The organism is Streptomyces naganishii JCM 4654 (genome assembly GCF_014650575.1).
GTDB classification, from domain to species: Bacteria; Actinomycetota; Actinomycetes; order Streptomycetales; family Streptomycetaceae; genus Streptomyces; species Streptomyces naganishii.
In genome coordinates this window covers 225,285-282,181 of sequence record NZ_BMVF01000010.1, presented here as the reverse complement: position 1 = coordinate 282,181, position 56,897 = coordinate 225,285, and the positions used below count along the sequence as shown (strand labels likewise).

Annotated in this window: 49 protein-coding genes, 1 tRNA gene and 4 pseudogenes (2 of these 54 cut by a window edge); 23 read left to right on the top strand and 31 right to left on the bottom strand. The window is 70.6% G+C overall.

Annotated features, from left to right (window positions below):
• The 4 genes from IE217_RS20570 to IE217_RS20555 all read left to right on the top strand — a co-directional run.
• On the top strand, positions 1 to 732 hold the 3' portion of the coding sequence (locus tag IE217_RS20570; RefSeq protein WP_190179359.1) for a low temperature requirement protein A. Its footprint begins 528 nt before the window's first position; 732 of the gene's 1,260 nt are visible here — the last part of the coding sequence; its start codon lies beyond the left edge, outside the window; the stop codon is at positions 730 to 732.
• Positions 733 to 844: 112 nt separating this feature from the next.
• Entirely contained in the window at positions 845 to 1,873 is a 1,029-nt protein-coding gene (locus tag IE217_RS20565; protein WP_190179358.1) for a P1 family peptidase, read from the top strand.
• Positions 1,874 to 2,190: 317 nt separating this feature from the next.
• Entirely contained in the window at positions 2,191 to 3,411 is a 1,221-nt protein-coding gene (locus tag IE217_RS20560) for a L,D-transpeptidase (RefSeq protein ID WP_229865431.1), read from the top strand.
• A gap of 174 nt (positions 3,412 to 3,585) precedes the next feature.
• On the top strand, positions 3,586 to 4,332 hold the full coding sequence (locus tag IE217_RS20555) for a DUF6227 family protein (protein WP_190179357.1): 747 nt from the start codon (positions 3,586 to 3,588) through the stop codon (positions 4,330 to 4,332).
• A gap of 54 nt (positions 4,333 to 4,386) precedes the next feature.
• On the opposite strand, the gene IE217_RS20550 is transcribed toward IE217_RS20555, so the two are convergent.
• The 5 genes from IE217_RS20550 to IE217_RS20530 all read right to left on the bottom strand — a co-directional run bounded on the left by IE217_RS20550 (position 4,387) and on the right by IE217_RS20530 (position 10,528).
• Entirely contained in the window at positions 4,387 to 4,644 is a 258-nt protein-coding gene (locus IE217_RS20550) for a hypothetical protein (protein WP_190179356.1), read from the bottom strand.
• A gap of 97 nt (positions 4,645 to 4,741) precedes the next feature.
• On the bottom strand, positions 4,742 to 6,973 hold the full coding sequence (locus IE217_RS20545; RefSeq protein ID WP_190179355.1) for a PTS fructose transporter subunit IIABC: 2,232 nt from the start codon (positions 6,971 to 6,973) through the stop codon (positions 4,742 to 4,744).
• 130 nt (positions 6,974 to 7,103) lie between these two features.
• Entirely contained in the window at positions 7,104 to 8,051 is a 948-nt protein-coding gene (gene pfkB / locus IE217_RS20540; RefSeq protein WP_190179354.1) for a 1-phosphofructokinase, read from the bottom strand.
• The gene (locus IE217_RS20535) at positions 8,048 to 8,809 is read right to left on the bottom strand and encodes a DeoR/GlpR family DNA-binding transcription regulator (RefSeq protein ID WP_190179353.1); all 762 of its coding nucleotides are present in this window, start codon (positions 8,807 to 8,809) and stop codon (positions 8,048 to 8,050) included. The genes pfkB and IE217_RS20535 overlap by 4 nt, the downstream gene beginning before the upstream one ends.
• 219 nt (positions 8,810 to 9,028) lie before the next feature.
• Positions 9,029 to 10,528, bottom strand: a complete 1,500-nt coding sequence (locus tag IE217_RS20530; RefSeq protein ID WP_229865441.1) for an MFS transporter — start codon at positions 10,526 to 10,528, stop codon at positions 9,029 to 9,031.
• A 245-nt stretch (positions 10,529 to 10,773) separates the two neighbouring features.
• Here IE217_RS20530 and IE217_RS20525 point away from each other — a divergent pair, with 245 nt between their 5' ends.
• Positions 10,774 to 11,817, top strand: a complete 1,044-nt coding sequence (locus IE217_RS20525; protein WP_190179352.1) for a helix-turn-helix transcriptional regulator — start codon at positions 10,774 to 10,776, stop codon at positions 11,815 to 11,817.
• On the opposite strand, the gene IE217_RS20520 is transcribed toward IE217_RS20525, so the two are convergent.
• The 3 genes from IE217_RS20520 to IE217_RS20510 all read right to left on the bottom strand — a co-directional run bounded on the left by IE217_RS20520 (position 11,814) and on the right by IE217_RS20510 (position 15,565).
• Positions 11,814 to 12,521 carry a TetR/AcrR family transcriptional regulator gene (locus IE217_RS20520; protein ID WP_190179386.1) on the bottom strand — a complete coding sequence of 236 codons (708 nt, stop codon included), beginning with the start codon at positions 12,519 to 12,521 and terminating at the stop codon, positions 11,814 to 11,816. The two genes, IE217_RS20525 and IE217_RS20520, sit on opposite strands and share 4 nt — an antisense overlap.
• 626 nt (positions 12,522 to 13,147) lie before the next feature.
• The gene (locus IE217_RS20515; RefSeq protein WP_190179351.1) at positions 13,148 to 14,146 is read right to left on the bottom strand and encodes a sigma-70 family RNA polymerase sigma factor; all 999 of its coding nucleotides are present in this window, start codon (positions 14,144 to 14,146) and stop codon (positions 13,148 to 13,150) included.
• Between the two features lie 627 nt (positions 14,147 to 14,773).
• The gene (locus IE217_RS20510) at positions 14,774 to 15,565 is read right to left on the bottom strand and encodes a dioxygenase family protein (RefSeq protein WP_190179350.1); all 792 of its coding nucleotides are present in this window, start codon (positions 15,563 to 15,565) and stop codon (positions 14,774 to 14,776) included.
• Between the two features lie 102 nt (positions 15,566 to 15,667).
• On the opposite strand from IE217_RS20510, the gene IE217_RS20505 reads away from it, so the two are divergent.
• Positions 15,668 to 16,189, top strand: coding sequence for a MarR family winged helix-turn-helix transcriptional regulator (locus IE217_RS20505; protein ID WP_190179349.1), 522 nt, complete (start codon positions 15,668 to 15,670; stop codon positions 16,187 to 16,189).
• 59 nt (positions 16,190 to 16,248) lie between these two features.
• Here the strand turns inward: IE217_RS20505 and IE217_RS20500 are convergent, their stop codons facing one another.
• Positions 16,249 to 17,808 carry an MFS transporter gene (locus IE217_RS20500; RefSeq protein ID WP_190179348.1) on the bottom strand — a complete coding sequence of 520 codons (1,560 nt, stop codon included), beginning with the start codon at positions 17,806 to 17,808 and terminating at the stop codon, positions 16,249 to 16,251.
• Between the two features lie 272 nt (positions 17,809 to 18,080).
• Positions 18,081 to 18,734, bottom strand: a complete 654-nt coding sequence (locus tag IE217_RS20495) for a TetR/AcrR family transcriptional regulator (protein ID WP_190179347.1) — start codon at positions 18,732 to 18,734, stop codon at positions 18,081 to 18,083.
• Between the two features lie 332 nt (positions 18,735 to 19,066).
• Between IE217_RS20495 and IE217_RS20490 the strand changes: the two genes are divergently transcribed.
• The 4 genes and pseudogenes from IE217_RS20490 (at position 19,067) to IE217_RS20475 (ending at position 22,682) form a co-directional block, all read left to right on the top strand.
• Complete coding sequence (locus IE217_RS20490; protein ID WP_229865430.1) at positions 19,067 to 20,542, top strand: M6 family metalloprotease domain-containing protein; 1,476 nt, start codon at positions 19,067 to 19,069, stop codon at positions 20,540 to 20,542.
• Between the two features lie 164 nt (positions 20,543 to 20,706).
• Positions 20,707 to 21,171: pseudogene (locus IE217_RS20485) on the top strand (IclR family transcriptional regulator); the annotation flags it as partial.
• A gap of 210 nt (positions 21,172 to 21,381) precedes the next feature.
• Positions 21,382 to 21,843, top strand: coding sequence for a hypothetical protein (locus IE217_RS20480; protein WP_190179346.1), 462 nt, complete (start codon positions 21,382 to 21,384; stop codon positions 21,841 to 21,843).
• Between the two features lie 763 nt (positions 21,844 to 22,606).
• Positions 22,607 to 22,682: transfer RNA gene (locus IE217_RS20475), tRNA-Arg, on the top strand.
• A gap of 76 nt (positions 22,683 to 22,758) precedes the next feature.
• Here IE217_RS20475 and IE217_RS20470 read toward each other — a convergent pair.
• From IE217_RS20470 to IE217_RS20425, 10 genes and pseudogenes are all read right to left on the bottom strand, one after another.
• Positions 22,759 to 23,910 (bottom strand): annotated as a pseudogene (locus IE217_RS20470) (tyrosine-type recombinase/integrase).
• The gene (locus tag IE217_RS20465) at positions 23,910 to 24,092 is read right to left on the bottom strand and encodes a helix-turn-helix domain-containing protein (RefSeq protein ID WP_190179345.1); all 183 of its coding nucleotides are present in this window, start codon (positions 24,090 to 24,092) and stop codon (positions 23,910 to 23,912) included. The pseudogene IE217_RS20470 and the gene IE217_RS20465 overlap by 1 nt, the downstream one beginning before the upstream one ends.
• Positions 24,085 to 25,380, bottom strand: a complete 1,296-nt coding sequence (locus IE217_RS20460; protein WP_190179344.1) for a replication initiator — start codon at positions 25,378 to 25,380, stop codon at positions 24,085 to 24,087. The genes IE217_RS20465 and IE217_RS20460 overlap by 8 nt, the downstream gene beginning before the upstream one ends.
• Positions 25,381 to 25,533: 153 nt before the next feature.
• Positions 25,534 to 25,779: a SpdD protein gene (locus tag IE217_RS20455; RefSeq protein WP_190179343.1), complete on the bottom strand. Its 246-nt coding sequence runs from the start codon at positions 25,777 to 25,779 to the stop codon at positions 25,534 to 25,536.
• Positions 25,780 to 25,804: 25 nt separating this feature from the next.
• Positions 25,805 to 25,999 carry a hypothetical protein gene (locus IE217_RS20450; RefSeq protein WP_094054604.1) on the bottom strand — a complete coding sequence of 65 codons (195 nt, stop codon included), beginning with the start codon at positions 25,997 to 25,999 and terminating at the stop codon, positions 25,805 to 25,807.
• A gap of 15 nt (positions 26,000 to 26,014) precedes the next feature.
• The gene (locus IE217_RS20445; protein WP_190179342.1) at positions 26,015 to 26,206 is read right to left on the bottom strand and encodes a mobile element transfer protein; all 192 of its coding nucleotides are present in this window, start codon (positions 26,204 to 26,206) and stop codon (positions 26,015 to 26,017) included.
• A 12-nt stretch (positions 26,207 to 26,218) separates the two neighbouring features.
• On the bottom strand, positions 26,219 to 26,872 hold the full coding sequence (locus IE217_RS20440; RefSeq protein ID WP_190179341.1) for a DUF2637 domain-containing protein: 654 nt from the start codon (positions 26,870 to 26,872) through the stop codon (positions 26,219 to 26,221).
• Between the two features lie 88 nt (positions 26,873 to 26,960).
• A complete protein-coding gene (locus IE217_RS20435) occupies positions 26,961 to 28,340 on the bottom strand; it encodes an FtsK/SpoIIIE domain-containing protein (RefSeq protein WP_190179340.1) in 1,380 nt (459 codons plus the stop codon).
• Entirely contained in the window at positions 28,340 to 28,696 is a 357-nt protein-coding gene (locus tag IE217_RS20430; RefSeq protein WP_190179339.1) for an SCO3933 family regulatory protein, read from the bottom strand. Before IE217_RS20430 ends, IE217_RS20435 begins: the two co-directional genes overlap by 1 nt.
• A 157-nt stretch (positions 28,697 to 28,853) precedes the next feature.
• Entirely contained in the window at positions 28,854 to 29,639 is a 786-nt protein-coding gene (locus IE217_RS20425) for a GntR family transcriptional regulator (RefSeq protein ID WP_190179338.1), read from the bottom strand.
• A gap of 107 nt (positions 29,640 to 29,746) precedes the next feature.
• Here IE217_RS20425 and IE217_RS20420 point away from each other — a divergent pair, with 107 nt between their 5' ends.
• The 5 genes from IE217_RS20420 to IE217_RS20400 all read left to right on the top strand — a co-directional run bounded on the left by IE217_RS20420 (position 29,747) and on the right by IE217_RS20400 (position 31,760).
• Positions 29,747 to 30,154, top strand: a complete 408-nt coding sequence (locus IE217_RS20420; RefSeq protein ID WP_190179384.1) for an NUDIX hydrolase — start codon at positions 29,747 to 29,749, stop codon at positions 30,152 to 30,154.
• 46 nt (positions 30,155 to 30,200) lie between these two features.
• Entirely contained in the window at positions 30,201 to 30,632 is a 432-nt protein-coding gene (locus IE217_RS20415; RefSeq protein ID WP_190179383.1) for an ATP-binding protein, read from the top strand.
• Complete coding sequence (locus IE217_RS20410; protein WP_190179337.1) at positions 30,626 to 30,973, top strand: hypothetical protein; 348 nt, start codon at positions 30,626 to 30,628, stop codon at positions 30,971 to 30,973. Before IE217_RS20415 ends, IE217_RS20410 begins: the two co-directional genes overlap by 7 nt.
• A complete protein-coding gene (locus IE217_RS20405) occupies positions 30,970 to 31,359 on the top strand; it encodes a hypothetical protein (RefSeq protein WP_190179336.1) in 390 nt (129 codons plus the stop codon). The genes IE217_RS20410 and IE217_RS20405 overlap by 4 nt, the downstream gene beginning before the upstream one ends.
• Positions 31,360 to 31,433: 74 nt before the next feature.
• Positions 31,434 to 31,760, top strand: coding sequence for a hypothetical protein (locus IE217_RS20400; RefSeq protein ID WP_190179335.1), 327 nt, complete (start codon positions 31,434 to 31,436; stop codon positions 31,758 to 31,760).
• Positions 31,761 to 32,298: 538 nt separating this feature from the next.
• Here the strand turns inward: IE217_RS20400 and IE217_RS20395 are convergent.
• From IE217_RS20395 to IE217_RS20380, 4 genes and pseudogenes are all read right to left on the bottom strand, one after another.
• On the bottom strand, positions 32,299 to 34,875 hold the full coding sequence (locus IE217_RS20395) for a tetratricopeptide repeat protein (protein WP_190179334.1): 2,577 nt from the start codon (positions 34,873 to 34,875) through the stop codon (positions 32,299 to 32,301).
• A 17-nt stretch (positions 34,876 to 34,892) separates the two neighbouring features.
• Positions 34,893 to 35,303: a hypothetical protein gene (locus IE217_RS20390; RefSeq protein WP_190179333.1), complete on the bottom strand. Its 411-nt coding sequence runs from the start codon at positions 35,301 to 35,303 to the stop codon at positions 34,893 to 34,895.
• Positions 35,304 to 35,979: 676 nt separating this feature from the next.
• Positions 35,980 to 36,341 (bottom strand): annotated as a pseudogene (locus tag IE217_RS20385) (tyrosine-type recombinase/integrase); the annotation flags it as partial.
• An 872-nt stretch (positions 36,342 to 37,213) separates the two neighbouring features.
• Positions 37,214 to 38,308 carry a hypothetical protein gene (locus tag IE217_RS20380; RefSeq protein WP_190179332.1) on the bottom strand — a complete coding sequence of 365 codons (1,095 nt, stop codon included), beginning with the start codon at positions 38,306 to 38,308 and terminating at the stop codon, positions 37,214 to 37,216.
• A gap of 524 nt (positions 38,309 to 38,832) precedes the next feature.
• Here IE217_RS20380 and IE217_RS20375 point away from each other — a divergent pair.
• Positions 38,833 to 39,521 (top strand): annotated as a pseudogene (locus IE217_RS20375) (hypothetical protein).
• Positions 39,522 to 39,582: 61 nt separating this feature from the next.
• Here IE217_RS20375 and IE217_RS20370 read toward each other — a convergent pair.
• Complete coding sequence (locus tag IE217_RS20370) at positions 39,583 to 40,824, bottom strand: MFS transporter (protein WP_190179331.1); 1,242 nt, start codon at positions 40,822 to 40,824, stop codon at positions 39,583 to 39,585.
• Between the two features lie 116 nt (positions 40,825 to 40,940).
• Between IE217_RS20370 and IE217_RS20365 the strand changes: the two genes are divergently transcribed.
• Complete coding sequence (locus IE217_RS20365) at positions 40,941 to 41,942, top strand: winged helix-turn-helix domain-containing protein (RefSeq protein WP_190179330.1); 1,002 nt, start codon at positions 40,941 to 40,943, stop codon at positions 41,940 to 41,942.
• Positions 41,943 to 41,952: 10 nt separating this feature from the next.
• Entirely contained in the window at positions 41,953 to 42,513 is a 561-nt protein-coding gene (locus IE217_RS20360; protein ID WP_190179329.1) for a glutathione peroxidase, read from the top strand.
• A gap of 15 nt (positions 42,514 to 42,528) precedes the next feature.
• Here the strand turns inward: IE217_RS20360 and IE217_RS20355 are convergent, their stop codons facing one another.
• Positions 42,529 to 44,565, bottom strand: coding sequence for a DUF8823 domain-containing protein (locus tag IE217_RS20355; protein WP_190179328.1), 2,037 nt, complete (start codon positions 44,563 to 44,565; stop codon positions 42,529 to 42,531).
• Positions 44,566 to 44,731: 166 nt separating this feature from the next.
• The gene (locus tag IE217_RS20350; RefSeq protein ID WP_190179327.1) at positions 44,732 to 47,227 is read right to left on the bottom strand and encodes a D-alanyl-D-alanine carboxypeptidase; all 2,496 of its coding nucleotides are present in this window, start codon (positions 47,225 to 47,227) and stop codon (positions 44,732 to 44,734) included.
• Between the two features lie 258 nt (positions 47,228 to 47,485).
• On the opposite strand from IE217_RS20350, the gene IE217_RS20345 reads away from it, so the two are divergent.
• The 3 genes from IE217_RS20345 to IE217_RS20335 all read left to right on the top strand — a co-directional run bounded on the left by IE217_RS20345 (position 47,486) and on the right by IE217_RS20335 (position 49,775).
• Positions 47,486 to 48,241 carry a GOLPH3/VPS74 family protein gene (locus IE217_RS20345; RefSeq protein ID WP_190179326.1) on the top strand — a complete coding sequence of 252 codons (756 nt, stop codon included), beginning with the start codon at positions 47,486 to 47,488 and terminating at the stop codon, positions 48,239 to 48,241.
• 306 nt (positions 48,242 to 48,547) lie between these two features.
• Positions 48,548 to 49,414, top strand: a complete 867-nt coding sequence (locus tag IE217_RS20340) for a helix-turn-helix domain-containing protein (RefSeq protein ID WP_190179325.1) — start codon at positions 48,548 to 48,550, stop codon at positions 49,412 to 49,414.
• A 169-nt stretch (positions 49,415 to 49,583) separates the two neighbouring features.
• Positions 49,584 to 49,775, top strand: coding sequence for a DUF397 domain-containing protein (locus IE217_RS20335; protein WP_190179324.1), 192 nt, complete (start codon positions 49,584 to 49,586; stop codon positions 49,773 to 49,775).
• A gap of 91 nt (positions 49,776 to 49,866) precedes the next feature.
• Here the strand turns inward: IE217_RS20335 and IE217_RS20330 are convergent, their stop codons facing one another.
• Entirely contained in the window at positions 49,867 to 50,796 is a 930-nt protein-coding gene (locus IE217_RS20330) for a hypothetical protein (RefSeq protein WP_229865429.1), read from the bottom strand.
• Between the two features lie 80 nt (positions 50,797 to 50,876).
• Here IE217_RS20330 and IE217_RS20325 point away from each other — a divergent pair, with 80 nt between their 5' ends.
• Positions 50,877 to 51,665, top strand: a complete 789-nt coding sequence (locus IE217_RS20325; RefSeq protein WP_190179323.1) for an SDR family oxidoreductase — start codon at positions 50,877 to 50,879, stop codon at positions 51,663 to 51,665.
• A gap of 128 nt (positions 51,666 to 51,793) precedes the next feature.
• Positions 51,794 to 53,377 (top strand): sodium:solute symporter family protein, encoded by a 1,584-nt coding sequence (locus IE217_RS20320; RefSeq protein WP_190179322.1) that lies wholly within the window; start codon positions 51,794 to 51,796, stop codon positions 53,375 to 53,377.
• Between the two features lie 27 nt (positions 53,378 to 53,404).
• Here IE217_RS20320 and IE217_RS20315 read toward each other — a convergent pair whose 3' ends face one another.
• The 3 genes from IE217_RS20315 to IE217_RS20305 all read right to left on the bottom strand — a co-directional run.
• The gene (locus IE217_RS20315; protein WP_190179321.1) at positions 53,405 to 54,523 is read right to left on the bottom strand and encodes an ADP-ribosylglycohydrolase family protein; all 1,119 of its coding nucleotides are present in this window, start codon (positions 54,521 to 54,523) and stop codon (positions 53,405 to 53,407) included.
• 106 nt (positions 54,524 to 54,629) lie between these two features.
• Complete coding sequence (locus IE217_RS20310; protein WP_190179320.1) at positions 54,630 to 55,196, bottom strand: hypothetical protein; 567 nt, start codon at positions 55,194 to 55,196, stop codon at positions 54,630 to 54,632.
• Between the two features lie 101 nt (positions 55,197 to 55,297).
• Positions 55,298 to 56,897, bottom strand: the 3' portion of a protein-coding gene (locus IE217_RS20305; protein WP_190179319.1) for a bifunctional FO biosynthesis protein CofGH. The gene runs 986 nt beyond the window's last position; the window shows 1,600 of its 2,586 coding nt (coding positions 987-2,586); its start codon lies off the right edge, out of view — the gene reads right to left on this strand; the stop codon is at positions 55,298 to 55,300.

Sequence of the window (56,897 nt, the reverse complement as noted above, 5' to 3'; positions counted from 1 at the left end):
CTGCTGTGCCAGGTCGGCTGGCTGGGCCTGGTGCTGCTGCCGGAGCCGGCCCGGCCGTGGGTGTTCCTGGTGATGGCGGTCCTGGAGCTGTGCGTGCCGCTGTACGCGGAGAAGGACTCCACGTCCTCCTGGCATCCGCATCACATCGCCGAGCGCTACGGGCTGTTCACCATCATCGTGCTGGGCGAGACGATCGCGTCGGCCACGGTCGCGGTGAAGTCGGGAGTGGAGGAGCACGACGCGCTGGGCGAGCTGCTGCCGATCGCGGCGGGCGGTCTGCTGATCGTGTTCTCGGCGTGGTGGATCTACTTCGTGGTGCCGATCCACGGCCATCTGCGCTCCAACCGGCAGTCGTTCCTGTGGGGATACGGCCACTACCTGGTCCTCGCCGCGGCGGCGGCGATCGGCGCCGGGCTGGAGGTGGCGGTGGAGCAGGCCGTCGGCAGGTCGCATCTGGCCGCCCTGGAGGCCTCGGCGGCCGTGACCCTGCCGACCGCGCTGTACCTGATCACCGTCTGGGCGCTGCACTCACGGCACTACAAGGTCGGCATCGCGCAGCAGCTCGTACTGCCCAGCACGGCCCTGCTGGTGATCTGCTGCACCTTCCTCGGGGCGTGGGCGGTCCTCGCGGCGGGGCTCGTTTCGGCGCTCGCGGTGGCGACCGGGGTCACGCTGACGGCCCGCCGGGCCGCGCACGGAGGCGGTGAGCAGCCGGCGAGGCAGGCCGCCTGAGCACGGGGAGCGGGAGCGGGAGCGGGGAGGGCGGTGGGGAAGGGGGCGGGGAGGGGGCGGGGAGGGGGCGGGGAGGGGGCGGGGAGGGGAGGGGGCGGGGAGACTGGCCCCCATGACAGTTGACGCGTTGACGGACGTCGCCGGTGTCCGGGTGGGGCATGCGACGCGCAGGGGCCGCGGGTGGCTCACCGGTACCACGGTCGTGCTCGCCCCGGAGGGCGGGGCCGTGGCCGCGGTGGATGTGCGCGGCGGTGGACCGGGCACCAAGGAGACCGACGCCCTGGACCCGAGGAACCTGGTGCGGACGGTGGAGGCGGTGGTGCTGACAGGGGGCAGCGCGTACGGGCTGGACGCCGCCTCCGGGGTGATGGCGTGGCTGGAGGAGCGGGGGCGCGGGGTGCGCGTCGGGCCCGATCCGGCGCACGTCGTGCCGGTGGTGCCGGCCGCCTGCGTCTTCGACCTGGGCCGGGGCGGCGATTTCCGGGCCCGCCCGGACGCGGCCACCGGGCGGGAGGCGGTGGAAGCGGCGGCGGCGAGCGCGCCGGGCGCCCCTGTGGCCGAGGGCTGTGTCGGCGCCGGGACGGGAGCGACCGTGGGGCCCGTCAAGGGCGGGCTGGGCACCGCGAGCACGGTGCTGGACTCGGGTGTCACGGTGGCGGCCCTGGTGGTGGCCAACGCGGCCGGGTCGGCGGTGGACCCCGAAACGGGCGTCCTGTACGGGGAGTTGTTCCAGGGGCGGGTGACCTACCCGGAGCGGCGGGTCCACGAGGCGGCGCGGGAGCGGCTCGCCGGGACCGCCGCGCGGAACACTCCACCCCCGCTGAACACCACGCTCGCCGTGGTCGCCACCGACGCGGACCTGTCCAGGGCGCAGGCGCAGAAGCTGGCCGGGACCGCGCACGACGGCATCGCGCGCGCCGTGCGCCCGGTGCACCTGCTCAACGACGGGGACACGGTGTTCGCGCTCGCCACCGGCGCCCGGCCGCTGGATGCGGGCGCCCCGCTCGCCCTCAACGAGATCCTCGCGGCGGGCGCGGACCAGGTGACCCGGGCGATCGTGCGGGCGGTACGCGCCGCCGGGTCGGTGGACGGACCGGGCGGCGCGTGGCCGGCGTACGGGGAGTTGTACGGCCCGCGCTGAACGGCGGGCAGGCTGCGCCGCGGTGGGGTCGACGGACCGGCAACTCGGGCCGGATGGCGCCGCGGTGTAATCCGGTGGTCCGGCAGGTCGCGGCAGCCGGCGGTGCCGTGGTGTCCGGTCGGCCGTCATGTTGCCGTGAACGGTGCCCTGTTGAGGCCGGGTCGGTGTCCCTCATGTCGCGGCGGGAGCACGAATGTCCCGGTTCTGTCACGTGCCGGCGTTCGGGGCCGACGCCGGGAACCCGCGCGGGCGGTGGCTCCCTCTTCACCCACGCATCGCAGCGGATCACCTTCCCTTTCACGAATCTGGAGCAGCCCGTGACTACGCCGGACATAGCAGCGCGGCGCGCACTGGGGGCCTGTGCCGCCCTGATGGTCGGCGCCCTCACTCTCACCGGATGCGGCGGCGACGCCAGCGCCAAGGACGACGCCAAGGGCGGCGGCAAGGACGCCCCGAAGACGTCCACGGCGAGGATCGCCATCTCGGCCAAGGACGGCTCGACCAGCGCGTCCATCAACGCCACCGGCGTGAAGGTCAGCGGCGGCAAGCTGACCGAGGTGAAGATGACCGTGGCGGGCTCGGGGCAGTCCGTGCCGGGCTCGGTCTCGGCGGACGGAACGACCTGGAAGCCGAAGGAGCAGCTGGAGCGCGGCACGAAGTACCAGATCTCGGCGACGGCGAAGGATGCCAACGGCCTGACGTCCGCCGCGAACTCCATCTTCACCACCGTCACCACGGCGAACAGCTTCATCGGCACCTACAGCCCGGACAACGGCACGACGGTGGGCGTCGGCATGCCGGTGTCCTTCCGTTTCGACAAGGCGATCAGCGACCGCAAGGCCGTGCAGTCGCACATCTCGGTCACCTCCAGCAGCGGGCAGCAGGTCGTCGGCCACTGGTTCGGCACCCAGCGCCTGGACTTCCGGCCCGAGGAGTACTGGAAGGCCGGCTCCAAGGTCACCATGAAGATCGACCTGGACGGCGTGCAGGGCGCGAACGGCGTCTTCGGTGTGCAGAGGAAGACGGTGACCTTCACCGTCGGCCGCTCGCAGGTCTCCACGGTGGACGCGAACACGCAGACCATGACGGTGGTGCGGGACGGGCAGACCGTGAAGACCGTCCCGGTCTCCACCGGCAGCCCGGAGCACACCACGTACAACGGGCAGATGGTGATCTCGGAGAAGTTCGAGCAGACCCGGATGGACAGCCGGACGGTCAACCTGGGCGGCGAGTACGACATCTCGGACGTGCCGCACGCGATGCGCCTGACCGAGTCGGGCACGTTCATCCACGGCAACTACTGGTACAACACGGGCAATCCGCCCTTCGGCCGGGAGGGCACGAGCCACGGCTGCGTCGGCATGGCGGACGTGCGGGGCGGCGGGAGCGACACCAACGCCAAGTGGTTCTACGACAACTCGCTCCTCGGCGACGTCGTGGTCGTCAAGCACTCACCCGACAAGACCGTGGCCCCGGACAACGGCCTCAATGGCTGGAACATGTCATGGAGCGAGTGGACGGCGGGCAGCGCCGTCTGATCGGCGAGCCCCTGTGAGCTGCGTTTTTCAACCGATCGCCGGGCCGCGCGGGAACTTCTCGCGCGGCCCGGGCGTTTTACGGGCACACGTTTTCTCGGTTCCCGGACATGATGTCCGGCCGAGGGGCTACGGTATGCACCCACAAGGTGACATGCAGCAACGCCGGGAGAAACCTTGAGCGTTCCGTACGAGACGGCAGCGTACGAGCCACGCGAGTCGCCCGAGTCTCCGGAGGAGCACCTCGCGCGACTCCTCGGCCGTGCCCTGAACTCCTTCGAACTGCCCGACGAGACGATACGGCGGCTCGACTGCGCGCTGGCCTACGACGGTTCGCTCCACTCCGCGCACCACAGCGCCGGACTGCACCGCGAGACCTACCGGCACACCTGGCTGCTCGCCGACGGCTCGGCGCTCACCCTCTGGGAGCTCGTGCACAACACCGCCCCGGGCAACGAGGCCCAGCACGAGGTGTACGTCGACGAGGAGGAAGTGCGCACCGCGACCACCCGGCTGCCGCTCCCGCCGGACGCGCCGGACTTCGAACTGCCGGTGCTGGTCCAGCTCTCGGCCGTCCCCGAGACCCGGCACGCCTACTCGCCTGACGACTCCGCCGACCACGCCCGCCGGCTGCTCAGGCGCGCGGAGAACGGCGACCGGCCGGGCGCGGAGGTCGCCTCGCGGCTGGCCACGGCGTCCGGGCACCAGATCACCCAGGCCTTCGGCCGCCCCTGCCGCACGGGCCGGGCCGGCCTGTGCTTCGCGCTCTACGAGCACGCGTTCCTGCTGAGCGACGGGGTGGAGATCTCCCTGTGGGAGGTCGAGCACACGGCCACCCCCGACGGACGCCACATGTGCGAGGTGTACGCGACGGAGGACGCGGCCCGGGACGCGATGGAACGCAGGGCGTCGCAGGTGCCGTAGCCCAGTGGCCGGGGTCAGTACCCGGGGTCAGTGACCCGGTTTCAGTGGCCGGGTTCAGTGGCCGTCGTTGAGCTGGCGCATCAGGCCCGCGAAGGCGTCGCGTTCGGCCGGGGTGAGTTCCACGAACTCGCGGTGGGGGCCGCCGGAGCCGGGCTGGGGCGGGAGGGCGGACAGGCGCGGGGCGGGGGCACGCCGGGCGGTCCCGAAGCGCACGGCGCGTCGGAAGCGCACCAGGCTGATCATGCAGGCGACGATCAGCGCGGCGGGGACGGCCACACCGAACCACATGAGGAGCGAGACGTGCTGAGGCATGTCTTCCAGTAGACACCACGGTCCGGGGTCGAAACCCCGGACCGTGACGTATCTCGCATGTGCCGTGAACAACTCACAGCGCCCTAAAGGGACAAGGTCACGCGGCCACCGGCTGCTTGCGCTCGGCCGGCGCCGTCTGCGCGCTCCCGCCCGCCCCCGGGGCCGCCGCGCCGGGTGCCGTCTTGCGCAGCGTCTTGAGCGCGACCACGAGGGCGGTGGTGACGCACACGCCGGCCGCGATGGCGATCAGGTAGAGGAACGGGTTGCCGATCAGCGGGACGACGAAGATGCCGCCGTGCGGGGCGCGCAGCGTGGCGCCGAAGGCCATCGACAGCGCGCCGGTGACCGCGCCGCCCGCCATCGCCGAGGGGATGACCCGCAGCGGGTCGGCCGCGGCGAACGGGATCGCACCCTCGGAGATGAAGGAGGCGCCCAGGACCCAGGCGGCCTTGCCGTTCTCCCGCTCGGTCTGCGTGAACAGCCGCCCGCGCACGGTGGTGGCCAGGGCCATCGCCAGCGGCGGGACCATGCCGGCCGCCATCACCGCGGCCATGATCTTCATTGCGGAGCCACTCGGGTCGGAGACCGCGATGCCGGCGGTGGCGAAGGTGTAGGCGACCTTGTTGACGGGGCCGCCGAGGTCGAAGCACATCATCAGGCCGAGCAGGGCGCCCAGCAGGACGGCGTTGGTGCCGGTGAGGCCGTTGAGCCAGTCGGTCATCCCCTTCTGCGCGGAGGCGATCGGCTTGCCGATGACGACGAACATCAGGAATCCGACCACCGCCGAGGAGATCAGCGGGATCACCACCACCGGCATGATGCCGCGCAACGCCTGCGGGATGCGCACCTTCTGGATGGCCATGACCACACCGCCGGCGATCAGGCCGGCCGCGAGGCCGCCGAGGAAGCCCGCGTTGATGGTCAGGGCGATCGAGCCGCCGACGAAGCCGGGGACGAGTCCTGGACGGTCGGCCATGCCGTAGGCGATGTAGCCGGCCAGGACCGGGACCAGGAAGGCGAACGCGACGCCGCCGATCTGGAACAGCAGGGCGGCCCAGCTGTCGGCCTGGGTCCACACGAAGTGGTCCATCACCGACGGCGCCTTGTTGATCCTGTAGCCGCCGAGCGCGAAGCCGAGGGCGATCAGCAGACCGCCCGCGGCGACGAACGGGACCATGTAACTCACGCCGGACATCAGCCACTTGCGCAGCTTCGTGCCGTAGCCCTCGCCCGCCTCACCGGCCCGCTCGACCGGGGTCGGCGCCGCGCCGGAGGTCACCCAGCCGCGCTCGGCCTTACCGCGCACCTCGGTGATCAGTTCGCCGGGCCGGTTGATGCCCGCCTTCACGCCGACGTCGACGGTCGGCTTCCCGGCGAAGCGTTCCTTGTTCCGTACGGGGACGTCGTGGGCGAAGATCACGCCGTCCGCCGCCGCGATCACGGCCGGGTCGAGCCGGGTGAAGCCGGCCGAGCCCTGTGTCTCGACGATGACCTCGACGCCCGCCTCGCGGCCGGCGTTCTCCAGGGACTCGGCGGCCATGTAGGTGTGCGCGATGCCCGTGGGGCAGGAGGTGACGGCGACGATACGGAACGGAGGGCGGCCCGCCCCGTCCGCGCCCGCCCCGTCCGGTTCGGCCGCCGGGGCGGTAGTGCCCGCCGCGGCGCCGGCGGAGGCCGCCACCGGCGTCGCGGCGGAGTCCTCGTGGACCGGGACGGAGGCGGAACCCGAAGGAGCGGAAGCCGAAGAGACCGAAGAAGCCGAAGGACCGGAAGCGGCCTCGGCAGGCTCGGCGGTCGGACCGGCTGCCGGTTCGGCGGCCCGCTCGGCTGCCGGATCGGTCGCCGTCCCGGCGGCCCCGGTCCCCTCCGCGGCCGGCGCGTCCTCCGCGCGTTCACCGCGGATCAGGGCGGCGGCGCGGGCCGGGTCGTCCACCGAGCGCAGGGCGGCGGTGAACTCGGCGTTCATCAGCTGGCGGGCCAGCGACGACAGGATCGTGAGGTGGGCGTCGTCCGCGCCGGCCGGCGCGGCGATCAGGAAGACCAGGTCGGCCGGCCCGTCCGGCGCGCCGAAGTCGATCCCGGCGGCGCGGCGCCCGAAGGCGAGCGTCGGCTCGGTGACGTGCGCGCTGCGGCAGTGCGGGATGCCGATGCCGCCGTCGAGGCCGGTCGGCATCTGCGCCTCGCGGGCGGCCACGTCGGCGAGCAAGCCCTCCAGGTCGGTCACCCGGCCCTGGGCCACCATGCGCTCGGCGAGGGCGCGTGCCGCCGCTTCCTTGGTGTCGGCGGACAGGTCGAGATCGACCAGGTCCGCGGTGATCATGTCGCTCATCGCGGGCTCCTTAGCACGCGTATCGCCCAGGCCGTGGGGTGGTGGGCAGGGGTGGGGACGGGAGTGCCGTGGGGGGCTGGGACGAGGGGCGGGAAGGCTGGAGGGGCGCCCGGAAGGGCGCGGGCGGCGGTCATGACACCGGCTCCTTCAGGGCGCGGTCCACCGGCGCGTCCGACGTGACCGTCACCGCCGCCGGGTCGAGGTGCACGGGCGTCGGCATCAGGCTGCCGGGCAGCTGTACGGCGGCGGCGCCGTGGGCGACGGCGGAGGACAGGGCCTGCGGGCCGATGCCGCCCGCGATGAGGAACCCGGCGAGGGAGGAGTCGCCGGCGCCCACGTTGCTGCGGACGACGTCGACGCGGGCGCTGCCGTACCAGACGCCGGCGCCGTCCACGAGCAACTGGCCGTCGGCGCCCAGGCTGGCGAGCACGGCGCGTGCGCCCAGGCCGCGCAGTTCCTCGGCCGCCTTGACCGCGTCGCCCACGGTGCTGAGCGGGCGGCCTACGGCCTCGGCGAGTTCCTCGGCGTTGGGCTTGACCACGTCGGGGCCCTCGCGCAGCGCCTCCAGCAGGGCCGGCCCGGAGGTGTCCAGCGCGATCCGTACGCCGGCGGCGTGCGCGCGGGCGACCAGGTCGGCGTACCAGGAGGGCGAGAGCCCGCGCGGAAGGCTGCCGCAGCACGCGATCCAGTCGGCGCCGCGCGACTGCCGCCGCACGGTGTCCAGGAGCAGTTCCTGCTCCTGGCCCGTCAGCTCCGGACCCGGCGCGTTGATCTTGGTGAGGACGCCGTCCGCCTCCGCGAGCGCGATGTTGGAGCGGGTGGCGCCGGAGATCGGGACCGGCGCGACCTCGATGCCCTGGGCGGCCAGCAGTTCCTCGATGACCGCGCCCGGCGCGCCGCCCAGGGGCAGCACGGCGACCGTGCGGCGCCCCGCGGCCGCGACCGCGCGCGAGACGTTGACGCCCTTGCCGCCCGGGTCCATGCGCTCGCCGGTGGCCCGGACGACCTCGCCGCGGTCCAGCGAGGGCACTTCGTAGGTGCGGTCGAGGGAGGGGTTGGGGGTGACGGTGAGGATCATGCGCGTACTACTTCCGTGCCGCCGCGCTCGATGGCGGCGGTGTCGTCCGGGCTCAGCCCGCTGTCGGTGATCAGCAGGTCCACGTCGCTCAGGTCGCCGAAGCGCGCGAAGTGCTCCTGACCGTGCTTGCTGGAGTCGGCGAGGAGCACCACGCGGCGGGCGGCGGCGACCGCCACGCGCTTCACGGCCGCCTCGGCGAGGTCGGGGGTGGTCAGACCGTGCTCGGCGGAGAAGCCGTTGGCGGCGACGAACAGCACGTCGGCGCGGATCTCGCCGTAGGCGCGCAGCGCCCAGGCGTCGACGGCGGCACGTGTGCGGTGCCGTACGCGGCCGCCGACGAGGTGAAGCTGGATGCCGGGGTGGTCGGCGAGCCGGGCCGCGATGGGCAGGCTGTGGGTGACGACGGTGAGCTCGGTCTCCAGGGGCAGCGCGGCGGCGAGCCGGGCGACGGTCGAGCCGGCGTCGAGGATGAGCGTGCCCGCGGCGGGCAGTTCGGCGAGGGCCGCCTTGGCGATGCGGTCCTTCTCGTCGGCCGACGTGGACTCGCGCTCGGCGAGGTCCGGTTCGAAGTCCAGCCGCCCGGCCGGGATCGCGCCGCCGTGCACCCGGCGCAGCAGTCCGGCGCGGTCGAGGGCCTTCAGGTCACGGCGGATCGTCTCCGCCGTGACCTGGAACTCCTCGGCGAGCGACACGACGTCCACCCGGCCGCCGTCACGGGCGAGCCGGAGGATCTCCTGCTGCCGCTCCGCTGCGTACATGTCCGTTTGCCTCCGACCGATGCCCGAACCTGTGGTTTCTCAGGAGGCTACGCCCGGTTTTCCGGAAAGTAAACAGGTGCGGCGCCAGACCGGGCAGGATCGGACTTCCGTTTGTGTCCGGTACGCACGCCAGGGGCCCACTCATCCGGGAATCGGATGAGTGGGCCCCATGGCGAAACGGGCGGGAAGGGCCGGGCTCACGGGCGGGAAGGGCCGGGCTCAGACGGCCATCTCACGCTCGCGCTCGTCGGCGGGCCGCGACGGCCGGGACTCCCCCACGGCCCGCTCCCCCGCACCACCCGCGCCCCCGGCAGCACCCTGGGCGTCCCCCGCACCCTCCACATGCTGCGCCGGCCGCTTGGGCAGCGCCGACATCAGGACGAAGATGACGCCCAGCACCGCCGCCACCCACACCAGCGCGTGCTGGAAGGCGTCGACGAAGGCCGGGCCCACCTGGGCCGGAGTCAGCCGGTCGCCGATCACCCCGAAGAACACCACCGACACCAGGCCGAGCCCCAGCGCGTTGCCCATCTGTTGCACGGTGTTGATCAGCCCGGAGGCCGAGCCCGCGTGTTCGCGCGGCACCTCGGACAGCACCGCGTCGGTGAGCGGGGCCACGATCAGGCCCATGCCGGCGCCCATCACCACCAGCGGCAGGGCCATCTGCCAGGGCGCGATGTGCAGGCCGTACCGTCCGGACTCCCAGATGTAGAGCAGGACACCGGCGGCCATCGTCAGCGCGCCCGCCTGGAGCACCTTGCGGCCGAAGCGCGGGACCAGCTTCTGCACCGACATTCCGGCCGCCGTGGAGACCGCGAGCGAGAAGGGCACCCCCGTCAGGCCGGCGCGCAGCGGGCTCCAGCCCAGGCCGATCTGCATGTACAGCGTCCAGACCAGGAAGAACACGCCGAGCGCGACGCCGAAGACCGTCTGTACGGCGATGCCCGCGGCGAAGCTCTTGACCCGGAACAGCGACAGCTCGACCAGCGGGGAACCGTCCCGGGCCGCCTTGCGCCGCTCGTACGCCACCAGCGCGCCGAAGACCACGAACGCGCCCGCCATCGAGCCGTACCCCCAGAGCGGCCAGCCCAGCTCACGGCCGCGGGTCAGCGGGTAGAGCAGCATGAGCAGTCCGAGGGTGACCAGGCCGACGCCCACCAGGTCCAGCTTGAGCGCCCTCGGCGCCCTGGACTCGGTGATGAAGCGGCTGCCCAGCCAGAACGCGGCGACGCCCACCGGGAGATTGATCAGGAAGATCGGGCGCCACTCGAGCCCGAACAGGTTCCACTCGGTCAGCAGCGCGCCCAGCAGCGGTCCGGACACCGCGCCCAGGCCGACGACCGCGCCGAACAGCCCGAAGACCTTGCCGCGTTCGTGCGCCGGGAAGGTGGCGTGCACGATCGACAGCACCTGCGGCACCATCATCGCCGCCATGCCGCCCTGGAGGATGCGCGAGGCGACCAGCATCTCGGGGTTCGCGGCGAAGCCGCACAGGGCGGAGGCGAGGGTGAAGCCGCCGATGCCGACGAGGAACAGCCGCTTGCGGCCGTGGATGTCGCCGAGCCGCCCGCCCGTGATCAGGCCGGCCGCGAAGGCGAGGGCGTAACCGGCGGTTATCCACTGGATCTGGCTGAAGGACGCGCCCGCGTCCTTCTGGATGGACGGGATCGCGATGTTGACGATCGTGACGTCCACGAGGTCCATGAAGGCCGCGGTCATCACGATCGCCAGCGCGAACCAGCGGCGGCGGTCCGCCGCCCGCGCGATGCCGTCGGCGCTGCCGCTTCCCGTGTTTCCGGTGTTCCCAGTGCTTCCGGAACTACTGGTACCACCGGTGCTTCCGGTACTACTGCTGCTTCCGGTGCCGTCAGAGCTGTCGACAAGGGTTTCGCTGGAGGTCATGAGTTCAAGCTAGAAGGCCAAGAGGTCAGATCATGTCCTAGATCTGCGGCATTCTCGGACGCATGACGACGGACACCCCGGCACGGCTCCTTCAGCTCCTGTCCCTCCTCCAGACGCCCCGGGAATGGCCGGGCGGCGAGCTCGCCGAGCGTCTGGGCGTCTCGCGCCGCACGGTACGGCGGGATGTCGACCGGCTGCGCGAACTGGGCTACCCCGTGCAGGCCACCAGGGGCTCCGACGGCGGCTACCGCCTGGTCGCGGGCAAGGCGATGCCGCCCCTGGTGGTCGACGACGAGGAGGCGGTGGCCATCGCGGTGGGTCTGCGGGCGGGGGCCGGGCACGCCATCGAGGGCGTGGACGAGGCGTCCGTACGGGCGCTGGCGAAGCTGGAGCAGGTTCTTCCCGCCCGGCTGCGCCACCGCGTCTCCACCCTCCAGGCCGCCACCACCCCGCTGACCAGCGGCGACGGCGCGAGCGTCGCACCGGAGACGCTGACCGTCATGGCCTCGGCGGTCGCGGGACGCGAGCGGCTGCGGTTCGCGTACCGCGCCGGGGACGGCACCGGGTCCCGCCGGGTGACCGAGCCGTACCGGCTCGTCTCGACCGGCCGGCGCTGGTACCTGGTGGCGTACGACCTCGACCGGGCGGACTGGCGGACGTTCCGGGTCGACCGGGTGAGCGAACCCTTCGCCACCGGCGCGCGCTTCACACCGCGGGAGCTGCCCACGGGGAGTGCCGCCGAGTATCTGCGTCAGTCGATGTACCGGCGGCAGGAGATCTACGCCTTCACGGTGACGTTCGCCGAGCCGGCCGAGCGCGTCGCGGCGCGGCTGCCCGCCTGGCTCGGCACCCCGGAACCGCTCGACGGCGGCGGCTGCCGGCTGCGGTCCACCACCGGCGACATGGTGGAGTGGCTGGCGGTGCGGCTGGCGATGCTGGGGTACGAGTTCACGGTGCACGAGCCGACGGAACTGGTCGACGCGGTGGGCAGGTTGGGAGCGCGGCTGGTACGCGCGGCCGGAGGCGGGGACGGGAGTGGGAGCGGGAGCGGGAGCGGGAGTACGGGCCCTGGCGGGGGCACGGGCGGGGGCGGGGGTGCGGGCTAATCCCGTTCCGGCCCCGGCTGCCAGGTGAAGTCCCGTAGGGCAGCGAGGTTGCGCAGGGCGAGCGCGGTGGGGCCCTCGGATCCTTCGGCTCCGCCCCCGCCGGTGGCCCAGGACTCCACGGCCACACGCACGGCGGCACTGGCGACGGCCGCGGCGAAACGGAGGTCGGCCGGTACGGCGGCGGCGGTCAGGTCGGTCCCGGCTCCGGGGACAGCGGCCTCGGCGGTCCCGGGCCCGGCTCCGCTCCCGTCCCCGCCGTTGCGGGCAACGTTGTCGTCGGCCTCGGCGTCGGCCTCGGCGCTTCGGGCCGTCCGGGCCGCGAGCACCTCCGCCAGCGTCCGCTCCGACGCCTGGCACTCCTCGGCCCAGATCTTGCGCACCGCCGGGTTGGTCTCGGCCAGGCGGATGAGGGTGCGGGCCCACTGCCAGGAGGACGCCGAGACACCCGCTCCCGGGGTGAAGGTGTGACGCACGGCGTGGACCAGGGCCTGGCCGACGGGGAGGTCCGCCGGGGCCTCGCGCACAGCGTCCGTCCACCGCCGGGCGCCCTCGGCGTAGAGGGGGGCCACCGCCTCCTCCTTGGTGGCGAAGTAGCGGTAGAAGGTGCGCGGGGCGACACCGGCGGCCTGGGCGATGTCCTCGGCCCGGGTGGCCTTCAGTCCCCGGGTCACGAACAGGCGGGCCGCCGCCCGGGCGATCTCCATGCGGGTGGCGGCCTTACGGCGCTCGGTCAGCGAGGCGGCCTTGCGGGGAGCGGGGGTGGAGCTGGTCACGTCGGCAGGCTATGCCTGTGTGGCACAATCTGCCATCTGGGCGGGCCACCCCGGGGTTCAGGTCCGGGGTGACCCGTCTGTCCAGCACGCCTTCCCCCGGAACAGAGTTGGAGCCGGGCTCCGGCACCCGGGGGGAGTGGCGCCGGAGCCCGGCTCTGGGCAGTCCCGGCGCCGGGGGGGGATTGCGTCGGGACGTGGCTCATGGTGGGTGCGGGCCCTCGAACTCCCGGACCCGCAAGGGTTGTTCCCGGCCTCCAGCCGGTTGAAGCGGCGGTACACAGCCATGTTTGCGCGCCTTGCCGCCACCGGGCGCACGCCCCCCTTCGCTCCCCGCCTCGGCGCGCGACGCCGGCGGTGCGGTACGGCCACCTCCGCCCCTCGGGAGGAGGACCAGGCACGCCGGGCGGCGGCATTGCGCCTCGTCGCGCCAGCCGTCGGCCGTCATGCCGGCCGGCGGATCCGCCACACCCCGGTCACCCGTCCAGCCCATCCCCGGCCCATCGTCGGCCCGCCAAGGACGGCCGGCCGGCGCAGCCGGACGGAACAGCACCCGTCCGTCACGCCACCGCGTCGAACCCCGTGTCACGCGCCAGCTTCTTCAGCTCCAGCAGCGCGTGCTTCTCGATCTGCCGGATGCGCTCGCGAGTCAGACCGTGCTCCTTGCCGACCTCGGTCAGCGTGCGCTCGCGGCCGTCCTCGATGCCGTACCGCATCTTGATGATGGAGGCCGTGCGCTGGTCGAGGCGGCCGATCAGATCGTCGAGTTCCTCGCTGCGCAGCAGCGTCATCACCGACTGCTCGGGCGACACCGCCGAGGTGTCCTCGAGCAGATCGCCGAACTGGGTCTCGCCCTCGTCGTCCACCGACATGTTCAGCGACACCGGGTCGCGGGCCCAGTCGAGGACGTCCGAGACGCGCTCGGGGGTGGAGCCGAGCTCGGCGGCAATCTCCAGGGGCTCGGGCTCGCGGCCGTTCTCCCGGTTGAACTCGCGCTGGACGCGGCGGATGCGGCCGAGCTCCTCCACGAGGTGGACGGGCAGCCGGATCGTACGGGACTGGTCCGCTATGGAGCGGGTGATCGCCTGACGGATCCACCAGGTGGCGTACGTCGAGAACTTGAAGCCCTTGCGGTAGTCGAACTTCTCCACCGCGCGGACCAGGCCGGCGTTGCCCTCCTGGATCAGGTCGAGCAGCGGCAGGCCACTGCGCGGGTAGCGGCGGGCGACGGCGACGACAAGGCGCAGGTTGGAGCGGATGAAGACGTCCTTCGCCCGCTCGCCCTCGGCTACCAGGGCCTCGAGCTCCTCGCGGGAGGCGTCCGCCTTGGACTCCTCGTACCCGTCGAGGATCTGCCGCGCGAACACACCCGCCTCGATGACCTGGGACAGCTCGACTTCCTTGGCGGCGTCGAGCAGCGGTGTCCGCGCTATCTCGTCGAGGTACATGCCGACCAGGTCGCGATCGGCGATCTCGCCGCCATGGCTGCGAACACTGCTTGCCCCGTCGGCCGCCTTACCATTGGCGGACTGACGACGGGCGACGGCACGGGTTGCCATGCGTGCTCCCTTGCGGTGGTGTGTCAGCGGGTGGTCCTTAGGACGCTTGGCACTCTCTTCGGAGCCTCCGGAGCTTCCGCAGCGGCCGGTGCCTCCGGCGCTGTCGGCACTTTCGGAACTCTCCTCGGGTGCCCCGCATCCGATGGAAACAACGACTGGAATCCGGACAGAATTCCCAACCCGCCCCCCAAGTTTTCTGATCATGCAGTACCCTGTCCCGCCGCAGCGCGCCGAGCACTGGCACGCAGTGCCACCGCGCCGCACGGAACCGCAGGTCAGAGCCAGGCCCGAGAAGTTCCCGGAGCCCGCCGGGCCCGGGCGATCCACCCCGGGACCGCCCCGGCCCTGAGACTGCCGTCACAAGCGGAAGCAGCGTCCTCGCCGATCGCTCTCCCACCCTCATTGACGGGTCGTACCGGCGGAAGGTTGCCGCAAACCCGGACTCTCAGGAAATTCCCAGACCCTCCACACCCTGGTTGTACGCAGCGCGGCCCCGCACGTTTCAGCCGCACCGCGGCGACCGCCCAGCGGAGCCCGAGCAGCCGAGACGGAACAGCGGAGACGGAACAGTGGGGCCGGAGCAGCGGAGACGGAGCAGCCGCTCAGCCGAGGAGACGGAGCAGCCGCTCAGCCGAACTGCAGCGACCGCTTGGCCAGCCCCATCCAGAAGCCGTCGATCACGGACCTGTGCGCGTCCAGCTCGCCGCCGGCCTCCGCCACGCCCATGGTCACGAACAGCGGGGCGAAGTGCTCGGTGCGCGGGTGGGCGTAGCGGCCGGCCGGGGCCTTGTCGAGGAAGTCCAGCAGGGAGTCCCAGTCGCGCCCGTCGAGCGCGCGCCGCCCCCAGTCGTCGAACTCCGCCGACCAACTCGGCACCCCGGCGCCCACGTGGCGCAGCGCGGCGAGGTTGTGGGTGAAGAACCCGGAGCCGATGATCAGCACGCCCTCGTCGCGCAGCGGCGCCAGCTTCCGTCCGATGTCCATGAGCCGCACCGGGTCGAGCGTCGGCATGGACACCTGGAGTACGGGGATGTCGGCGGCCGGGAACATCTCGACCAGCGGCACATAGGCGCCGTGGTCCAGCCCCCGGTCCGGGACGTCCTGCACGGGTATCCCGGGGGCGCGCAGCAACTTGCGGACGCTCTCGGCCAGTTCGGGCGCGCCGGGGGCGGCGTAGCGGACCTGGTAGTAGTGCTCGGGGAAGCCCCAGAAGTCGTAGACGAGCGGGACGGTGCGCACGGCGCCGAGGGCCAGCGGGGCCTCCTCCCAGTGGGCGGAGACCACGAGGATCGCCTTGGGCCGGGGCAGTTCGGCGGACCAGGCGGCGAGCTGGCCGGGCCAGACCGGGTCGTCCGCGAGCGGCGGGGCGCCATGGCTGAGGTAGAGGGCGGGCATGCGCTCCTGGGTGGTGGGGGACACGGTGGCGACTCCTGCCTACTTGCTTGAACTCTAAAGCTTTACCTTCACGAGAGTACGCCGTTTTTGTTTAATCTTCAAGGAGTGGTCTCGTACAGTGGACTCATGAACACGGCACCCGCACCCGGTCCCCGTCCCACCGAGGGCCCACACTGGCTGACCGATGAGGAGCAGCGCGTGTGGCGCTCCTACCTGCACGCCACGACCCTGCTCGAGGACCACCTCGACCGCCAGCTCCAGCGCGACGCGGGCATGCCGCACATCTACTACGGGCTGCTCGTGCAGCTCGGCGAGGCGCCGCGCCGTCGGCTGCGCATGACCGAGCTGGCCATGAACGCCAAGATCACCCGCTCCCGCCTCTCCCACGCCATCGCCCGCCTGGAGAGGAACGGCTGGGTGCGCCGCGAGGACTGCCCCTCCGACAAGCGGGGCCAGTTCGCCGTACTGACCGACGAGGGCGCCGAGGTGCTGAGGCGTACCGCGCCGGGCCATGTGGCTGCCGTACGCCAGGCGCTGTTCGACCGGCTCAGCCCCGAACAGCAGAAGTCCCTCGGCGAGATCATGCAGATCGTCGCCGAGGGACTCCAGCCGGACGAGGCGGGCGCGGACCTGCCCTGGCTCCGCTGAGCCGCGTGGCGTCCAGCCGACAGGCTTACCCTTCGCTGCCGCCCGTGGGGTCAGTGCGCTCAGTGCGCGATGACCGGCACCGCCACCTCGTCCTGCGGGTCCTGCGCGTCCTCGCTCGAGGCGGCCGGGGAACCGCCGACCGTGGTGCTGCCCGGACGGCCCGCGTTGACCAGGGTCAGCGCGATCACGCCGGCCAGGACCAGGATGCCCACGGCGAACCAGATGGCGGTGGTGTAGCCGTGCACCAGCCCCTGCGTCTGGACCAGCTGCTGCGACTTGGCCGGGGCACCGGCGATGTGGTCCTTGACGTACGCGACCGTCGCGGAGGAGGCGATCGTGTTCAGCAGGGCCGTGCCGATGGCGCCGCCCACCTGCTGGGAGGTGTTGACCATCGCGGAGGCGACACCCGCGTCACGCGGCTGGACGCCCAGGGTGGCCAGCGACATGGCCGGCATGAACGCCGTGCCCATGCCGAGGCCGAGCAGCAGCATCGCGGGCAGCAGCAGGGCCGGGTACGAGGAGCCGATCTCCAGCTGGGTCAGCAGCAGCATGCCGACCGAGGCGACCAGGAAGCCGGGGCCCATCAGCAGCCGGGCCGGGACGCGGGTCATCAGCCGGGCGCCGATCTGGGTGGAGCCGGTGATCATGCCCGCGATCATCGGGAGGAAGGCGAAGCCGGTCTTCACCGGCGAGTAGCCCTTCACGACCTGGAGGTAGTAGGTCAGGAAGAGGAACAGGCCGAACATGCCGATGATGGCCAGGCCGAGGGAGAGGTACACGCCACCGCGGTTGCGCTCGGTGATGACCCGCAGCGGCAGCAGCGGGGCCTTCACCTTGGACTCCACCAGCACGAACGCGCCCAGCAGGACGGCGGAGGCGACGAACATCGACACGGTCAGGGCGTCGCCCCAGCCGTCCGACTCGGCGCGGGTGAAGCCGTAGACCAGGGCGACCAGGCCGAGGGTGGACAGCACGACACCCGGGATGTCCAGCGGCGAGCGGTTGCGACCGCCCTTGGGCTCACGGATGACGAAGTAGGCGCCGGCCGCGGCGACCACGGCGAACGGGACGTTGACGAAGAAGGTCCAGCGCCAGTTCAGGTACTCGGTGAGGAACCCGCCGAGGATGAGGCCCACGGCGCCACCGCCGCCGGCGATCGCACCGTAGATGCCGAACGCCTTGGCGCGCTCCTTGGCGTCGGTGAACATCACGGCGAGCAGGGACAGCGCGGCCGGCGCGAGGAGCGCGCCGAAGGCGCCCTGGAGCGCGCGGGCGCCGAACATCATCGCCCCGTTGGTGGCCGCGCCGCCGAGCGCGGAGGCCGCGGCGAAGCCGGCCAGGCCGGTCACGAAGGCGCGCTTGCGGCCCCAGAGGTCGGCGATCCGGCCGCCGAAGAGGAGCAGTCCGCCGAAGGCGAGGGCGTAGGCGGTGACCACCCACTGCCGGTTGCCGTCGGAGATGCCGAGGTCGCTCTGGGCGGAGGGCAGGGCGATGTTCACGATGGTGGCGTCGAGGACGACCATCAGCTGGGCCAGCGCGATGAATACCAGCGCCTTCCAGCGGTTGGCGTCGCCGGTCTCCACCGGGACGCCGGAAGCCTGTGCGGCTGTTGCAGACATGGGTGTACCCACTTCGGGACTTCGTGACGGAAAAAGAGTGAAAAAGCGATCTGCGGACGTCGAGGGATGGCAGCCCGTCCACGGGACGGGCGGCAGGAAGCAGACGGCGGATGGACAGCCGGGACGGCCGGCGGTCGGCCGGCGGACGGCCGGGCGGTCGGCCGGCGGACAGCCGGACGGTCGGCCGGCGGACAGCCGGACGGTTGACCGGCGGACAGCCGGACGGTTGACCGGCGGACAGCCGGGACGGCCGGAGGCTGGTTCAGGCTGGTTCAGGCCTGGCGGAGGTCCTCCAAGGTCGTGGCCGTACCCGGCAGGACGGATCGGGCCGGAGCCCGCAGCCCGTCCAGGAACAGCTGAAGATGACGGTGTACGAAGCGGTCATGGCTGAGGCAGCCGGTGCCGGCCGGGGGCCGGCTGAGCTGGGCCGCGGCGATCATCAGGTCGCCGACGCCCACGTCGGGGCGCAGCTGACCGGCCGCCACGGCACGGCCCATGACCTCCTCGATGAGGTCCTCGACCCGTTCGCGCGCGGCTTCCAGGTCGGGGTGGTGCTGGTCGAACGTGCTGGAGACCATCGGGCACAGCGCGCTGATCCGCTCGTCGGCGGCGACGTGCACGAAGCGCTCCAGGGCCTCGAATGCGTCGCCGGTCTCCGCGAGCGCGTCCTCGGCCGCGCGCGCCGTACGGTCCATGACGGAGCAGACGACCTCGCGTACGAGTGCGTCGCGGTCCGGGAAGTTGCGGTACAGCGTGGCGTTGCCGACGCCGGCCCGGCGGGCGATCTCGTCGAGCGGCACCTCGGGGCCGTGCTCGACGAACACCTCGCGGGCGGCGGTGACGATCCGCTCCCGGTTGCGCAGGGCGTCGGCACGGGGCCTGCTCGCCTTGCGCTGCACGGGGTTCACGGTCGTCGGGGCCTGCACGGCGTACTCCTCTGTCGATGGCTGACGGTTTCGTCGGTGGGTCGTCGGTTGATCTTCGGTCGGTCTTCGCCTGAGCGTCAGTTGGGCAATCCGGGGAGGGTCTCCCCGCTTCGCACGGACACAGGTTCAAACGGGGAAACGATCCCCGGTTATTTCCCGCCCCGAAGAGAATTCATGTGACCTGAACCACACGCCCCAGCCGGCCGCCGTCTCACCGGACCGGCCGTCCCACGACCGGACCGCTCCAGCGCGCGTCTCCTCTGCCCACGACACAGGGTGATCGAGAGGGTGCAGCCTGAAACCGGCGGCTGCCTGGAGCGAAGGGTCCACGCATGCGAGCGCAGCCGCCCCGTCGCCGTACAGGCCGGACGAGCCGAGCGGGCCACACAGGCGGACCGACCCTCGCGGACCACATAGGCAGCCGTATAAGCCGCATAGGCGGCGGAGGACGCACAGGCAACGCAGGCCGAATAGCGGGCATAGGCACGGGCAGCACCCCGGCCGCCCGCCCGACCGGCGGCCTGACCGGCGGCCCGTCCCGCCGGAGCGGCAAGCGCCGGGCCGCGGCCCTCGCCTCCGTCACCGTGCTCACCCTCGCGGTCAGCACCTCGGCGGGCACCGGCCACCTCATGCAGGGCCGTACGGCAACCGGTTCCGGTTCGGCCTCCCTGGCCCGCTCCCCCGCGCTCAACCCGTGTCTGATCAGCGGCACTCCGGCCGTACAGATGTCGGAGGGGGTCCCGACCGCAGGCGGTTACGCCCGCTCCACCGGCACCGTGCACGCGCTGACCCTGATGGTCGACTTCCCCGACGCCCCCGGCCAGGGCAGCGCGATGGACCGCTTCCACGAGTTCTTTCCGCAGACCCAGGAGTGGTTCCGCACCGCCTCCTACGGCCGCCTCGACTACCGCCCCGAGACCCCGATCCGCGACTGGCTGCGCATGCCGAAGGCGTTCAAGGACTACGGCATTGAGCGCGGGGCCCCCTTCGACCCCGGGTACCGCAAACTGGTCCAGGACCTGGTGGCCGCGGCCGACCCCAAGGTGGACTTCCGGGACTACGACCTGCTCAACGTGCTGATGACCCCGAACGCGGGCCCGTCCGCCCTGGACACGGTCCTGTCGGTCACCTTCGCGGGCAACAGCGACGCCCCGGTGGCCGACGGCGTCCCCATCGCCAACGCCTCCTTCGTCTACTCACGCCAGGACGACGGCTCCGGCTCGTACGACCGCACCGGCTACCGGGTGCTCCCCCACGAGAACGGCCACGTCTTCGGCCTGCCCGACCTCTACACCCAGGAGGGCGGGGGCGCGGTGGGCCACTGGGACATCATGAGCGAGGACTGGGGGGCCAACAACGACCTCCTCGGCTGGCACAAGTGGAAGCTGGGCTGGCTGGACGCCTCCCAGGTCAGCTGCGCGGCGAAGCGGGGCTCGACCGAGTACACGCTGACCCCGCTGGAGCGCCCGGGCGGCCCGAAGCTCATCTTCGTACCGCTGGACGGCCGTACCGGATACGCCCTGGAGCTGCGCACCCACGCCGGCAACGACGAGGCGGTGTGCCGCCCGGGCATCCTGATCTACAAGGTGGACGCCGACGTCGACACCGGCCGCGGCCCGATCACCGTCTACGACGCCCACCGCAACTCCGGCGGCTGCACCCGCAGTCCCAACGTCCACGCCGAACTCTCCGACGCGCCCTTCGCGCCCGGCGAGACCTTCAAGGACCCCAAGGCGAAGATCCGCATAGACGTGGCCTCGGCGAACCTGGCGGGCGACTACCGGGTACGGGTGACCCGCCAGCCGTAACCGACCGCGACCCCACTCCCACGCGGCCGACTACCACAGGCCCGCCCGCCGCGACCGCCGTACGCCGCCGACCGAAGAACCGGACCGAGGCCCGCGAACCCCACGACGGAGGCCGACGACACCACCGGTACCGCGGCCTCCCTCACCCCGCACCACCCGGCCCCACCCGCCGACGAGACGGCCGCACGCGGCGAGAGGGCCGCGACATCGTTCTCACCCCGCGCCTGATGGAGCCGGGCAACGCCCACCTGCCCGCGCTGCGCCGGCCGTCCCTGCTCGGCGCACGCGGACGCCATGGCCGACGAGTTGGACGAGTCGGTGTCGCCGGCGGTCGGCGACCGGGACGGCATCCGCTTCATCCACCAGGCGACGCACCGCCGCGCGATGTCGCCGAGCTTGAGCATCGGCGACCTGCTCCCCGCCAAACGCACCGCGCCGGGCCCGCTGTTCGCCACCGGGTGAACGGACGAGGACTGGGGCGCGTGGCACGAACACCGGGCGGCGGACCCGGAGAACAGGAACTTCCCGGCGGTACCGCCCCTCGACCCGTCCGCGACCCGCCCGCGCCCCTCCCGGCGGACGACTTCGAGCGGCGCACCGCGCGGGCGACCCGGAAGAGTTGGACGCTGGCGACGTCGGCGGTCAACGAGCAGGGGCACAACGCCCTGGGCACTGGTCGGGGCGTCGCCGGGAAGTCGAGGTTCCATCTGGCGTGGAGAATGCCATCAAGGAACGATTCATCTACGAGTTGCGGAAAGTCGGCCGCATCGGCCCGAAGGGTACCGAAACCTCTCGGGAGACAAGTGGAGGCGACCGCCTCTCACCGCGGAAGGTTGCAAATGAAGTATGTGACGGCCGTTTGGGGCGATGGCGGGTTCTACGTCGATCCGAGGGCCTACCTGGCCGAACTCCCGAAGTTTCACGATCAGCTGCCGGCCGGGGCAAGGCAATTCGCATCAGATCCGGCGCATTATGCTCTCGGGCACGGCAATGACCGCTGCGTCAAGGATCTGGAATTGTCCGGAATCCAGGTAGCCACCGACAAAAGCGGAGGGCTGACCCTGGAATTTTCCCCGAATCAGTGGAAGCACGACGCCGGGCTGCGCATCAGCTACTCAGGAGTGACGCACTTCTCCATCGACTATGATCACTCCATTGACTGGATGCTGGTCGACGCCGTGCTCCTCGACGAGATCCTCCCGGGCGAAGACGGGGGCTGCGTGCACGAGATCGCGCTGACCGACGCGTCGATCACCGTCCGCTGCAAGGACCTGCAAGCCGTTTGGGGAGATGTGGACTGAGGAGCCAACCGGGATCACCGACCCACAAGGTATCGGCTCACCATCGAATCGTCGGACGGGAACCACGTCGACATCTTCATCGCACGCAACATCCGGTGAGCCCGGCCAGGGCGCCGCCAGCGGGTTAGATCTGGGCAACATGACCACCGGGGACCTCGGCACGGCGGACTCGGCCAGGCACGTCCCCGACCAAGGGAGGGTGATCCACCCTCCGGTGATCCAGTTACTGGATAGCTGGGCGACTTTTCCCCGGGGCAACGCCCGCGTCCTCACCTCGCTTCCGCCGTGATGCATGCAGCGGAGGATCTCGGCCGCAGCCTCCCTCGAGAAGACACGGTCAAATAGATCGCTGGATCCAAGGACGAAGCGCATGAGGTTCAAAAGGACCGAGCACCTCCGAATCATTCCGCCAGGCACTGAAGCCGGAGAACGCCTCATCGGGTTCCGCCCGGACAGCGAATCCGGATTCTCCACCCTGGATGAGACACACCGCCTCCGACGGATCCCCGCGTACGGATCCGACGGCGCTCTGCTCATCCCGCACGACACGCTCGGGGCCGGCCGATACCGGGAGCTCGGCACACAGGGGCGGCGGGGCCACACAACAGCAGGGCACGACGCCTCGGTGCGCTGCCGTAACCGCTAGACTGTGCGCGGTGCACCACTCCGGTGGGGCGCCCTGTGGATGTCTGGGCCCTCAAGGGTCGGGATCCGTCCGATGTGGGCGGATTTCCAACACCTTCTACCCACACATCCCCGCCTCGCCTTCGTAGCTCAGGGGATAGAGCACCGCTCTCCTAAAGCGGGTGTCGCAGGTTCGAATCCTGCCGGGGGCACCAGCTCAAAGGCCCCCCACTTCCGGATTTTCGGAGGTGGGGGGCGTTTGACATCCACTTCTGACATCAACGGGGTTGGTCACTGACGACCGCGACGCCTTCTGAGCAGCCGGTCCATGTGGCTCATGGCCTCACGCTGGGTGTCCTGGACGACGTGGGTGTAGACATCCATGGTGATGCTGATCTGGGAGTGGCCAAGGATCTCCATCACGACACGGGGCGCGACTCCGGCCGCCGTAAGAAGGGTCGCGGTGCCGTGGCGGGCGTCGTGCAGCCGGATCACGCGGAGGCCGGCGGCCTGGGCGACGCGGGTGAAGGAGCGGTAGAGGTTGCGCGGCTCGACCGGGCGGCCGGTCCGAGTGGTGAAGACGTACGCGGACTCCTGCCACCCCTCCCCCGCCTTGGCACGGGCAGCGGCCTGCCGCATGCGGTGCCAGCGCAGGGGGGCGATGCAGAGGGCGGGCAGCGGAACGGCACGGCGACGGCGGCTCTTCGGATCGTCGTCGTAGAGGACACCGCGGCGGCGTTGCATCTGCTGGCGGACGTAGAGCACCCGGTTGTCGAGGTCGACGTCCGACCAGCGAAGCCCGACGATCTCTCCTCGACGCAGACCCATCGCGATGGCGAGCACGAAGGCCGCGTAGAGCGGGTCGGTGCGGGCGGCGGCGAGGAAGTCGAGGGTCTCGTCCAGGGTCCAGGGGCTCAGCTCCCGTTCCTTGATCCGGGGCGGCTCGACGAGCTTCGCGACGTTGCGCGTGATCAGTTCCTCTCGGCAGGCCGAGGACAACGCCGACCGCAGCACGCGGTGAGCCTCCTTGGCCGTGGCCGCGGTCGCCTCCTGCTCCAGGCGCACGAGGAACCGTCGCACGTCGGCGACGCCCAGCGATTCGAGCCGCTTCGCGCCGAGGAGCGGCACCAGGTAGAGCCGGACGTGCGCCTAGTACTTGTCGTACGTGCTCAGCTTCCGCCGGGGCTTGATCACGTTGTCCAGCCAGTACGGCAGCCACTCGGAGAGCCTGGCCGAACGCGTCGGCACGGGCACGCCCTGGTCGACCTTGTCGAGGAGTTCCCGGCGCTTGGCGTCGCACTCGGCCCAGGTCTTGCCGTAGGCGAACTTGCGGGCGCGGGTGCCGTCCGGTTGCAGCACGTAGACCGCGCACTGGAAGCGGCCGTCCTTGCGCTTGGTGATGGTGCCGGCGCCGTTCGGATTGCGCTTGCGCTGCTGGGCCATCAGGCGGCCGCCTCCAGTTCGTTGGTGATGTACTCGCGGACCGCCCGCGCCGGGATACGCCGGCACCGGCCGATGGTGATCGAGGGCAGACGGCGGGAGCGGATGAGGTCGTAGACCGTGGAGCGGCCGAGCTTGAGCCGCGCCATGACCTCCGGCACCGTCAGCAGTTCGTCGTCATGCATGGGTGGGCTCTCCTTCCGTTCCGGGGGCGGGTTCGAGGGATGCGGCAAGCCAGGATTCGGCGGCGGACAGGCCGGTCCCGGCGAAGACCCAGTGAGCGAGGACGTAAGTCGTCTCAGGCTCAGGACCGTTGGCGGCCACGGCTTGTGCTCGACGCCATTCGGCGCGGGCGTCGCGGAGGGCGCCGAGAGTGGTGGAGTAGCGGCGGGACTTGGTGGAGAAGTGGCCGCGGAAGCCGAGCATGTGGGCCCAGGCGCGCAGTCGGAGGTGTTCCAGGTCCTTGCGGGCGCCGAGGGACCAGGCGGTGCGGACGAGGCGGCGGGCGTGTTCGCTGATGTCGAGCTGGGCGAGCTCGGCGGCGAACTTCAGCGGCCGGTCGAGAGCTCCCGTCGCGGTCTCGGCGCCCTTGGTCGCGTACTTGGCGATGTAGGCGGCGACGGCCCGCTCGGTCAGCTCCTGGCCGCCGTCGAAGTCGGCCGAGCGGATGGTGCGGACGTCGAGTTGACGGCCGAAGGCGAAGGCGTGGGCCCGGCCGTCGATAGCCGGACCGTCTACGTGCACGGCAGCAACGGCGGCCCGAATGGCGTCGGTCAGCAGCTCGGCGGTGGCCCAGGCGGGAGGCGGGGTGTCGCCGCCCCCGGGGCCGTCGATGCGGATGACGGCGTGGAAGTGGACGGCCCCGCGCTTCTGGTACTCGGCGACCTTGGCGAAGGACACCCGGGCGTACTCGCGGAAGGCCCGTTGGGTGAGGCCGGCGCGCTTAGCGACCTCCCGACGCAGGTAGATCGAGAAGCGCCGCCACAGCGGACCGGCGTGCGCGTTCCAGAGCACGGCCGCTTCGTAGTCGTACGTGTCCGGGTCGAGCGGGGTGCCGAGTGCGGAGTCGTCCTGGTCGTGGAGGGCGCCGCAGCGGCAGCGGCGGACCGAACCAGCCGGGCCGGTGGGGCGGTTGTGGACCGGGCCGAAGCTCGGCGCGGTGAAGGTGGCGAAGACGCGCGGGTGGGCGGCGACGCGTTCGGGGACGCCCTTGCCGCCGCGCAGTCCGGAGGTGATCAGGTGGAAGGTGTCGCGGCGGTACACCTCGGCGCAGGCCGCGCACCGGGTCGTGCGGCGGTTGTTGCAGCGGACCAGGAGGTGACCGGCCGGGAGGCCGGAGGAGTCGAGGTAGTGGAGGACGTTACCGATCTCTCCGGTGCGGGTGTTTACGTCGTACTCGGTGCGGTGGCCGTCGAGGCGGATGGGGTGCGTGCAGCCGCCGAGGCTGGCGAGCTGGCGCAGGAGTGCGGGCATGGTGCCGAGGGCGGCCAGTTCGCCGATTTCGTGGAGCGGAGGCGGAGTGGCGCGGGTGATGATGGCGTTCTCCTTCTGGTTCGGCTGGAGGGAAAGGGCCCCCGAGGCGGCGGATGCTTGGCGGTATCGAGGCCGCCCCGGGGGTCTGGTCTGTCAGCGGCGGTGCTGGTCGCGGAGCACCGAGCGCAGGACCACGGCGGCGACGGCCACGGAGACGGCCGTGACGGCGACGGCGGCCAGGAGCGCGGTCAGCACGACGCCGCCGACGAGGACGGCCGCGACCGCTCCGGTACTGACGGAGATCTGAGGCGCCGACCGGCGAGCGGGCATCTGGTCGGCCACGGTGTGGATGTGCGCGGGCGGCGGCGTCGGGTTGTCCGGGTACTTGGGCAGGAACACGGCGAAGCTCTCCTTACCTACTCGTCTAGTCATGTGAGCCGTTGACGATGTCCACGCCGGAGCGCGTGCCGGACTCGATGGCCGGTGCCATGAAGGTGTGCGAGAGCCAGAAGCCGAAGAGGGCGATCAGGACGACGATCCACGTGCGGACGCCGAGGAACTTGACCGCTCCCCAGGCGAAGAAGCCGAGGACGGCGACAAGCGGGAGGCTGACGGTCACGGGAGGCGGGTCCTTTCAGTGGACGGGGCAGCGGTGGGTGCGGGCAGCCAGCTCGGCGGCGGCGCGGCTGTCGTAGTCGGCGGAGAAGCCGCAGCGTGGGGCGGTACAGGCCGCGGTGTGCTTCTCCCGGCCGCGACCGTCGTAGGACGTGCCGACCTGGACGGGTCCGATGCGGGTGACGGAGCGGAAGCGGCGGTGGGCGCTCACGTGGGTCTCCTCTCAGAGCTGGGCTGCGATGGCGTCGGCCATGGGCGGCGGGACGCCGAGGCGGGCGCGCAGGGTCGGGGTGTCGATGGCCGTTCCGGTACGGGCGTGGTGCTCGGCGGCGACTTTGCGGGCGTGCTCGACCAGGGCGGCCGGGACGGGGACCGGCGGCGGAGCCGGAGTTGGTGCCGACTCGACTGCCAAAGGCGCCGGGCGTTCCGGTGCGGGATCGGGCGCGTCCTCCTGGTCCTCGATGCGCTCGGGCACCTCCTCCCCCACGGCGTCACCGGTTCCGTCGGGCGTGGACGGCGACGAGTGGGCCAGGAGGGTTCCACCGAGGAAGGCGACCGCTGGCCAGCCCGCGACCATGATGCGGAGCCAGGCCGGCACGTGCTCCAGGTCGAGCAGCCCGGCGGTGGCGACGTTCGCGCCCAGTGACGCGGCGAGTGCGATCACGAACCAGCACCACCCGGCCGCTTTCGTCTCGCCGGACCGCAGTCGACGCCAGGCGGCGACGAGCAGCAGGTCGACCGAGACGGGGTAGGCCCACGCCTTCCACCCGTCCTGTCCGGCCGCCGAGGCGACGTCGTGCAGGTGGGCGAAGGACAACGCGGCGGCGATGACGGCTTGGACGAGCACCGCGTCGACGCGGGCCAGGTGGGCGCGCATGCTGCGGCTCCTTCCGGATTCGGGCATGGGAGGGGTAGGGACATGGCGTGAGGCGGTCACGCCGACCGGGGATACGTGCGGGTGCGGGTCAGTCGGTCACCGGTCGGGGCCGCACGACCGGGCTCGGTGTCTCGACGGGCGGCCGTACGGGCACATCGGGCCGGAAGGGCTTGAGCGCGGGCAGGTCGGGGACGAGGTGGGCCGACTCACGGCAGGTCTCGGCGGCATCGCCGAGGGAGAGGTACGGCGTGCGGATGCGGGACCAGCCGCCGGAGGTGTCACCGGCCACGGCGAGCCCGGGACGTTCGGGGGCGATGGCACAGGCGGCGGAGACCGCCTCGGGGGCGATGTCGCCCAGAGCCATCTTGGCGGACGCTTCGTCGTTGACGCGATGGCAAACGCGGCCGGTCAGCTGCGCCCGCAGCATGGTCGCGCCCTTGCCCAGCTCGGCACCGAAGCGCTGTCCGCAGACCTCCAGGTAGATGCCGGCCGCACGGCCGAGTTGGGCGAGCCGGATGAGTTGGGTGACCATCTCGTCCCGGCGTTCCTCGTCCTTCCTCGTCGCGACGAGGAAGAGTTCTGCCACCTCGTCCACGAACAGCACGACCGGCACTGGCCGTTCGCTTTCGGGCAGACCCCAGATGTCCGAGGTGATCTCCTCGTCCGGAGTGCTCGGCGCGATGCCCTGCCGGGCTTTGATCAGGTCGTACCGGTCCTCCATTTCCTTGATGAGCACGGGCAGCAGCTCGGCGGCCTGCTCCGGGTCGGTGGCGAGCGCCGACAGGCGCGGAGCGAACGGCGCCAGTTCCACGCCCCGCTTGCAGTCGATGCCGACCAGGGCGACGGGCTGACGAGCGAGGCCTGCGACGAGGTGGCGCAGGTACATGGACTTGCCGGACAGCGTGGCCCCGAGGGTGAGTTGGTGGGGCACGGTGCGGTAGTCGCGTACGAACGGAGTGGCGTCCTCGCGCAGCGCGACCGGTACCCGGAGAAGGTCCGGGCGGAGCTTGCGCGGCATGCGCACCCGCCGCAGTACGTCAAAGCCGACGAGCCGCAGTTCGACCACGCCCGGCTTGATCGTGGTCACGTACACGGCATGGACGCCCCAGGCGTGCCGCAGTCGTTCCGCGGAGGCGGCCACGTCGGCGGGTTCCTGCCCCGGAGCGAGCCGCAGGCGGACCCGGAGCCCCGTCGTGGTCGGTCGGATGATCCCCCGACGCGGCGGTACGGGCCGGACCTCACGGCGAGTGGTCGCCTTGACCGCCAGGACCCGCAGCCGGGAGGGGGCCACGGTCAGCCCGCATGCCTCCATGACGGAGCTGTAGGAGCCGAGCAGCCGGACCGTGGACACCGGTAAGCCGACGGCGGACCAGTAGAAGCCGGGGTGTCGCGCCCGGGCGTAGGCGGCCCCGCCGCCGAGTGCGGCGACGGGACCACCCACCTCCAGAAGCGTTGCCAGATCGGTCATCAGGCCGTGGCCCCCACGGTGGCCGGGAAGGCGGCCGGAGTGACGGCGGCGGCCCGGAAGGCGATGCCGTGGCGCTGCTGGCCGTTGAACACTCTCTCCCACGGCCGGGCGACCAGGCCCGGCAGCGAGACCGGGGCACCGAGGACGAGGCCTTCCGACACCCCGCTCTCCGGAACGGTCACCTTGATCAGGGACGACTCCCCCTCCTCGATGTACACGACGCCGATGGTCATCAGCGCCTCACCGCTGACGGCATCCTTCGCGATCTCGCCCGACTGGCGGTCGCGGACCTTGGGCTCGGGCGCCTCGGTCAGCAGGATCGTCGCGGCCGAGGTCTCCACACGGATGGTGCGCAAGGCTTCTTCCCATCTACTCGTCTAGACAAGGTGCACTCTTCGAACCCGGCAACAGCCGGGAACGTTGACCACCTTGCCACACAACTTGCCCGCTCGTCTATACGAGTATGCGTGTCGGGGTGTACGAGTCCGGAGAAGTGGCCTCGCGCACCGCCGATCAGGTCGCCGGAAGTTGGTAGGAGAGGACGTAGGCGTCAGCGGCCATGATCGTGTCGCAGACCTCCACGGCCCGTCCCGCAGTGTCGAAGGCGGTACGGATCAGGTGGATCACCGGGACGCCGGAGGCCAATTGCAGCGTCTTGACCTCGGCCGGGGAGGGCATTCGGGCCCGGATCTCCTCCTCGAAGTGGTCGAGCTGGTGGCCCAGCTCCTCAAGGCGGGCGTAGATGCCGCCCGGGCCCGGGTTGGGTTCGGCGATCTGCGTACCGCGGGCGATGTCGAGCGGGAGGTACGAGGTGGCGAACTCGACCGGCCGACCGTCGAGCAGGTATCGGCGACGCCGGGCGAGCACGCGCCGTACGGAACCCAGTCGCGTGGAGACGTCCTGGCTAGCTTTCTCCTCCTTCACCTCCAGGCTGTCCACCTTCGGGTGACTGCCGGCGGCGTCGGCCTCCACGATGAACGCGGACTTGCCCTGCTCACGGTGCCGCCGGGCGAACCGGTCGGAGGCGAGGCGGCGCACCGGCGGCCGGGGCCGGACGAAGACACCCTTGCCGTGCTCGGCGTGCACCAGCCCCTCGCCCTGGAGGATGGAGAAGGAGTTCCGGACCGTCATCCGGGAGACGCCGTAGTGTTCGACCAGCTCAGCCTCGGACGGCAGCTTCTCCCCCTCCTTGAAACGCCCACGGTCGATGGCCTCACGTAGCTGGTCGGCGATCTGGCGGAAGACCGCACGATCACTGGTCGGGTCGAGGCCGCCGAGAATGCTCGGTAGAGACGTCACGCGTACTCCTTTAGGTATCTAGACGAGTGGGCGAGTGTTGTTGCTACGGTGGAGAGCCTAGTCAGCCGAGAGGGCCGAGGAACGTGAGCACTGAACGCCCGCACTCCGTGAGTGTGGCCGGAGTCGTCGTCGACGACGAGGGCCGGGCCCTCCTGATCCAGCGCCGGGACAACGGCCACTGGGAACCGCCGGGCGGCATCCTCGAGCGCGAGGAGACCATCCCCGAAGCCCTCCAGCGCGAGGTCCTCGAAGAGACCGGCATCAAGATCGCTCTTCCGGCGACTCTGACCGGCGTCTACAAGAACATGACGGGCTTGATCGTCTCGCTGGTCTTCCGCTGCGAGGCCTCCGACGGCGCCCCCACCACCGGGGACGAGACCCGAGCCCTGCGCTGGGCCACCCGCGAAGAAGTCTTCGAGCTTGCCGACGAGGCGTACGCGATCCGTGTCCTTGACGCGCTCGACGCGGCGTCCCCGCCGGCCATCCGCGCCCACGACGGCGTGAAACTCGTCTAGCCCGAACCCGCTGCACATGGCGGCCTACCAGCATGAAGGAACTTGTATACACGAGTATACGAGTACAGCCCGGGTGTGGGGACTGTCTTGCCCAGGTTTTCCGGAAGAGGTCAGCCGGGCCCGCCGCTGGACGCGGGACATCCTGCGCGGCTCCCCTCTGGCCGAGGACGCAGAGCTGATCGTTAGCGAGCTGAGCGCGAACGCGATCCTGCACACGGCCAGCGGCCAGCAGACAGGCAGCTTCCATCTGGCACTCGCGGTCTCCCCGCAGGTGGTCGCCCTGTCGGTCACGGACGAGGGAGGCACCGGCACGGCCCCGAAGGTCGAGCACCAGGACGACCAGGCCGAGCACGGCCGGGGCCTGGGCATGGTCAGCGCTATCGCCCACCGGGTCGTCGTCCACAGCAGCCACGGCGGTCACACGGTCACCGCGGAACTCTTCACCCAGGCCGGACCGGCAGGAGGCCACCCGTGCTGACGTCCACTACTCCCGTACCGCTCGGCGCAGCCATCCGAAGTCTCCCCTACCTGTGCCGAGCCGCCGCCTACCCGGTGAACGAGGTCCGTGCCATCCCCTTGGGATCGCACGGCGTCGCGAGTCCACGCCTGGCACTGCGCTGGTTACGAGAGCGCACGCAACACATCACCGACCAACTCGACGCCCCCTACGCGCAGCCAGGCTTGCACTGGCTGACGGACGAGGCCGAACACGAACGAGCTCTCGCCTACATGACCAGTGGCATGGGCTACCAACTCACTCTCCACGACGAGAGCACCCGCTACGTGTTGCTGGTCTACCCGGCAGGACCCACCTCATGAACGGACCCGCCCGCGGCTACTGGTGCGAGTGCTGGACCGAGGACGTCACCAGCGCAGAAGGGCCGGCGCTCCTGGCATCGTTCGACGCGTACTCGGCACCCCAGGCAGACCGATGGGTCGCCATCGCCCTGCGCACCATCTCACCGGCGCTCGACTCCGACGCGTCGGACGAAGCGTGGACGTGGCTGCAGGAGGACCGTGCCGAGACCCGCAGGGCCCTGATGCGCTCCGAGCCCTGCACGGTGACCATCACGCATGCCGGCACCCGCGTCACCTGGACGATCCGACCAGTGCTCTTCCTGCCCCTCGCACACCGGCAGGGCACTGAACTCCCAGCCTGCGCACACAGTTTCAAGCCCCACCGCGCGGTCTCAGATCCCAGCTGATGCTTGGTGTTCTGGTCCCAGGTGATGACTGACGGGGGGCTGGGGATTGTCCCGTCTCCAGCTACCCTCCGGTCATGGAGCAGGACCACCCCCTTGTCCGCGCCGTCTTCCCGGAACTCATCACGGAGCTGATCACTCTCCTGGAAAACGAAGGAGAACGTGAGCTGGCCATCTGTGCGTGGGATCTTCGTCTGGTTGACGAGTGCGACTGCGGCGATGACTTTTGCCAGAGCTTCAAGACAGCAGCTCATCCACAGGGACAGCCATACGGCGCCGGCCACCGGTGCGTGCCGCTCCTGCCCTCGCAAGGCATGCTGTGCTTGGACGTCGTGGATGGTCGGATCATGTACGTCGAAGTACTCGATCGGCCACCCATGCGCCGCCAGAGTAAGCGGCCGTGAAGTCGGCCTCGCGAACCGGCAACTCCACCAGCGCCAATCCCGGCCTCCCCACACGCGCCGCAACGACGCGCACAGAAAAGCCGAACACGGCCACTGTCAACCATCAGCTGGGACCGAACTGTCAAGCATCTACCGGGACCGGACACAGACAGCCTCACCGCGCTGAGTTACAACTTTCTCTACTGGTTCAAGGCGGCTCGCTCCGCTCACCGCGCGCGGCCCGGCCCCCGGCCGGGCCTGCGCTCCTGCCTCCGTCCCGCTCCAGCCCCGCCAGTGTCCGTGCCGCGTGCTCCAAGTGTGCTGCGGGCTCTCCTACGCGCAGACGGATTGACTCAGATCAGGGCCACAAAACCTGAAGCGTGGTTAATGCCGGCGGGGGTGCAGCGAGCACACACGCGCCTGATCAGTCGGCAGCCGCGCCGTCGCGGCTGACTTTCGTCGGCTCAGGCACAGACAATCTCGCGGGGCGAGGTTTCAGTCAGTGAACTCGGCCCAGAAATCCACACCGCGACCTATAGGTTACTTCTGCAGCCTTCCCTTAGAGGGCATACTGCCCGCGCTGCTCCAAGAATTCCAACATTTGACGCAACGGTATGACCTGAGGAGCATCCGAGTCTGTCACCTCATCGAGGAAGGCACGAGCCTTTACAAGATCGCCTGAACGCATGGCCAAGAAAGCGAGCATATGGGAGACTGTCTCCCCAGCCTCATATGCATCGTTCAGGTATTTATGCGCTTTATCGAACTCGTTCCTGTTGAGGTAGAACTGGCCAAGATGGTAGAGGGCATGAGTATCGCCGTCCCCTACTGCCTGCAAGTAAAGCTTTCTTGCAGCCTTGCTTTTGCCCTTTCTTTCATACAGGTAACCGAGAGCAACCGCGGCAGCGGTGGATCCGCCATCAATCCCGCGCCTATACCAGAACATAGCCTTGTTCGGGCCACCAAGTGCCTCTTGAATCAAGCCCATTTCGGTATAGTAGCCAGGCTTCCCAGAAGGGAGAGCTTGATTGATCCACAACAACGCTTCGCGTGGTCGGCCTGCCTTACGACTTCGTGCAGCCAAATTGGCCATCGCCCTGACGTCACCTTCTTCGGCTGCAGAGCGAAAGAGTGCGTCCGCCTCTTCGCTTTTACCCAACTTCTCCAACGTCAAAGCTAGGTTATTCTTGGCGTACTTAAATCCGGACTCCATAGAGCTTCGATAGAGTGGCTCCGCTTCATCGTAGCGTCGCATTTCAGAGAGAAGGCTAGCTAGATTGAAAAGGGCGTACTCGTCGTCACCCTGCTCTACGGCATGCCTATAAGCAGTCTCTGCTTCTTCTAGTCGACCAGCCTTACGGAGGGCGGTGGCCAGGTTATTAGGAGCCTGTTTATTTCCAGCCTTTACTGCCCGCTCATAAGAGGCAGAGGCCGCTTGCCAATCCTCCAGATTTTCTTGGGCAATACCCAGAAAGAACCAGGCGTCCTTGCTGCCTTCAGCGGCTGCCTGATTCAACCAATTTTGAGCTTCCTCGTGCTCACCTCGTGCGATGAGGAGTTGCCCCATAATGAGTTTAGCGACCGGCGGTTTCTGCTCGATGAGGGAGAGAGAAAGCTGTTCAACCTCATCCCAACGCTCTTGATCCAGGAGGACTTCGCCGAGGTTCCGCGCGCCGTAGGTGTCACCATCAGCGGCAGCTTCCCGGAACCAAAATTCTGCCTCTTCCTCCCTTCCGGATCGCCGAAGGACAAGCCCCAGATTGTTTTTTGAGATGGAAGAACCCTGGGAAATAGATCTTCTGTACCAGAGCTCCGCTTCTTCTAGTCGGTCTTCCTTCGAAGCGATGTAGCCGAGATGGAACGAGCCGCTACTATTTCCAGTGTTGGCTAGTCGCTCATAAGCGTGGACGGCGAAATCAATTCTCTTTGCTTTTTCGGCTCGATGCCCAACGGTGTGGACGTCGTCGGGAGAAAACTCATCGATTGCACTTTCCCACACTTCATCCGGCGGAGCCGATGCCCTGCCTTCTCGGGCTAGGGCCTCGGCAAGGTAATCGTAAGCCTTGAACATGTCATCCTCGACGGGCATGAGCAGACTGCTCGTCGCGTGGAGAGGCTCAAGAGCCCAATGGAACGCATCCAGTATTGGCTCGGGGCGCAGCCGGATTCCGCCTCGCTGCTGAAGATATATTTCGTGAAGACGCTCCAAGAGCTCCCTTGAAACGGGGGCCTTGATGCCGGCCCTCTTCAAATCAACGGCCGCTGCCACGATGGCAGCGCCACGGGGATGCAATCCGGGGGCCCAGGCATTTTGCCATTCCAGGTAGAGTTGCGGGCCGGCTGCCAGATATTCAGCAACTCCATACTCTTTGGAATGCCGAGCGGCTTCTGCAACCCGTGGATCAGCGGACCATTTTGCTCGCTTAACTTCTTCCGTGCCCCAATTTCTATCCAGGTAGAGCACATGTGCCCGCGCGGTGATGGCTCTTGCTGCCCTGACGAGCGTTCTGGTCTCGTGATTTAGGCCACGCTCATATCGCGGTGATAGAAGGTCGAGCCGGTCAGCGCGCATCGTCCCGATTAGCACAGCCTCGGTCCGCAGCGCCTCATCCAGAGAGCTCGTAGGAATAAACGGTGGAGCAAGGAACCTATCAAGGTCATCAAGCCAGATGACCTTATCTTCAGCACCGGAAAGAGAAACACACTCGGAGAACTCTGCCCCGTCTTCCGGGCGAAACACGCGATAGCCCGGGAACTTACTCTTAACTATCTCGAAAGCGGTTCTAGATTTGCCGCAAGTAGGATCACCGACAAGCAATGCAAATGATCCAGGCCTCAGCAGCGAGGAAAGGTCTTCTTCGATGTCGCGCCGCACATACTGGGGATTTTGATTCCCGTTCCAGCTTGCAGCCGGGTGCACACCGAAGGAGACTGGACTTTCGCAGTCTTTAAGATATGGAACGCTGTCGAGCGTAAGGAGATGCGCCGAGTTGACAAGGCCTTGCGGCGACTTCGCGCTGCGACTCGCATAGTAGATTTGGATCCCATGACCCTGCTGAAATGCAGTTCCGTGGTCATGTACATCGGTGTTTTGGCCAGGTATCGAAGTAGCACCCTTGGCCGCATCAGCTTCCATACGTGATTCCAAGCGGCTCAATTGGCGTGATAGTGCTGCGTTCCGGACACTTGCTGGAAAGAGACGCCGTTGTCCCTGACAGTGGCGTTCTGAGACACACGTCTAGAGCTGTCTTCGGAGCCACTCATGTCAATGTCTGCCAGTAGTTCACGTAGCGGGGCCAGCGACTCTGGATCTCTCGCAAGCACGGCGCAAAGTAGAGCAAAAACCTCGGTCTGGCCCCGCTCTGCATGACCTTGCGTCTGATAGTCCACGACACGCTGTCGCAACTCGTCGATGTTTCCCTCGGTCGCCCGTGTATCGCCCGATCGTCCGGCTACGATGCGGGAGAATCTGGTTTTGAAAGCTTGCCAACCGTCCGACACCATCGCTGTCAGAAGCGTGCTCGCGGCCGGCATGGCAAACTGCGCCAACTCCAGTTCGTTCATTGTCCCCCCAGTTGAACGGGTGCCCGGAGCCAGCAGGTTACCTCTGCAGTGACCACATGTCACCGGAGTCCGGTAGGTCCAACTAGCCTCACCGGGGCCCTACGTGAGCTCTTCCCGTCGTACGAGCGGCCTGCAACGTAGTCTCGAGGTGTCTGCTGGGACCCCTGAGCGCGCCAACGTCGAAGGCTCCCTGCTCTGTATCCCTGCCAGCAGGCCCGCTGGCAGGGACCATGACATCGGGTTGGCAACAGGAGAGTCGCGATACAGCAGCGGAGTAAGCAACCACAGGAACTGTCTTCGTCCAGCTACAGCAATCCAAGACGGCGTCGCGACCTGTATGACCTTCCCTGAGCCATGGTAGGCATGTCTGGTGGCGCTGGGCCGACCGGCTGGATGAGCCTTTGGAGGCCTGTCCAGTGCCAGACCTGTTCCGCTGACATCCAACGCTGACATCAACGACCCCAGATAGGAGCGACACACAACGGTCGCTGACGGCACCGACGCACGAGGCGAGGCCCGACCAGGCCCCGGGCAGACCGAACTCCTAAAGCGGGTGTCGCAGGTTCGAATCCTGCCGGGGGCACCAGGCCAGACGGCCCGGACCGATCATGGTCCGGGCCGGTTTGACGGCACCGATTGACAGCCGTCCCGTCTCGCAGACCACCGTTCCAGGTTCGGGCAAACGCCGTTTGAGCGAGCGATCCATGTGGCTGGTCGCTTCGCGCTGGGTGTTACGCACGACGTGCGGATACACGTCCATCGTGATGCTGATCCGGCTGTGCCCAAGGATCTCCATCATGACCCGCGGGGCGACGCCAGCCGCGGTCAGCAGCGTCGCGCAGCCAAGCCGCGCGTCGTGCAGGCGGCCCTCCGCAGCCCCGCATCGGCCGCGACCTGCGGCGTGAAGGACCGGTATACGTTGCGCGGCTCAACCGGCCGGCCGTTGGGCCTCGCGAAGACGTAGCCGCTTTCCGACCAGGCGACGCCCGTACGCGCGAACGCCTCGCGCTGCCTCAGTCGGTGCCAACGCAGCGGCGCGCCGCCAAACGATCGCAGCCTCCCGAGCTGAGGGCTACGGCCGGGGCAGAAAGGGGGACTGACCCGGCCACGCTGGAGTGATGGCTTCGATACGACGACGCCAAGGCACAAAGGGGGATGCGCCGGCGTCGTTCTCGGGGCGCATTGGTGGTCACCCCTCGAAGTGGTGACTGAACAGCTTCTCGATCAATGCCCACAGAGCACGAGCCCCGAGCGCGATCGTGAGCCGACCAGCAACCTCGCGGATCTTCCCCTTGGCCTCCTGGGAAGGGCGCGTTTTCTCCATCACTCCACCTCATCTCCGGGGCCGCGTCTCGTCACCCTTCGCAACGAGGCGCCCCCCTCTCAGAGATGAGGCGTCGTAAGGCTAGCCCTTGCTTGTGCGTGATCACCATCTCAAGCAAGTCGCAGAGTCCCAGGACCGATTGCAGTACAGCAGCGGAGTACGGGAGGTTCCGCGGGATCCCGACATCCACCGCTGCCGCGTCAGCTGCGTCGAATCCGGAGGGGTACGCCGACGTCTCTGTTCGGCGGTCGCACCAGTCGTCGGCGCCAGCAGAGGCAGGCCACTGCCGGACTGCCGAAGCGGGTGTCGCAGGTACGGATTCTGCCGGGGGCACCAGCCGAAAGGTCCCGGACCGATCACGGCTCGGGACCTTTGGACGTCCAGGGTGCTGCTGTTCTGCGAGTGGGTCGGGGTGTCCATCAGTGCGCGGGGAGCGGCTCCGGGGCTGCCGTCGTGTCCGTCATCGCACCGGGCGGAACCGGGCAGACGCGGACCAGGCCGGTGGGGCTCGGCGAGCCGTACGCCGGGGGCCGACCGCGAGCGGTGTCACTGCGGTGGGGGCGGCTCCCGGAGCCCGTTCCTGCGCTCAGTTGGTGCAGCCGGGTACGGGAGACGGGCTGCCGGTGCAGTTGGTGGGGGTGTTCTCCGCGATGGTGGAGCGCTTGTTCACCACAACGCTTCCGGCTCCGTTGTAAACGCCTCCCGGGGCGTTGGCGGAAGAGTTCTTGACCACGCGGCTGACGTTCAGTACGACGGTGGAGTCGGCGTTGACGTTGTAGATGCCGCCGGCCTGGAGACCCGCCCTGTTGTTCCTGATGGTGCTCTGGTTGAAGGTGGCCTTGCCGCCCTGCGCGTTGGTGACACCCGCACCGTGGTCCCGTGCCGTGTTGTCGGCGATCTCGCTGTCGTTGACGGTCATCTGCCCGTCGTTCCACAGGCCGCCTCCGTCGCCCGTGGCGACGCTGTTGCCGACGATGAGGTCGCGGGCGATGGTGATCGCGCCGGAGTCGTTGACCACGCCTCCGCCCGCGAAGCTGTTGGCCTTGTTGTCGCGGACGGTGGTACGGATGACGTCGGCCGTGCCGCCGGGTTCGATGTAGAGGCCCCCGCCGAGGAGCGCGGTGTTGTCGGTGATCAGGGATCCGGTGAGTTTCAGGGTCCCGCGGTCGTCGATGCCGCCGCCGTCACCACTGGCGGTGTTCCCCTGGACGGTGATGGACACCCCTCGGAATGTCCCGCCCTTCTGGACGAGGACACCGCCGCCGTCGCCCGTCACGTCGCCGTTCCGGATCGTGAGATGGCTGACCGCCGCCGTTCCGCCGACCGCGACGTCGATGAGGCGGAAGTGGCTCGTGGTGGCGGGGTCGCGCAGGAGGGTGGCGCCGTTGCCCTTGATGGTGAGGGGCACGGTGATCGCGGGTGTCGCGTCCTGGCCGGAGACGGGTGCCCTGAAGTCGTAGACGCAGCGCCGGGAGAGGCTCAGCTCGCCACCGCCGTTGGCGTTGGCATCGTCGATGGCGGCGATGAGAGCGGCCGTGTCGCAACGCACGCTGTGGGGCCTGAGGGACTGGGCGGCGGCCGGGTTCGAGACCGAGGCCAGCCCGGCCACGAGCGGGATCAGGGCCAGGGCGCGAGCCGTGGAGACCGTGCAGCGCGCGGACCGGGCACAGTGCTGAGGCATGCGAAGCTCCTTGACGATGCATCAGGTCAGCTGACCGCCCCTTGGATCCGTGCGTGCGCTCAACTGCCTGGGATCGAAAGGGGCAGGTCATCCATGCCCGCGACTCCCTCATGCCGAGCGGCGCCGTCGAGATTCCACCCGCATGGCCTGCCGGCCCCGGCTCCGTGTCCGCCGAACGCCTGATGCGGTGCCGGGCCGGCGCTGGTGCCGGTGCCGGTGCCGGTGCCGGTGCCGGTGCCGGTGGCGGTGGCGGTGGCGGACGGTCCGCGGCGCGTCGAGGCCCCGGCGGGCGTCGTGGGGGGGGTCGATCGTCGTCGACTACGGCGGCGCCGAGGGCGTGAGCACCACGGGAACGTCTCCGGGGTCACCGCGGCCGGCGTGGTCGGCGTACTGCGCGGCTCCGTCAAGGGCTGACCGGCACCGGTGCGATCTCCCGTCCTCGGTGGGCCTGCCCTCGAAGTACGCCGCGTTCGCCCGCGAAATGGCGAAGTGACCGAGTCCCCAGCGGCCATAATCGCCATGTGATCACCGAGGTCGGTGAGGTGCGGCGGCGGCTGCTGCGTGACGTGTTCGCGGCCGGGGAGCCGTACGGGCTCGCGCTCGGCGGAGGGCACGCGGTGCAGGCGCACGGCTTGGTCCGCCGCGTCAGCCGGGACGTCGAATTCGTCACCGAGAGTCCGGCCGCGACGGGTGACATCGCGGCCGCGGTCCGCTCCGGGCTCGAAGAACGCGGCTGGCGTGTACGGGTACGGAGGCACTCGCCGCCCGCCTGGTGGTCGGCGACCCCGCGAGCGACGAGGAGTGTGCCGTGCAGATCCTCAAGGAGGTGCTGTGGCGGCCGGCCGAGTCCAGCGAGCTCGGGCCCGTGCTGTCCCTCGAGGACCTGGTCGGCACCCGGGTACGGGCCCTCGCGGGCCAGGGTCTCGCCCCCGACCTCGTCGACGTCCACGCGGCCTCCGCCCGCTGGAGCCACCCAGAGCTGGAGGAGCTCGGCCGCCGCCACTCCGGCGACACCTTCGACCTCACCGACCTCCAGACCCGCCTCCTCGGCGCCGAGTGGCTCGACGACCGCGAGTTCACGGCCTACGGCCTCGACGACCACGCCACCGCCGAACTCCGCCGCTGGGCCCAGCAGTGGGCCGACGACATCGGCGAACGCCTCCTGGAAGCGGACACCTCCCCCGAGCTCCCGGAAGCCCGGGAGGACGAGTGAGGGTCCTGTGCCCGGGCCCCGGCATCAGTACGTGAGCTCGCGTCGCAGATAGGTGGAGGCGTCACACGGCGGTGTCCGGCTCCAGGTCGCTGCCGTGGTCTCCTCGGGCGCGCTGCGCCGGCTCGGTCGTCCTGGACGGGGTACGACGGCCCGCTGCGGCGAGGGTGAGGGTCACCGCGGTCGAGATGGTGGCCATGGTTGTCATGGACCAAGCCGGGGTGGTGAGTTGGGCGATGGTGCCTGCCAGGGCGGCTGCTGCGCCCTGCATGGTCAGCATGCCGGCCGAGTGGAGGCCCAGGGCGTGGCCGCTGAGGTCGGGTGGGGTCAGGGTCATCAGGCGTTCCTGCTGGACCAGGCTCGCGCCGAAGCCGGCCGAGGCGGCCGTGACCAGGCAGGCGGCCAGCCACACCGGGGGGTGGAGCGCGAAGAGCAGGTACGGGGCTGCCAGCAGGAGCAGGAGGGGGGTGGCCATGTGCCTGCGTACGGCCGGTGGCAGCAGGCGGCCCACCGTCACGTCGCCCGCCAGCATGCCGAGGGCGCCGCAGGCGAAGAGGGTGCCGGCCGCGGCGGGGGCGTAGGAGACGTAGAGCGATTCGCAGCCGACCACCAGGCCGTTGGGGAGCCACAGGCCGAGGTAGGTCAGGCGGCGGGGGCGGTCGGAGAAGAGGAGGGCGTTGGTGCGCCAGGTCGTGGAGACCGAGGGGCGGCCGGTGGCGCGGGGCGGCCGGGGGGTGAGGCCGAGGCGGGCGGCCGCCGCCGCGGTGGCGTAGAGGGCGGCGGCCAGCAGCAGGCAGGTGTGCGGTGAGAGCGCGGCCAGCAGCAGTCCGCCCGCCGCGAAGCCGGTGATCTGCATGAGGCCGCTCATCATGTTGAACACCGAGCGCCCCAGCAGATAGCCGTCGCCGCCCCCGTGGGACAGGATCTCGTTCAGCAGGCCCCAGCGGACGCCGCCGCCCAGCGACGCCACCAGGCCCTGGGCCAGGACGACGGCGAACAGGGCCCACACCGGCAGGGCGGGGAGGGCGAGCAGCGCCGTGCCGGCGGCGAAGGCGAGGGAGACGCAGGCCAGCGTCCGGCGCGGGGGCAGCCGGTCCGCACCGGAGAGGAAGAAGGTCGCGCCCAGCACCTGGGCGAGCGAGGGGCCGAACATGCTCACCGCCGACAGCAGCGGCGAACCGGTCGACCGGAACACCAGGGTGCCCAGCGCGAGACCGCTCACCGTCTGCGCCACGGTCTGCGCGGCGGCGGCGAGGAAGAGCGGGGTGAACTCCGGGGTGCGGAAGAGGTCTTGGTAGCTGCGCATGCGCCGGAGTGTGCGGGGGGGCGCGGCGGCCGCCGTTATTGTTTCGCGTACGTGCGAAACATCAGCCGGCGCCGGGGGCGTCGGGGGTGTCGGACTCGCGAGAGGGGGCCCGGTCCGTGGGCTGGTGGCAGGTGAACGCCGACACGCTCGCCGGGAGCCGGTTCCTGCTCTCGCCGCTCGCGGAGGCCTTCGCGAGCCTCCAGCTGCTGCACCGGGGCGCGGCCGGACGCCTGGGCGCGCACCCCGGCGAGCAAGCTTGGCTGCGCACGCACCTGCCCGCCTACCGCGCGCTGCTGGCCGACGATCCCGTGACCGCGCTCCTCGTACGGGCCGGGCTCGGCCGGGACTGGATCGCCGACTTCCTCACGCCGACGCCCCTGGACGGGGAGAGCTTCGAGGAGGGCGTCGCACGGGTGCGCGCCACCGCGCCCGGGGAGGCCCGCGCCCATCTTCGCGTGTCCCTCGGCGGCCGTGCGCTGCCGGCCGCGCTGGAGGGCGACGACGTGCCCGAACGCGCGGCGCGGCTCCTGGAGTACGTGTGGGGCGATGCCGTACGGCCGTACTGGGACCGCCGGCGGCGCGTGCTGGAGGCGGACGTGGTGGCGCGGACCGCGCAGGTGAGCCGGGGCGGCTGGGCGGCGGTGCTGGACGCGCTGCGACCGGGGACGCGCTGGCTCGGCGAGAACCGGCTCCAGGTCAATCTGCACGAGTATCCGCCGCGCGAGATCTCCGGTGCGGAGCTCCTCTTCGTGCCGGTGACCCCGCGGTCGGGCTGGGTCTCGTGGGACGAGCCGGCCCGCCGCTACGCCGTCGTCTACCCGTGCGCGGGCGCCCTCGCCGGCACGGGCGAGCGGGCCGCCGTGCCCGCCGGGCTCGGCGCGCTGCTCGGCGGGGCCCGCGCCCAGGTGCTGGTCCTGCTCGACTCGCCGCTCAGCACCACCCAGCTGACCGCCGTGACCGGGCAGGGGCTGGGCTCGGTGGGCCGCCATCTGAAGGTGCTGCTGGACTGCGGGCTGGTGGAGCGGCGGCGGGCCGGGCGCTCGGTGCTGTACTCCCGCACGGGCGCGGGGCAGGTCCTCGTCGAGGCGGCCGCCGGTTCCGTCACCGCACGCGACTAGCATCCGGGGCATGACGACTGCAGACAGCAACAGCGACGCCACCGCGCCCGGCACGCCCGGCGGCGCCTCCGCCGGCACGCCCGCCGACTCGCCCCTCGGTGTGGAGATCGGCGCCCTCCAGGGCGGCTCCGCGGACCTCGGGCAGTACGCCGGGCGGGCCGTCCTCATCGTGAACGTGGCCTCCCGGTGTGGGCTGACCCCGCAGTACGCCGGTCTCGAGCGGCTGCACGAGCGGTACGCCGACCGGGGTTTCACCGTGCTCGGGGTGCCCTGCAACCAGTTCATGGGCCAGGAGCCGGGCACCGCCGAGGAGATCGCCGAGTTCTGCTCGGCGACGTACGGCGTCACCTTCCCGATGACGGAGAAGGTCGACGTCAACGGTGCCGGCCGCCACCCGCTCTACGACCGCCTGACCGGCTTCGCCGACGCCGAGGGCCACGCGGGCGACATCCGCTGGAACTTCGAGAAGTTCCTCCTCGGCCGCGACGGCAAGGTCGCCGCCCGCTTCTCCCCGCAGACCGAGCCGGAGTCCCCGGAGATCACCAAGGCCGTCGAGGACCTGCTCGCCTGAGCCGGACCGGCCGTCTCACTTCAGCTCGTCCGGGCACGGGGTGCCGCGGGGGAGCTGGTACGGGGCTGCCAGGCGGTAGGTGCCGGCGTGGGGCGCCAGGAGCATGGTCCACTTGTCGCCCTTGGCGTCCTGCTGGGTCTCCATCAGGCAGCCGTGGACGTTGTCGTACGTCTTCGGGGTGCCCTCGGGGCGGTGCTTGGACGCCTCGGTCTCCTGGGGGGCCTTGAGGCTCTTGCCCTTCTCGTCGACGAGGCTGAGCCAGGGCGAGTACGGGATGCGGATGAGGATCCGGCCCGCCTTGCGCACCTCGATGGTCAGCTCGCCCTGCTCGGCGCGGTCCACCACCGCGCCGGGCTCGGCGAGCGGCGCGGGGTCGGTGACCTTGAACAGCTGCCAGTTGGCGTCGCCCCAGATCTGCCGCAGATAGGGCATGCCCCGCTGCACCAGCGCGCGTTCGCGTTCGCCGCCGTCGCCGTCCGGGTCGTCCTTGGGCAGCACCACGTAGTGGACGGCCCAGCGCTGGAGCCACTCGTGGTAGTTCGCGGAGTTGAGCGTGTCGTCGTAGAAGAGCGGGTTGCGCTCCATGTCGGCCTGGCGGTTCCAGCCGCGGGCCAGGTTGACGTACGGGGCGAGGGCGGACGCCTCGCGGTGGGAGCGGGCCGGGACCACCTCGACGCGGCCCTTCTCCGCGCCGGCCTGCTGCAACTCGTTGACGAGCGGGGCCAGCTCGCGCGCCCAGGACGCGGCGGGGGTGGTGTGCACGATGTCGTCGACCGACTTGATGCCGATCCACACCACGAAGCTGACCAGGGCCAGCACGGTCACGTACCACTTGCGCGTGCGCGGCACCGCGAAGGGCAGCACCGCCACCAGCATCACCCCGGCGAACAGCATCGCGAGCCGGGTGATGTTGGAGCCGATCTGGGAGCTGATCAGCCACACCAGGACCACCGAGAGGCCGTAGACCCAGGCGGTGATCCGGACCGTCTTCCACTCCTTGGGTGCGAGGACGGCGGCGAGGACCGAGTACAGCAGCGGCAGGATCACCGAGGCGAAGGTCATCGGCTGGGTGCCCGAGAACGGGAACAGCCAGGCCGACACGGCCACGACCGCGGTCGGGCCCAGGCCCAGCGCCCAGGCGCCCGGCCGCCGCTTCTGGAGGAACAGCGCGACCGCGATCAGGCCCACGAAGAGCCCGGCGACCGGCGAGGACATGGTGGCCAGCGCCGCCAGCGAGCCCGCGACCAGGGCCTTCGCCCAGCGTTTGAAGCGCCAGCGGTGGGGCCAGCAGAAGACGGCGGCGGCCGCGCCCAGCGCGAACATGGTGCCGAGCCCGAAGGTCACCCGGCCCGATATGGCGTTGCACAGCAGCCCGAAGACACCGGCCAGCGAGGCCCACAGGGGGTTGCGCACCCCGCGGCTGCGGATGAGGACCATCGTCAGCAGGCCGGCCGAGACCGTGCCCGCGATCATCATCGTGGTGCGCACGCCGAGCACCGACATCAGGTACGGCGACACCACGCTGTACGACACCGGGTGCATGCCGCCGTACCAGGCGAGGTTGTACGCCGAGTCGGGGTGCCGGCCGACGAACTCGGCCCAGGCGTCCTGTGCCGCGAGGTCGCCGCCGCTGTTGGCGAACGTGAAGAACCAGGCGATGTGCAGCAGGCCCGCGAGGGCGGTGATGGACAGAGCGGGGTGCCGCAGCATCCGCTCCCGCACGGCCATGACGAAGTCCCGGGCGGCACTGCTGCCCTTTTCGGGGTGACGGTCGGGGCCATCGGGCTGGCGGTCGGCTCCGTCAGGGTGACGGCCGGCGCCATCGGGCTGATGGTCGGCTCCGTCAGGGTGGTGGTCTGCCCCCTCGGGGTGGTGGTCGGCGCCCTCGGGGTGGTGGTCGGCGCCCTCCGGGTGAGGGTCGGCTCCGTCAGGGTGGTGGTCGGCGCGCTCCGGGTGACGGTCCGTGTCAGTGGCGGTGGACACGGGTATTCGCGGGCCGGCTCCCGGGCCCGGATCGGCGTCGTCGGCGCGTGTCGGCTCCGCTGTGGCCACCTGAAGGCACTCCCCGTGTCCCGTCCTCTGTTCGCGGCCGCGTCCCGCGACCGGCGACGTGCCCCGATTCGTGACGCTAGCACGCGCCCCGCCGCGGAGCTCCCGGGTGGGGCTCCCCGACGGGGGCGTGGGGCCGGCCCGCGTGCCGCACGCGGGCCGGGTGTCGTCAGGCGATGCGGGTGAGCTTGTCCGTGAAGCCCGGCTCGGTCAGGTCCTTCTGGAGGGCGACCGGGACCTGGACCGCGCCGGCCGCGCCGTCACCGACGGTGAGCGTGCCCACCTTGGTGCCGGCCTTGGCGGTGTGCGGCAGCCGGTCGGCGGCGAAGGACAGCTTCACCTCCAGCCCGGCCCAGCCGACCGCGGGCACGTCCTTGGTCACGACGACGGGCGTGTGGCCGCCGAGCTGGTCGTCCACGTACCCGACGACGTCACCCTTCTTGAGGATCTTCGCCGAGGTGAGCGCGTTCTCGGCCGCGAGCAGCGCGGTCTTGCTGACCGCGTTGACCGTCTCGATGATCGCCGGCTTGTGCTGGCCGAGGATCGCGCCGACGACGGTGACCGTCTGGCCGCCGACCTTCTTGCGCGCGGCGAACAGCAGGTTGCCGCCGGCCGCGGTGGTGGTGCCGGTCTTGATGCCGATCGCGCCGATGAGATACGGGAGCTGGTTGTAGTTGCCCCAGGTGTGGCCGTACGGGTCCTTCCAGCTGGCCGCGCTGGTGATCGCCACCAGGGCGGGGATCTTCACGACCGCGTTGCCGAGCTTCACCTGGTCCTGGGCGGTGGAGACGGTGGTCTCCTTCAGGCCCGAGGGGTCGGTGTACGTCGTGCCGGTCATGCCGAGTTCCCTGGCGGTGTCGTTCATCTTCCTGACGAACGCCGCCTCGGAGCCCGCGTCCCAACGCGCCAGCAGACGGGCGATGTTGTTGGCGGAGGGCACCATGATCGCGGACAGGGCCTGCTTCTCGGTGAGGAAGTCGCCGGCCTTGACGGTGTCGAGCGTGGACTCCCCGGCCTTGTTGTAGCCGCCCTCCTTCTCCGCCGTCGCGTCGACCTTGATCTTCGGGCCGTCCTCGCCCGGCTTCAGCGGGTGGTCCTTCAGCACGATGTACGCGGTCATGGTCTTGGCGACCGAGCCGATGGCGACCGGCGTCTGCTTGCCGAAGTGGTCCATCGTGCCGATGCCGACGCCGTCCATCCAGCCCTGGCCCTCGCTCGGCCAGGGCAGGTTCACCTTGCTGCCGTCGAACGTGTAGCTGTCCTTGGCGGTGAGCGCGAGAGACGGCGCGGGCAGCGGGCGCACGGCCTGTACGATCGCAAAGACGATCACCAGCAGCAGGACCAGCGGAGTCCAGATCTTGACCCGGCGCACGGCGGTGCGCAGCGGGGTCTCCGGGGGCGGCGGGGTGTTCGTCAGCTCGGCCAGCAGGTCCAGCGGCGGCTTGGGCGGCAGCGGCTGCTGGGTGGTCCGCTCGGGACCGACCTGCGGCACGGCGGCGGTCGCGTCGGCGGGGGCGGGACGGGGCTTGGCGGCGGGTGCGGTTCCCGGCTTGTCCGGGGCGGGAGCGGGAGCGGGGGCGGATGCGGTCTTCGGCTGCGGCTTACGGGTGTCGGGGGCGTCCAGCGGCTTGAGCGCGATGAACCTGCTGGTCCGCTCGGCGTCGGTCTCGGCCTTGCCGCCCTTCTCGGCCTTGTCGCTCTGCTCGCCCTTCGCGCTCTTCGGGTCGCCGCCGATCTTGAGCATGGTGGTGGGCTGGTCGACCGGCGGCTTGGGCTTGGCGGTGCCGCCCAGCTTCAGCATGGTGGTGGGCTGGTCGACGGCCGGCTTGGGCTTCTCGCCGGGCTCGGCGGACTCGGCGTCCTCGGGGGCCTCGGCGCCGTCGGATGCCTCGGAGTTGCCGGAGTCCCCGGGGGCGTCGCCCTTCGGCTCGGCGGCCTTGGGGGTGTCCTCGGGCTCGTCCTCGGAGGCCTGGGGGGTGTCCTCGGGCTCGGCGGACTCGGGAGCGTCCTTCCCGGCGGCGTCCTCGGCGGGCTCGGCGTCCGCGGAGGGCTCGGACGGCTCGTCCGACTCGGCGGGCTCGGTGTTCTCCGGGTTCTCCGTCCCCGTGGAGGCGTCCTCGGGGGAGGTGTCATCGGAAGGGGCGTCCTCGGAGGCGCCCTCCTTCGTCTCCCCGTCGCCGGAGCGCGCCCAGGCGGCCACCGCCGCGCGCAGGCGCGCGTCACCTACCCGGTCGGCCTCGCCGTCCGAGCCGTTCTTTTCGTCCCCGTCGTCGCCGCTCTCCTCGGCCTCGCCGCTCTCCTCGGCCTTCCCGGCCTCGCCGCCCTCCTCGGCCTTCCCGGCCTTCCCGGCGTCCGCCGGCTCCCCCGTGCGCGGCGCCTCCGGCGCGTCCCCGGACTCGCCGGCCGCATCCGCGTCCTCGTCGGCCACCAGGTCCCGTACGGAGAGCACGCGCGTGGCCGTGTCGACGCCACCGGACTCCCGGGCCTCGCGGCCCTCCCGCGACTCCCGCGCCTCGCCCGACAGTGCGAGGCGCGGGTCGCGGACCTCACGCGACTCACCCCTGGCCTCGGGAACCGGACCCGCGCTCCCCGACGTCGGTTCTGCCGACGACTCGCGCTGCTTCGACCTGTCGGGGGACTCGCCCGCCACCGATGCCTCCTCCATGCGCCGCACGCCTCGCGCGGCCAACGAACCGTGATCCGCCAACTGAACCGCCACCCGGACGAAGCAGCCGTGCCACCGGGCCTCACCACCCGGTCGTACCGCTGTCCGAACCATGTACCAGTGTCCTGTGCGCGGACCCAACCCAAGCGGTAGACGAGAACGACATACCTACCGGTTCCCTCACGAAGCGGTCACGCACCCTCGACAGACCAATGTGAGAGGGGTCACCCTGTCATTCATCCACGCGGGGAGGCATGGATGGGCAGGAGCCGCAGAACACTTCCGGAGGAGCTTCTGCTGCTGGCACTGGACCCGGCCACGGGTACCACTGCGCAGCCGCAGTCGCTCGACCTCGGTCTGGCCGGAGCACAGCTAGTGGAGCTGGCGCTGGCCGGACGGATAGCCCCAGACGGGGATCGTATCGCCGTGGTGGTGCCACGGCCGACAGGAGATCCAACTCTGGACTGCGCGTTGGAGTTGCTGCGAAGGCGCGGCGCTCCGGTACGGGCCGTCCACTGGATCGGCGGGCCCCGTCTCGGGCTGCGCCAGACGTACCTCTCGCATCTGGAGCGGTGCGGCATGGTCGCCGCCGTGCCCGGCCAGATGTGCGGGGTGCTGCCGACGACGCGCTACCAGGCGACGGACACCGCCATCAGCCGGGAGATCAGGGCCCGGCTGGACTCCGCGATCCGCACCGGCGTGCCGCCGGACCCGCGGACGGCGGCGCTGGCCGCGCTGGCGCACGCGGTGGGTCTCGGCAAGCACCTGTATCCGGGCAACGAGGGCCGCTCGTCCCGTTCCCGGCTGCGGGACCTCATCAGGCACGACCCGATGGGCGGTCTGGTGGCGCACGCCGTGATGGACGTCCAGAACGGCGCGGCGGCCCAGCCCCGCCGCAGCCCGGCACCGGCCGGCCGCCAGGCGGCGACGGGCGTCAGGGCCCCGGCGGAACCGGCCCGGGGCGTCCCGATGCAGCCCCACCGCGGCTCCATGGCCCGCCTGGCGGCCCACTGAGTCCCATGGCTCGTTCGCCTGCGGGCGTTTCGTGCCGGTGCCGGGACTCCGATCGTGCTCGGCGCTTCGCGCCTCCACGCGTTCGCCTCGGCACCGGCACGCCCGGCGGCTCCCTCGCGGCCGGCCGGCTTTCTCGCGGCCGGCGCGCGGGACAGGGCGGCCCCGGTGGATCCGCGCCCTGGGCTCCGGTATGCGCGGGAACCTCACGCATATACCTGGTTTTCCAGCGGTAGTAAGCACCTTGGTGGCAATCTGCTCAGCAGCAGATACGCAAAGTAGAGGCTTGCAGCCGGAGGTGCGCGTCCCGTGGCGTCCAACGTCAATCCCACTGTCAGGCGGCGCCGGTTGGGCCAGGAGCTGCGCAGGCTCCGCGAGCTCAAGGGCATGACGGCCGAGGAAGTGGCCGAGCGGCTGCTGGTTTCGCAGTCGAAGATCAGCCGGCTGGAGAACGGCAGGCGCAGCATCAGCCAGCGCGACGTGCGCGACCTGTGCGGGGTCTACGAGGTGGAGGACCACCGGATCGTGGACTCGCTGATGCAGATGGCCAAGGACTCGCGCCAGCAGGGCTGGTGGCACTCCTTCGGCGACATCCCGTACAGCGTCTACATCGGCCTGGAGACCGACGCGGCGAGCCTGAGGGTCTACGATCCGCAGGTCGTCCCGGGCCTGCTCCAGACCCGGCAGTACGCGGAGGCGCTGATCGCCGGCGCGCTGCCGGAGACGGCGCCCGCGGACATCGACAAGCGCGTCCAGGTCCGCATGCGGCGGCAGGAACGAATCTCCGCCGCCGAGAACCCGCTGCGCCTGTGGACGGTGCTGGACGAGGCCGCGCTGCGCCGGGTGGTCGGCAACAAGGCGCTGATGCGGGAGCAGTTGGAGCACCTGGTGGAGCAGTCGCAGCTGCCGCACGTGACCGTGCAGGTCATCCCCTTCGAGATGGGCTCGCACCCGGGTCTCAACGGCCAGTACGCGATCTTGGAGTTCCCGGACGCGGCCGACTCCAGCGTCGTCTACATCGAGGGCGTCACCAGTGACCTGTACCTGGAGAAGGCCAACGACGTGCAGAAGTACAGCGTGATGTACGAGCATCTGCGGGCGCAGGCGCTGAACGTGGAGCAGTCGCGGCAGTTCATCGCGGACATCGCGAAGGAGTACGCCGAGTACGCACGTTAAGAGGCGGGCACAGTACACCCTGACCGCCTCTGAGGGGAAGTCCCGTTGGAATATGCCATCCGGTCGAGTGAATAGCCTCTTCGGGCTTCGGGCCTGGCGGGTAGCGTCGATCACGCCATCGAGCAACAGCGTTGGCGCGAACCCACTCCACAGGCAATCCGGAGCAGAAATGGCAATTCGTCAGGGCGCCACGGAGACGTGGACCAAGTCCTCGTACTCCACGGGCAACGGCGCATGCGTCGAGATCAAGTCACCGGTCGTCGCGGCCATGGCGGTCCGGGACTCCAAGGTCCCCGAGGGGCCGGTGCTCGGCTTCCCCACCGACGCGTGGAACATCTTCGTGGCATCGGTCAAGGCGTAACGGGGAGGGTCCTCCCTGATCCTCCACCGTCACCTGTCGACACGCGTGAGCACGACCAGCAGGACAAGCACGACCAGCAGGACAAGCACGATCAAGAGCCCTCTCGACCAGCCCGCCGTCCTTGCCGAGAGGGCTCCGCTTGTGCCTCCGCGTGTCCCACCTCCCGTTCTCCCCGGTGGACGGTCCGCAGGCGGTCCACATAGGTGTCCGTGCCGGGAACGGTCGGCACGAACGGCGCGACCAGTTCCACCCTCCCCAGGCCGGCCACCGTCACCGCCTCGTCCAGGCCGCTGAACCACTCCCGCCAGCACGGGCGCGGGTCGCTCTGCAGGAACCACAGCAGGGTGAGGCGGGTTCCGACGCCCTCGACCTGTTTGACGTACGTCATCCGGTCGCCGGGCAGCGGTGTGGGCCGGAAGACGGTCACCATCGCGGCGGGTGAGCCCGCGAGCCGGCCCGGCAGGTGCCGGGCGCGCAGCCACCGCACCAGTTCGTCCCGCGCCTCGGGCGACTCGGCGTCGATCACCTCCAGGACCAGCCCGGCGTAGGGGTGGTCCAGCGCGTGGTAGTCGCGCGGTCCGGCGGCCCCGTCGCGGTAGACGGTGGTCACGTGGTCCTGGAACGCGGTGAAGACGTGCGTACGGGCCTGGTGGACCCGGCTGTCGCGGTTGAGGCGCTTGTTGATCGCGACGGTCCAGCGCATGTGGTCGTCGTAGCGGCCCTCGGTGATCCAGTATGTCGAGAGGTAGCAGCCGGCGGTGACGGGCTGGGCGACGGCCGACTTCTCCGGGTAGCGCAGGAGTTGCAGATCGCGGGTGGCGACCCAGCGGCGGCCCGCGTACACCCAGGGCATGGCCATGGCGCCGGCGTAGTAGTGGTCGTCCTCGTACCAGCGGTTGTAGGCGTACTCGTGACCCGGGTGCGGTTCGACCATGGTGATCAGGGCGTGGCCCGGGTGGACGCCGTAGGGGCCGACGGCGGCCAGCTCGGCGTAGACCTCGCTGCGGGTGTCCTCGCTCATGCGCTTCCCCTTCCGTCCTCCTGCGGTCGCCCTTACTCTGACGCCCCGTCAGACCAAGCGCCATACCAGGGGAGGCACCGATGCCGCTGCTCACCGGCAGGACCGTGGTCGTCTCGGGGGTCGGGGCCGGACTCGGCCATCAGGTCGCGGCAGCCGTCGTACGGGACGGCGGGAACGCGGTGCTCGGGGCGCGCACCGAGGCGAACCTCGCCAAGAGCGCGGCCGGGATCGACCCGGACGGCGGGCACACCGCGTACCGGGCGACGGACATCACCGACGAGCGGCAGTGCGAGGCGCTCGCGGGGCTGGCGCGGGAGCGGTTCGGGCGGATCGACGCGGTGGTCCATGTGGCCGCCTGGGACTCCCACTTCGGCGGGCTGGAGGACGCCGACTTCACGACCTGGCAGTCGGTCATCGACGTGAATCTGCTGGGCACGCTGCGGATGACCCGGGCCTGTCTGCCGGCGCTCAAGGCGGGCGGGGGCGGGTCGGTGGTGTTCATCGGGACCCAGTCGGCCCTCGCCGCGCCCTCGCAGGTGAAGCAGGCGGCGTACGCGGCGTCCAAGGGGGCGCTGACCAGCGCGATGTACTCGCTGGCGCGCGAGCTCGGGCCGTACCGGATCAGGGTCAACACCGTGCTGCCGGGCTGGATGTGGGGGCCGCCGGTGCAGGCGTACGTGCGGTTCACCGCGCAGACGGAGGGCGTGCCGGAGGCGGAGGTGCTGGCGCGGCTGACCGAACGGATGGCGCTGCCGGAGCCGGCCACCGACGGGGATGTGGCGGACGCGGCGGTGTTCCTGTCGTCGGACCGGGCGCGCGCCATCACCGGGCAGTCGCTGCTGGTCAACGCGGGCGAGCTGATGCGCTGACCCGACTTCGCGTCAGACAGGGCACGATTCATGTAGATGAACGGAAGTCATTCAGACGAACATCTTTACTCTCACTTGACCTCACGCTTGCTTGTCGTGTTCATGGTGGTGGACTCACGATCGGGTACATGAACGCTCTCGACTGGGCCGTGCTCATCGGCTACTTCGGCGTGATGGTCGCCATCGGCGTCTGGTCGCACAAGCGCGTGGGCGACGTCAGCGACTACTTCACGGCCGGCGGCAGAATGCCCTGGTGGCTGTCCGGCATCTCGCACCACATGTCGGGCTACAGCGCGGTGATGTTCACCGGGTACGCGGGCATCGCCTACACCTACGGCGTCACTTCCTTCGTCACCTGGTCCTTCCCCATCGCGCTCGGCATCGCGATCGGCTCGAAGCTGTTCGCGCCGCGCATCAACCGGCTGCGCTCCCGGCTGCACGTGGCCTCGCCGCTGGAGTACCTGAAGAACCGCTACAACCTCCCCACGCAGCAGGCGCTCGCCTGGTCCGGGATGCTGCTGAAGATCGTGGACGTGGGCGCCAAGTGGGCGGCGATCGCCACCCTGTTGTCGGTGTTCACCGGGGTCTCGCTCGATCAGGGCATCCTCGTCACCGGCGTCATCACGGCGATCTACTGCACGATCGGCGGCCTGTGGGCGGACGCGCTCACCGAACTCGGCCAGTTCGTCATCCAGTTGCTGGCCGGCCTGTCGATGTTCGTGGCGGTGCTGCTGAAACTGGACGACAAGGACATCGGCCTCCTGGGTGCCTTCGACGAGCCGGCCCTGCACGGCCACGGCAAGCCGCTGGTCGGCCCCTACGGCACGGTGTTCCTGCTGGCGTTCCTCTTCATCAAGCTGTTCGAGTACAACGGCGGCATGCTCAACCAGGCCCAGCGCTACATGGCCACGGGCAGCGCCCGCCAGGCCGAGCGCTCGGCCCGGCTGTCGGCGGTGCTGTGGCTGGTCTGGCCGGTCGTGCTGTTCTTCCCCATGTGGATGTCCCCGCTCCTGGTGCACGCGCAGAAGCCGGACGGCTCCGACTCCTACGCCCTGATGACCGAACAGCTCCTCCCGCACGGCCTGCTGGGCCTGGTGATCGTCGGCTTCTTCTCCCACACGATGGCCATGTGCTCCTCCGACGCCAACGCCATCGCGGCCGTCTTCACCCGTGACGTGGCGCCGGTGCTCTCGCGGCGGGCGCGGGCGTGGGGACCGCGTCCGGGACTGGTGGCGGCCCGGGTGACGACCGTCGTCTTCCTCGGCCTGTCCATGGCGGTGGCCACCCAGGTCGACTCCCCCGCCTTCAAGGACATCATCACGGTCGTCATCAAGTGGGTGGCGGGACTGATGGGCCCGATCGCGATCCCGATGATGTTGGGCCTGCTCCGGCCGTTCCGCCGCTCCGGCCCGACCGCCGCGCTGGTGAGCTGGGGGCTTGGCCTGCTGGCCTTCTGGCTGGTCAACTACCCGGTCAGCTGGAGCGTCGACGGCGGGGTCCCGCTCCAGTACCAGGTCTCGGTGCCGCTCGCGGTCTCCCTCGTGCTCTACGTCGTCGTCGGTTACCTCAGGCCCGAGGACACCCCCGAGCGCCTGGCCGTCATCGAGCGGGTCAACACGGACGGGGACGGCCCCGGCGGCTCCCCGGCGGCGGCCGCCGTCCCGGCACCTGCTGGCGCGGGCGACGACGCGGCTCAGGCCCCGCGCGGATAGCGGCGCACACCCCGCGCGGACGGCGGCTCAGGCCCCGCGCGGGTAGCGGGCCAGCCAGCCCGGGCAGGATCCGGCGGGTCCGTGCAGTGCGGGCCCCTGGGTCATCTCCATCGCGAAGTCGTCCGCGAGGACCAGCAGGGTGGGACGGCCCTCCAGCTCGGCCAGCCAGGCCGGCGGGAGGGCCGTCTCGCCGTGCAGCGCGCCGAGCAGCCCGCCGGTCAGGGCGCCCGCGGCGCCGGAGGGGCCGCCCTGGTTCACCGCCAGGCACAGCCCGTGCCGTACGTCCTCGCCGACCAGCGCGCAGTACACGGCCACCGCCAGCAGCCCCTCCGCCGTGCCCGTGCCCGCCAGTTCCTCCACCCGGGACGGGTCGGGCAGACCCTGGCGGACCGCGCCGAGCGCGTGCTGGAGGGCGTCGGACACCGGCTGGTGCCCGGGCCGGACGGCGAGCAGCGCGAGCGCCTTCTGCACGGCGCCGTCGAGGTCGTCGCCCCGCGCCAGCGCGTGCACGATGACCGCGTACGCCCCGGCGGCCAGGCACGCGGTGGGGTGCCCGTGGGTCTGCGCGGCGCACTCCACGGCGAGCTGCACGACGAGCTGCGGCTCCCACCCGACCAGCAGCCCGAACGGGGCGGACCGCACGACCGCCTCCGGCCCCGCCTCGCCCGGGTTCTTGGGCGCCTCCAGCGTGCCCATGGTCTCGTCGCCGAACCCGAGGAGGAGGGCGCGGGTGGGGTGGCGGCGGGCGTACAGCCACTCCTCGCGGGCCAGCCAGCCGTCGTCCTTGCGCCGCTCGTCGGGCCCCCAGTCGCGCTGGGTGGCGGCCCAGCGCAGATACGCCCGGTGCAGATCGGTGGGCGGGTGCCAGGCGCCGGTGTCGCGGCGCACCTGGGCGCGGACCAGGCCGTCCACGGAGAAGAGGGTGAGCTGGGTCAGGTGCGTGACCGCGCCGCGCCGCCCGTAGGCGGGAGCGAGGTCGACGATCCCCTCGGCGCCGTGCGCCTCGCGGATCGCGGCGAGGTCCAGCGCGTCCACCGGCGCCCCGAGGGCGTCGCCCACGGCCACCCCGAGCAGGGTGCCCCGCACCCGGCTCCGGAAGTCCTGCTGCTCGGCACGCCCCCAGACGGCACCGGACGTCGTACCCACCAAGACCTCCCTCACGGCAACCGTCCGTACGTACGACGCCCAGCACTGTAATCGAACGGGGACGGTGCGTTGAGGGGACGGATCCCGGCGGATCCGCGCGAAAGCCCTATTTCACCACCACGACCTTGGTGGCCGCCGAGCCGAACGTCCACAGGGCCGCGCCGTCCTGTTTGGCCATGCGGATGCCCGACGTCTGCTTGCCCGGCGCGGCGGGAGGCGGCGAGGCGCCGTCGACGGCGTTGGAGAAGGCCACCGACAGGCCGGACTTGGCGGCGAAGTAGAGGATGTGCTCGATCCGGACACCGTCCGAGCCGATGACGGAGTCCTTGCGCAGCGAGACCTTGTACGTGCCCGGGTCGGGGCTGACCGTGCCCGGCCACACCGGGAAAGTGCGGGTGGGCTTGTCCGACTCGTCCACCAGCCACACCCTCTTCGCGCCGAGCGCGTACACGATCCGGCGGCCCGTCCCCGAGGCGGACGGCAGCGCGGGCGGAGCCGAGTGCTTCGGGGCGGCCGAGGGGTGCGCGCTCGCCGGCGCCGAGGTCCTGGCGTGGGCGGCCGCGGCCGCCGGGTGCGGGCCCTGGTCCGCCTGTACGGCAAGGACGGCCACCGCCACGACCGCCGACGCGGTCAGGCCGCTGACCCAGGCCCACGAAGGTATTCGGGCCGGCATGGGCACGCATCTCCTCGGCTGCTGCTGTGCGGCCCCCGGGTCGGGACCGGCCCGCGTGTCGGGGCCGGATCATCGTACTGTGGGCCGCCCGGCGCCCCGGCTCAGTCCAGGACCGGGAGCAGGTCGGGCAGGTGGCCGTCCGAGGCGGCCGCCGCGCGCCGGCGCTCCTCGGGGACCTCGCCGTAGAGCGTGGTGCGCGGTTTCGCGGGGCGGCCGGCCGCCTCCGCCACCGCGACCAGGTCCTTGACGGACTTGTACGAGCCGTAGGACGAGCCCGCCATGCGGGAGATCGTCTCCTCCATCAGGGTGCCGCCGAGGTCGTTCGCGCCGGAGCGGAGCATCTCGGCCGCACCCTCGGCGCCCAGTTTGACCCAGCTCGTCTGGATGTTGGGGATGTGCGGGTGCAGGAGCAGCCGGGCCATCGCGGTGACCGCCCTGTTGTCCCGCATGGTCGGGCCGGGCCGGGCGATGCCCGCGAGGTACACCGGGGCGTTGGTGTGGACGAAGGGCAGGGTGACGAACTCCGTGAAGCCGCCCGTGCGCTGCTGGACGCCGGCGAGGGTGCGCAGGTGGCCCAGCCAGTGGCGGGGCTGGTCGACGTGGCCGTACATCATCGTGGAGGAAGAGCGGATGCCCAGCTCGTGGGCCGTCTCGATCACCTCGATCCAGGTCGCCGCGGGCAGCTTGCCCTTGGTGAGGATCCAGCGGACCTCGTCGTCGAGGATCTCGGCGGCGGTGCCGGGGACGGTGTCCAGACCGGCCTCCTTCGCGGCGGTCAGCCACTCCCGGATCGGCATGCCGGTGCGGGCCGCACCGTTGACGACCTCCATCGGCGAGAAGGCGTGCACGTGCATGCCGGGCACGCGCTCCTTGACGGCCCTGGCGATGTCGAAGTACGCGGTGCCCGGCAGGTCGGGGTGGATGCCGCCCTGCATGCAGACCTCCACCGCGCCGACGTCCCAGGCCTGCTGGGCGCGGTCGGCGACCTGCTCCAGGGAGAGGGTGTAGGCGTCGGCGTCGGTGCGGCGCTGCGCGAAGGCGCAGAAGCGGCAGCCGGTGTAGCAGACGTTGGTGAAGTTGATGTTCCTGGTGACGATGTACGTGACGTCCTCACCGACCGCCGACTTCCGTACGTCGTCCGCCACTTGGCACAGGGCGTCCAGGGCGGGGCCGTCCGCGTGCAGCAGGGCGAGGGCCTCGTCGTCGGTGAGCCGCGTCGGGTCGTCGGCCGCGGTGCGCAGGGCCTGGCGTACGTCGGTGTCGATGCGCTCGGGCGCCATGCCGGGGGCGGCGGCCTCGCGCAGGGCGGACCAGTCGCCGTAGACCTCGTCGAAGTCGGTGCGGCGGTCGCCGGTGCGGCCCTCGGTGTCGATGGACGCGTGCAGGTCCGTGCGGCCCGTCGAGGTGAAGGCCTCCTCCGGTTCCTGCCAGGGGCGGCCCACCACGGGCGCGTCCTGGCGGGCCAGGCCCGTCGCGGGGTCGGCCAGGGCGCGGACGTGCGGGAGCAGGCGCGGGTCGAGCCAGGGCTCGCCGCGGCGGACGAACTCCGGGTAGACGCAGAGGCGTTCGCGCAGTTCGAAGCCGGCGGCGGCGGAGCGTTCGCGCAGGAGGTCGATCTGCGGCCAGGGGCGCTCGGGGTTGACGTGGTCGATGGTGAGCGGGGACACCCCGCCCCAGTCGTCGATGCCGGCGCCGATGAGG

Excerpts from the sequence above, each read along its gene's own strand:
- IE217_RS20400 (WP_190179335.1), top strand. The coding sequence starts at position 31,434 with ATGGAGCAGGACCACCCCCTTGTCCGCGCCGTCTTCCCGGAACTCATC.
- IE217_RS20550 (WP_190179356.1), bottom strand. The coding sequence starts at position 4,644 with ATGCCTCAGCACGTCTCGCTCCTCATGTGGTTCGGTGTGGCCGTCCCC.
- IE217_RS20435 (WP_190179340.1), bottom strand. The coding sequence starts at position 28,340 with ATGACCGATCTGGCAACGCTTCTGGAGGTGGGTGGTCCCGTCGCCGCA.
- pfkB (WP_190179354.1), bottom strand. The coding sequence starts at position 8,051 with ATGATCCTCACCGTCACCCCCAACCCCTCCCTCGACCGCACCTACGAA.
- IE217_RS20380 (WP_190179332.1), bottom strand. The coding sequence starts at position 38,308 with ATGCCTCAGCACTGTGCCCGGTCCGCGCGCTGCACGGTCTCCACGGCT.
- IE217_RS20505 (WP_190179349.1), top strand. The coding sequence starts at position 15,668 with ATGAACACGGCACCCGCACCCGGTCCCCGTCCCACCGAGGGCCCACAC.
- IE217_RS20310 (WP_190179320.1), bottom strand. The coding sequence starts at position 55,196 with ATGCCGGCCCGAATACCTTCGTGGGCCTGGGTCAGCGGCCTGACCGCG.
- IE217_RS20525 (WP_190179352.1), top strand. The coding sequence starts at position 10,774 with ATGACGACGGACACCCCGGCACGGCTCCTTCAGCTCCTGTCCCTCCTC.
- IE217_RS20465 (WP_190179345.1), bottom strand. The coding sequence starts at position 24,092 with ATGCATGACGACGAACTGCTGACGGTGCCGGAGGTCATGGCGCGGCTC.
- IE217_RS20535 (WP_190179353.1), bottom strand. The coding sequence starts at position 8,809 with ATGTACGCAGCGGAGCGGCAGCAGGAGATCCTCCGGCTCGCCCGTGAC.
- IE217_RS20520 (WP_190179386.1), bottom strand. The coding sequence starts at position 12,521 with ATGGAGATCGCCCGGGCGGCGGCCCGCCTGTTCGTGACCCGGGGACTG.
- IE217_RS20395 (WP_190179334.1), bottom strand. The coding sequence starts at position 34,875 with ATGGAAGCTGATGCGGCCAAGGGTGCTACTTCGATACCTGGCCAAAAC.
- IE217_RS20335 (WP_190179324.1), top strand. The coding sequence starts at position 49,584 with ATGGCAATTCGTCAGGGCGCCACGGAGACGTGGACCAAGTCCTCGTAC.
- IE217_RS20460 (WP_190179344.1), bottom strand. The coding sequence starts at position 25,380 with ATGCCCGCACTCCTGCGCCAGCTCGCCAGCCTCGGCGGCTGCACGCAC.
- IE217_RS20345 (WP_190179326.1), top strand. The coding sequence starts at position 47,486 with ATGGGCAGGAGCCGCAGAACACTTCCGGAGGAGCTTCTGCTGCTGGCA.
- IE217_RS20530 (WP_229865441.1), bottom strand. The coding sequence starts at position 10,528 with ATGACCGCGGCCTTCATGGACCTCGTGGACGTCACGATCGTCAACATC.
- IE217_RS20500 (WP_190179348.1), bottom strand. The coding sequence starts at position 17,808 with ATGTCTGCAACAGCCGCACAGGCTTCCGGCGTCCCGGTGGAGACCGGC.
- IE217_RS20405 (WP_190179336.1), top strand. The coding sequence starts at position 30,970 with ATGAACGGACCCGCCCGCGGCTACTGGTGCGAGTGCTGGACCGAGGAC.
- IE217_RS20390 (WP_190179333.1), bottom strand. The coding sequence starts at position 35,303 with ATGAACGAACTGGAGTTGGCGCAGTTTGCCATGCCGGCCGCGAGCACG.
- IE217_RS20545 (WP_190179355.1), bottom strand. The coding sequence starts at position 6,973 with ATGAGCGACATGATCACCGCGGACCTGGTCGATCTCGACCTGTCCGCC.
- IE217_RS20565 (WP_190179358.1), top strand. The coding sequence starts at position 845 with ATGACAGTTGACGCGTTGACGGACGTCGCCGGTGTCCGGGTGGGGCAT.
- IE217_RS20490 (WP_229865430.1), top strand. The coding sequence starts at position 19,067 with ATGCGAGCGCAGCCGCCCCGTCGCCGTACAGGCCGGACGAGCCGAGCG.
- IE217_RS20360 (WP_190179329.1), top strand. The coding sequence starts at position 41,953 with ATGACGACTGCAGACAGCAACAGCGACGCCACCGCGCCCGGCACGCCC.
- IE217_RS20480 (WP_190179346.1), top strand. The coding sequence starts at position 21,382 with ATGAAGTATGTGACGGCCGTTTGGGGCGATGGCGGGTTCTACGTCGAT.
- IE217_RS20320 (WP_190179322.1), top strand. The coding sequence starts at position 51,794 with ATGAACGCTCTCGACTGGGCCGTGCTCATCGGCTACTTCGGCGTGATG.
- IE217_RS20350 (WP_190179327.1), bottom strand. The coding sequence starts at position 47,227 with ATGGAGGAGGCATCGGTGGCGGGCGAGTCCCCCGACAGGTCGAAGCAG.
- IE217_RS20515 (WP_190179351.1), bottom strand. The coding sequence starts at position 14,146 with ATGGCAACCCGTGCCGTCGCCCGTCGTCAGTCCGCCAATGGTAAGGCG.
- IE217_RS20370 (WP_190179331.1), bottom strand. The coding sequence starts at position 40,824 with ATGCGCAGCTACCAAGACCTCTTCCGCACCCCGGAGTTCACCCCGCTC.
- IE217_RS20325 (WP_190179323.1), top strand. The coding sequence starts at position 50,877 with ATGCCGCTGCTCACCGGCAGGACCGTGGTCGTCTCGGGGGTCGGGGCC.
- IE217_RS20330 (WP_229865429.1), bottom strand. The coding sequence starts at position 50,796 with ATGAGCGAGGACACCCGCAGCGAGGTCTACGCCGAGCTGGCCGCCGTC.
- IE217_RS20440 (WP_190179341.1), bottom strand. The coding sequence starts at position 26,872 with ATGCGCGCCCACCTGGCCCGCGTCGACGCGGTGCTCGTCCAAGCCGTC.